Below are 56439 nucleotides of genomic sequence, written 5' to 3'. Positions count from 1 at the left end.
TGTAGCAGGCTCATGCCAGCCAGTGTAGTAGTAAGGTGCAATTTTGTGGAAGCCCATACGTAGATCAAGTGATGGTCCTACCCACTCTAGAGCATCGATAGTACGACGTTCAAGTGCAGTATAAAGTTCACCAGATGCTATGTTTGTTGGCTTAGCGCCCAATTTCGCCATCACTTCACCAGCGAAACCCGGAATACGCATTTTCAGACCTTGAAGGTCATCAAGAGAGTTGATTTCTTTTTGAAACCAACCGCCCATCTGATTACCAGTGTTACCACCAGGAAAAGACAATAGACCAAAAGGTTGATAAACCTTTTGCATCAATTCCATACCATCACCTTCATAAAACCAACCATATTGCTCTGGTGTAGTCATACCGAATGGCATAGTAGTGAAATACAAAGTGTTCGCCACTTTACCTTTCCAGTAATATGAAGCGGAATGTCCCATGTCATACTGACCAGAACGAACCATATCAAATACACCTAAAGGTGCTTTGTGTTTGTTGGCAGAATCAATGGTGATTTTTAAACGTCCATTAGACATTTTTTCAGCAATACTCGCCATGTTACGTGGCGCATCACCAAAGATAGGGAAATTAGAAGACCAAGTTTCGGCCATTTTTAATTTATAAACTCTGTCTGCAGCGAATGCTGGCATAGAAAGAGAAGTGATCGTTACTGCTGCTGCAGCAACTAAAGTCGTTAGTTTTAAGGATTTCATTTTTTATTATCCTGTTCGTATATTGTTTATTATTGTTTAACGAGATCAAGCAAGGCTAATAGTCTCTCTTACTGATTGTGTAAACAATTCGTACGAATACCGAACAGGATAACGGAAAATACGTATTGGACTACGTATTTATACTTAGTTTATTTTTAATAACGCTAATATCTAAATTACTACGGCACAGCCTCTTTACACCATTAATTTTTCAATATGATTCTCTATTGCTTCTGCCCATACTTTGTATTGTCTTTTATTAGGGTGCAAAAAATCATTCATCACGTTACTAGTTAATCGCCCTTCTTCATCCAAAAAGCAGTCATTAATATCAAGATAAAAAACTCCTTCATTGTCTGCATAGTTTTGTATTTTTTGATTAATGGCATTGTTTAACACTCGAAGCTTTTGCGTTGGCTTTGCACTACGAGGAAAAATAGCCAAAAGCAAAATTTTGGTATCTGGCAATTTATCAGATAACACAGACAAAATTTGTTTAATGCCTTTTGCAGTATCTTCTGCTTTATCTTGTCGATGACCTGAATTATTCGTGCCAATCAGCAACACAAGTAATTTAGGCTGAATACCATCCACCTCACCATGTTCCAATCGCCACAGAACATTTTCTGTACAGTCACCATCAAAGCCTAAATTTAACGCATAACGCGGTTCATAAAACTCATTCCAAATCTCAGCACCTTCATTTTCCCAAGCATGAGTAATAGAGTCACCTAGAAACACCAAATCAACACGAGGCATAGACTCTTTGATCGCTAACCTTTCTTCGTGACGCGGTAACCACCAAATAGTTTCCTGCGGCATCGGTGTCACAGCTAAATCGGAACTTGAAGTAATGTTACTCATACTCTCATACTCTCATACTCTCATACTCTCATACTCTCATACTCTCATACTCTCATACTCTCATACTCTCATTAACTCTTTATATCTCATTCGATAAATAACACCGTACTTAATACGAAAAAATTAAGATACATGGTTTTACTGGAACTGATTCTCTTTTTCGCACTCAGATAATAAAACCACAGCGGAGCAACAAGATGAAAACCTTACTTCACGTCAGCTTATTATTAGTACCTCTTTTTGCTCAAGCGCAGGAGTGGCACAGTGGAACTAAGCAAGCGCAACTTGTCGAACTTTATACATCAGAAGGTTGTAGCAGCTGCCCACCAGCAGACAAATGGCTATCTACATTAAAAGATGACCCTGCGTTATTTGATGGTCTTATCCCTGTCGCCTTCCACGTAGATTACTGGGACTACATTGGTTGGAAAGACCCCTTTGCCTCTCCCGTTCACACTCAACGTCAACAGGATTACGCTCGTTTCGGACACATTAGCCAAATGTATACGCCAGGATTTGTGGTTGATAACAAAGAATGGCGTTCATGGTTTCGTGGACAAAGAACCCTGCCCACTTTAGACAGGACATCGGGGGAATTGGATGTTGTGCTAAACGACAATAATACATTGAACGTAAATTACAGTGGCACTTTGAAACTGAACGACAAGGACAAGCAAAATACAGAGTTACACATCACCTATCTTGGAATGGGGTTAACCACCAAGGTCAAAGCAGGCGAAAACAAAAACCGTCAGCTTAACCACGACTTCGTAGCGCTGAACTATTTTTCTTTACCAGGTAATCAGCAATGGACTGTCGCATTGCCTGATATACCACAAAAGGGCCAAGAAAAAACAGCCTTGGCAGTTTGGGTATCAGATAAAAACACCAAAGAAGTACTGCAAGCTATTGGCGGATATTTGGATTAGAAAAAAGTGGCTAAGAAAAATAAATAATACAGGTGACTAGCACCTGTATTTTCAGCCTACATCTCCGCAATGGCATCCATACTTTCTGGAAGAATCTGACCACCGTCGACAACGATTTGTTGGCCTGTAATGTAGGCGGCTTCGTCAGAAGCAAAAAAGAGCGCTGCGTTGGCAATGTCTTCTACAGCGCCTAAACATTTCAATGGTATAGAAGCGGCCATAGACGCGAGATACTCCTCTCCTAAATCATCTAATCCTTCGGTGGCGATATTACCCGGCATAACGGCATTAATTGTTGTGTTAAAGCCAGCTAACTCCATAGCGGCGGTTTTTATAAAGCCCAGTTGTCCCGCTTTAGAAGCGCCATAATGCGACCACCCCGGATAACCAGTAATGGGTCCAGTAATGGAAGATGTGACTATTACTCGGCCCTTATTCTGTTTTTCAAAGATTGGCATACAAGCTTTTACACTCAAAAAGGTACTTTTTAAGTTAGTAGACATAACCTGATCCCAATTATCAGGGCTCATTTCTGATAGTTTAATTTGTGGAAAAATGCCTGCATTCGCACACAAAATATCTACACTGCCAAATTTTTCTATTGTCTTATTTACTAGGGCCTGTACAGAATCCCAGTCAGATACATCACAAAGACAGTAATCTGCAATACCGCCTTCTTTTATAATTTCACTAACGGCGGCCTTTGCTGAATCTTCTCCACGAGCAGCAATTATTACTTTAGAGCCCTGTCTAGCAAACGCCTTAGCAATGCCTTTGCCGATGCCTTTGGAACCACCAGTAACAATCGTTACCTTATCTTTTATTGGGGTTAGCATGAATAAACTCCTCTCAATGAATCTCAATTAAATAGTGTCATTGTTTCTATAATCTCCTTATAAAAAGTGTAAATCAACATTAAAATGTTGCAAGTCAAACAAAATATTATTAATAATGACGTATTGATTCACAAGGAGCAGCCCGATGGCGGACATATATAATGCAGATTTTGTTAACAGGCTTACTCAAAATATTGACCGCTTAAAACATCGTTGGGACGTTGATCTCGATGCAAATGTCCGTCTACTGACACTGTCAGAGAACGCTACTTTTTTGGTCGAAGGCCGGACACCCGAAAGCACTATCATTGTAAGAGTGCATCGCCCTGATTATCACACCTATGATGAAATCGCTTCTGAGATTGCTTGGATTAAAGCGCTAAGAAGAGATTCGAACATAACCATTCCAGCGCCACTTCCCTTAGATGATGGCTCTTATATCGCGTCTTTTGAAGATGATGGACACACACGATATGTTGTTGCATTTGAATTTATCACTGGCAAAGAACCCGCTGTAGATAAATCACTTACAGCAGGTTTCGAAGTGCTAGGGCAAATATCCGCAGGTCTGCACAATCACGCCAGTCAATGGACGCCTCCAGACAGTTTCATTCGTAAAAGTTGGACATTTGAAACCAGCTTCGGCAACAACCCATTATGGGGAGATTGGCGACAAGCTCTTGATTTAGAAAAAGACGAACAAACGGTTCTCGAGCAACTATGCGTTCAATTAGAAAACAAGCTGGCTGCTTACGGAACATCATCCGATCGGTTTGGCTTGGTTCACGCTGACCTACGATTAGCCAATCTTTTAGTCGACCAAGACAAGCTCTCAGTGATCGATTTTGACGACTGTGGCTTTAGTTGGTTTATGTATGATTTTGCTGCTGCCATTTCATTTTATGAAGAGTCACCACAAATTCCTGACTTAATCACCGCTTGGCTAAAAGGCTACCGAACCGTCAGGCCATTGGAGAAAGAGCACGAAAACATGATTCCTACCTTCATCCTCTTTAGACGTTTACTGCTAACCGCTTGGATTACCAATCACTCCGAAACAGAAACCGCCATTGAGGCAGGTCTTGGCACTTATACAAAAGGCACCGTTAAGCTTGCGCAGCTTTATTTGAATGGTCGGTATTTATCGGACGCTGTTAAGGAGCAAACCTATGACAAATAAAACAGTACGTCCTATTCTCGAAATGAATGCGTTTGATAAACAATCGCCACAGACTGAAAACGTCGCACGCCGCATTGCCAACACGGGCGCATCTTCTGTACTTTTCTATCGAGAGCCTATTGAAATGGTCTCGGCTGAAGGCGTTTGGATGACTGCAAAAGACGGCACTCGCTATCTCGATTTTTATAATAATGTGCCTTGCATCGGTCATAGTCATCCAGCCGTGACCGCCGCCGTCAACAAACAAATTGCCACACTGAATACCAACACTCGTTATATAGTTCCTATTGTGGATGACTATTTAGAAGCCTTAAAAGCCACCTTTCCAAAAGAGCTCTCTAACGTCGTATTAACTTGCTCTGGCAGCGAAGCTAACGACCTTGCCATGCGCCTTGCTTGCAAACACACAAATGGAACAGGTTTCATCGTCACGGAATCGGCCTATCACGGCAATACCTCTTTGGTGACGCAAGTATCGCCTTCTGCTTTGAAAAACACCTCACTGCCTGAACATGTTATTGCCATTCCACCGCCTGCAAAAAAATATTACGGTGACAACATCGAACAAGGTTTCGCCGACCAAGTTCAACTGGCAATAGAAGAATTAAAGCAACGAGGCATTAAAGTCGCCGCCCTATTATTCGACAGCATATTCTCATCAGACGGCGTGTTTAGTGAACCGGAAGGTTTTTTGAGCAAAGCCATAGAAGTCATTCATCAAGCAGGTGGCTTGTACATCGCGGACGAAGTTCAACCCGGTTTTGCACGAACAGGCACGTCTTTTTGGGGATTTCAAAACCATAATGCATCGCCAGATATCGTTACCTTAGGAAAACCCATGGGGAATGGTTTCCCAATGGCTGGCGTGGTCACCAAACCAGAATATTTAGATTCTTTTTGCGCCGATGTCGGCTACTTCAATACCTTTGGTGGAAACCCAGTCGCCGCAGCCGCAGGACTCGCAGTGCTCAAAGAAATCAAAGATAAAAACCTACAAGAAAATGCGCGCCTTATGGGCGATTATTTAAAAGCTCAATTACAAAGCATCGCAGAGCAATCAGACCATATTGCAGAAGTGCGAGGCTCTGGGCTATTTTTAGGCATAGACATTTGTCATCCAGATTCTGCCGATAAACCCGACCCTGAATTCACGGTTAATATGATAGATCAATTTCGAGAGGAACATATTTTGATTGGTGCAGCAGGGCCAGATGGCTCAACACTGAAACTTCGACCTGCATTGTGTCTGACAAAAACAGAGGCGGACTGTTTTATTGATGCGTTTGCCAAAATACTCAAAGCGTCTTAACGCATAGAGGCTTGCTTTGAGTTTTAAAAAATTAGAGAGAGGCGAGTTCGATTTTAACGCTTTCATCCGTCAATGATTGCTTAAGCGCATTTTCAGGTAAGCAATTTGTGACCAAACAATCAATGTCACTCCAATGGCTAAATTGCGCCACGGCTTGTCGATCGAATTTAGTGTGATCAGCCGTAATCATACAAAACTCACTTCGAGATATCATGGTTCGATATACATCGGCCGCTTCCATCAGAGCATCACTTGGGCCAGTCGCCGTAATACCGCTGGCACCAAGCACAACCCAATCGGCTGTTAACTCAGATAGAAACCGTACGGTTTGAGCCCCATGAACAGCGCCTTCACTGGCATAGTATTCACCCGGCGCCATGATTACTTTAATCGTTGGGTTCAAAGATAATACCGTTGCCACTCCAAAAGAATGAGTGATAACGGTTACATTATTTATTTCGAAAGCGATACGTTTCGCTACATGTACGGTGGTCGCGCCAGAACCTATCATGATCACTTTTGCGCCTTTCAATAAAGGCACAGCGACTTTAGCAATGGCAGATCGCTCTTCACGATTTTCTTTATGACGTTCGGATAACACCGCCTCCGAAGGTTGACGTAGTACCGCGCCACCATAGGTACGATCAATAATATTCTGTTCCGCTAATTCCTCTAAATCCCTACGAATAGTCTCTTTCGTCACCTTCAAAACAAGAGCCAACTCACCCACTCGCATAGACGGATTCGTCCCTAATTCATCAATAATGGCTTTATGGCGAAGCGCTTTCTTACGAGACATGGCATTCCTAGTTTAGATTTATACATGGAAACATTAAAAACAAAGTCTGAATGAAATAATACAACAGAGTTAAGTGCATCACGATAAATCAAATCGACTTCCTATAAGTTAAATCCATAATGACTACCATCAGGTAACTCGACATCCAGTGTAACTTTTCCGCCAGCACCTTCCACATGTGCGCTTTAAGGATAAGTTATGATTTTATAGAAAAAGGCCGACCAAAAGACGATGAAGCCCAAAAATAAAAAAGGCTGAGTAATCACTCAGCCTTTAGATTTACCGTTTCGCATCACACCTGAAACAAGAAATTCTTGATTAGGTCTTTACCACCTTCTGTTGCGAAAGACTCTGGGTGAAATTGAATCCCTTGGATCGGGTATTTTTTATGACGAATGCCCATCAATTCAAAGTCACCACCCTTATTAATTGTCACTAAATTTTTGAATTCAGCTTCTTTTAAATTGCCGACAGAGGCAGTCACTTCCAAAACATCAGGGAAGCTTTCTGCTTCTGCGATGAGTGAGTGATAACGCATGACTTCAAGTTGGTCAGGAATATCATGAAAAATGCCTTCGCCATTGTGTGTGATCGGGCTGGTTTTACCGTGCATAGGTAATGGCGCTTTCACAACTTTACCGCCAAACACATGACAAATTCCCTGCATACCAAGGCAAACCCCCATTAACGGGACAGTTTTACCGAACTCTAAAATAACATCAGCACAGACGCCGAAATACGCTTTATCGTCTGGTGAACCTGGCCCTGGGGAAATGATGATGCGATCTGGCACTGCTTCACGAATATCATCCAAGGTTACTTCATCATTACGCTTAACAATGACTTCAAAGTTTGAAATCACGTTTTTGCTTTTTTCGGTTTCTAGCACTTCACCAATAAACTGATACAAGTTGTAAGTGAAGGAATCGTAGTTGTCGATAATATAAACTTTCATGTCGCCTTCCTTAAACCTTATCTTCTGTATTGTCTGATGCACAACTGTCTGGTGCGAAGCTGTCTAACACGCGTTTGGTGCCCGCGAATTTACGCTGAATTTCTTCGTATTCGTCTTCTGCGTTTGAGTCATACACATTGCCGCCACAGGTTTGAACGTAGGCTTTGTTGCCATTCGCAAAAACGGTACGAATCGGAATCGCAAACATACAATCACCATTGAAAGAGAATTGACCTACTGCGCCGCCATAAGGGCCACGACCGTCATTTTCTAAATCATCGATGACTTTCATCGCTTCGATTTTTGGTGCGCCAGTCAAAGTACCCGCTGGGAAGTTGCTTGCCAACGCAGAAAACATGTCGTGATCTTCCGCCATAATGCCAACAATTTCACTGGAAATGTGTTGAACGTGGCTAAAGCGTTTAATGTCCATTAAAGAGCGAACCTTCACCGTACCAAAGCGAGCTACACGACCGATATCGTTACGATGCAAGTCAACAATCATATTGTGTTCAGCGATTTCTTTTGGGTCATTCAACAAAGCACGCGCCAAAGCAGTGTCTTCTGTTGCATCTTTACCACGTTTCGCTGTGCCAGCAAGCGGGAAGGTTTCCATTTCCCCTTGGCGAACACGGAACAATAATTCAGGGCTCGCCCCAATGACTTTTTGCTCACCAAATTTGATGTAATACATTTGCGGCGATGGATTCACTTCACGCAATTGCTCGTACAAATTAATAGTGTCTCCTTCCAGATCAAACCACTTTTTGAAGCCGACTTCACATTGGAAAATCTTTCCGTCGATAATGTCTTGTTTTACCTTCGCAACGGCATCTGCATGATCCGACTTCGACATAGATTCACCAGCAGGACAAACCACAAACGGGCCATTTTCCGGTGTCTCTTCTGCCATCATGGCATTCACTAAATCCACACGATTGCATTCAGTTCCTTCGCCTTCTTCGTAGTAGAAGTAGATAACTTCGCCTGTCATCTTGTCGAGAATCAAACCGTCTTTGTACAAGCCAAAACGAAATGCATCAAACATCTCACTAGATTGTAAATCCAAAGTCGGTTCGAAATAGTTCATGCTGTCGTAACCTATATAGCCCGTTAATCCACCAGCAAAACCACGGGATAAGATATTTTGTGGCACGATGTCACGCAATAAATAATAAGGGTTATCGGATTCATAAGATTCCGTGCTGCCGTCACGTTCTTGGATAAACAGTTTTTTGCCTTCTGCCCAGATCAATTTTTCCGGGTCAAACCCGATAATAGAATGGCGAGAAATGAAACTCTCTTCACCAAGGGATTCCAACATAAAACAGTTCTCGAAACGCTTTTCTACCTTTTTAAACAAGGCAAAAAAATCACAATCAGAACTGATGGTAATATACTTAGGTTTACGCGGTAGCGTGATGCGCTCCGGCCTTTTTTGGTAATAAGACTGACTGCTCATAATTCTTTTAATTCCTTCAATGCTCGTGAGCCACGGGTCACAGTGGCAATGCCCACACCTAATTGTTTAGCAATGTCCCGTTGCGGTATGCCTTGTTCCAATAGGGAAAATATCTGCAACCTGTGCTGCATCTCTTTGACTTCATTCGGTGTCAGCAACGCCTTTAAACGCTTTTCTAACACCGTGTTGTCATTTGCTTCTCTTAAAAAATCGATCAAATCTTTCATATGCGCTTCTATTTAATGAAATAGCCATGTATTCATGTACTAGTACAATACAGATTCCAGTTCAGAGAAGCAAATATAAAAGCTCTAAAAAAGAGTGCTTGTTCTAAAATACATGACCTTCAGAGTTAGAACTTTCACTTAACCCCACTCCATCTTATTGGCATAAAGACTGCAATACTTCTTATTAAATATTCATTTCAAATAAAGAGGTTTGTATGTCTAAGGGCAATAAAGTAAGTAGAAGAGACTCGTTACGTTATTTAATGGGCGGCGCTGCGGCTTTAAGTTTAGGGTCAACTGCTATAATCAGTCAGAAGTTGATGGCTGCTGGAATTTCTCCGCATTCAAAGAGTGCATTAATTGTTGTTGATGTTCAAAATTGCTTTATTGAGGGCGGCACATTACCAGTTAAAAATGGTTCAGATGTTGTTCCAGTAATTAATAAGCTAAGTAAAACGTTTGATAATGTAGTGATTACTCAAGATTGGCATACTGAAGGTCACGCCTCTTTTGCTTCAAGCTATGAAGGTAAAAACGCATTTGAAACAACCGAGTTAGACTATGGTACTCAGGTTTTATGGCCAGAACATTGTGTACAAGGAACAGAGGATGCTCAGTTAGTCGACGAGTTAGATGTTCCACATGCAGAGCTTATTGTTCGCAAAGGCTACCATCAAGAAATAGACAGCTATTCTGCGTTCTTTGAAGCCGATCGTAAAACACCAACAGGCTTACAGGGTTATTTAAAAGAACGTGGCATAACGACGGTTTATATTGCCGGCTTGGCTACAGATTTTTGTGTAGCGTGGACAGCTATTGATGCTGCTGATGCTGGGTTTAAAACGGCCGTGGTAGAAGATGCTTGCCGTGCTATTGATCTTAACGGGTCCCTTGCTGCAGCATGGAAAGCAATGGATAAAGCGGGTGTTGATCGCTTACAGTCTGAAGACTTTACGTCCTAGTCATTTCAAATCTAAAACTAAACGAAATAAATACAAGAGCTATGTAACCTTGCTCAGCTCTTGTATTTACTTATTAATACAATGAAGCAACTAAATTTGCCCAACCTGACGTTGAAGTTCTCATCATAATTCTTCAAGAAACAGAAGCTAAGCGCCTCTTACCTTATTTTTTAACTGCTTTTTACTTTTTTACACTTCATATGTGTAAAAAAGTTGAACTTCTCACGTCCAACATACACAAAGATCTATTACTTAAATACCGATATAGTCGATTTACGGAGCAAGCACATGGGTATTGTTGTTACGGTTTTTATGGCACTCATTTTATTTCTATCTGTGCCTGGTCCAGTGGAAAGAACACTTAAGAAATTTCAATATAGTATTTTCTTAGTGGCATTTTTATTGGGTGCGTGGAATGCGTTTTGGTATGGTGCACAGCATATTTATGATTTTTGGGGCATGGCAGCGATGATATCTGGTTTATTGATGATGCTAACCAGTTTATCTAATGTGTCGTTAAAGGGTTCACCTATTTTCATCAAAAATACATTTGGTTGGTTGCAATCGAAAGTAAACTCACTGCCGCAAGGTTTTAATGAATTAACACTATTAATGTTGCTTGGCTGTGTTGGTATTTATGGCTACACATTAATTTCACTTAATCTACAGTAGTTTCCTGCCCACCTTTTATTCTTTCATCGTCGCCACTCATAAAGTGATGATGAAAGAATTTACTCAGCTAAAGCCTCATCAAACTTTTAATATGGCAAAACGCTGCTCGGCCTAATGCGTCAATGTTATAACCGCCTTCTAATACAGACACCACTCGTCCTTGGCAATGTCGATCTGCCGCATCCATTAACACATCCGTAATCCAAGTAAAGTCTGATTCGTCTAACCTTAGCTGTCCCATTGGGTCTTCTTTGTGAGCATCAAAACCTGCAGAAATCATAATTAATTGAGGTTTAAATGCGTCGAGCGCGGGCAAGAGTTGTTCCGTGATGATGGTTTGAAATTCAGCGCTACCTGACCCAGCAGCAAGCGGCATGTGTAAAATATTGCCGTGAGAATCGCCTGGATCACTGTAAGGGTAAAATGGATGTTGGTAACTAGATGCATATAAAATTTTTTCATCGGCTTTGAAAATATCTTCTGTACCGTTACCATGATGAACATCAAAGTCCACGATAGCAACGCGCTCTAAGCCATACTGATTAATTGCGTGGCGTGTGCCAACGGCGATGTTGTTAAACAGGCAAAAACCCATGGCTTTATCAAATTCCGCATGATGGCCGGGCGGTCGAATCGCACAAAAAGCGTTATCTACTTCACCAGCCATGACTAAATCTACCGCCTTAACTACGGAGCCAGCGGCATGAAGAGCTGCGTCTAAAGTATGGGACATCATCAAAGTTTCTGGTTCTAATTCAATATGCCCCGATTCAGGCGCGCGAGCAAAAATAGAATCAACATAAGCAGCCTCATGGGTTTGAACAAGTTGTTCATATGTAGCAGGCTCACCTTCTAAACGGCGAACAAAATCCATTAACTGTCCAGTAATCATGCGATTTTGAATCGCACCAAGACGCTGCGGTGATTCAGGATGGTCTTCACCCATGTCGTGACGGTCACAGTAAGTATGTGTAATGTAGGCGCTTGTCATCTCATCTCTCAATGATTTTTATTTTTTTAATTTAATTGTTTTACATCAAGCCACAAAGACAGTCTACCCTACTATGGTCTACAATCTTTAAAGATGAAGAGCATGATACTTTTATCTCTAATTTATTAAATTACTCTGTCTTTTGTTTAGCATCCGTCATTAGGAGAACGTCCAATGGGCCAACATGCATTGCAACCCTTACTAGCACCAAAATCCATGGTGATTTTGACCGGTGATGATGCGCAAGACCCACTCATGCTGGCGCTGCTAAAATCCCTACTTCATAAAGACAAATCTAATAACGGAAAATCTTGCCCTGTTAGCTTGGTTGGCGTTGAACCTGCAACACCGTTTTCATTTCCCCTGTTTACGTCTTTGGATGAATTCATTACTTCAAATGCAGCAAAGCCAAACCCAGACCTTGCAGTGTTGGTTGGAGTACACCCAGATTCATCCATGGAAGACATTATTACGGCTTGTGGCAACGCAGGTATTGGCTCTTTGTTGATGTTGTCTTGGACTGAGGAATCAGAAACCAAGTTGATTCCTATCTTGCGCAAAAACAATGTTCGCTTACTCGGTCCAAACAGCTTTGGAATTTGTCGTCCGAAACTAGGTGTCTATGCTTGGCTTGGTTTAACACAGCCTTTAACAGGTCGATTGGCTTTGATGTCTCAATCCGGAACCGTCGCCAGCGCCTTGGTCGATTGGGCGACGTGGCAAGGCATCGGATTTTCTCAAATCGTATCTATGGGATCACCTGTTGATGTGATGCCGTCGCAAGTACTGGATTATTTATCAACAGATTTCGACAGTCAGGCAATCCTGATGTATCTGCAAAAAATAGGCAGCCCAACTCGTTTCTTGAGCAGTCTTCGGGCAACAGGTCGCAGTAAGCCTGTCGCGGTTGTTACTGAGCATTCTATAGGTTCGGACGAACGAGTACTCGATGCCGCGTTAAGCCGAACTGGTGCGGTACGTGGCCGTCGATTAAATGATTTAATCGCTGCTGCGTCTGTGATGACAAACGCCCGTCGCGTTAAAGATGGCTCTTTATTAATTATCGGTAACGGCGCTGGCCCTGGCGAACTAGCCGCCCAACGCGCAATGGAATTGAATATTGATTTGCTCACACCAGAAGGTGAGCTGTACGAAAAATTAGAATCCACCATGAAGGGTCGAGGCGGCATTGGCCCAGTAACCACCGTTTGGGCAAGTTGTGCTACTGATTTGTTTATTGATTTAGCCGCGGATGCCCTAAGCAGCCCTCAATGCGGTGCCGTATTACTTACCTTGAGCCCAACTGCACTGATCGACATCGATTCTTTGTACGCTCTCATTACCAAGCTTCATCGAGACCAGAAAAAGCTCGTTATGGTGTGTTTACTTGGTGGCGGCAACATGACCAACATGCGAACGCGCATCAACGAAGCGGGTATTCCTACCTTTCGTACACCAGAAACGGCCATCGAAGGCTTCCAGTTTTTAGTGCAATTCCAACGCAATCAGTTACTTGCGAAACAATCACCAGACAGCCATGCCTTTCGCTTCAAAATCGATGTTTCTGAAGCAACAAATAGCCTTAATGAATTGTTAAAAACAGGGCAAAACAAAGCTACCGCAGACGATTTACGAAGCATTTTTGAGCTGTTCCATATCCCCCTAATTTCTCGTAGACAAGCTTCCCATCAATTGTCTGCGCCGATTCATTTACGTGTTTTCCAAGATGCGGTTTTTGGCCCTGCGATTGGTTTGTCTTTAGAAGGTGCTCATCAGCATAAACAAGTCGAGGCTGTCGCCTTACCACCACTGAACACCGTATTGGCAAAAGACCTCATTCAACGAGCGTTTCCCGGTGAAGAATCTTTCGAGCTAGAAAGCTTACTACGTAATTTGTCGACTATGGTGTGTGAACTGCCGGAAATTGAAGGCTTAGAATTAGCCGATGTAAGGGTACATGAAAGTGGCAGCGTATATGCCAACGTCACCGCCAGTCTACAAACACGAAAAAGTGAGCGCCGTTACGAGCACCTAGCCATTCACCCTTACCCTAGACAATGGGTATCTGATCTCACTTTGAAAAATGACGAAGTAGCAACCGTAAGACCAGTACTGCCAAGAGATTCCGCAATCATGGCCGATTTCGTTCGCAGCATGTCTCATGAAACACGCTACTTCCGGTTCATCTCCAATATCTCAGAACTAACACCACGCATGCTTTCGAGCATGTCTCATATTGATTACGACAGAGAAATGGCGTTGCTGGCGATCATCAATCGAGATGGCAAAGACTTACTAATTGGCACCGCTAGATACATAGACAATTTTGATGACCAAAGCTGTGAGTTTGCCGTTGTATTAGGGGATGAATTCCAAGGCTTAGGATTGGCTTCTTACCTTATGCGACAACTTTTTCAAGTCGCCGCAGACAAAGGTATCAAAATGATGAAAGGCATAGTACTAGCAGAAAACAAACGCATGATCGATTTCTGTCGCCATTTGGGTTTCACCATTCAACGCGATCCAGACGATTTTGGACAAGTGGTTGCGACAATAAAGCTTACGCCTAGTGTGTTGAATAAATCAAATTAGTGAAGTACTTCGATTTCAACCTCGATAATGCCTAAATTCGTGTTGCCGATGCGTTGAAAAGCAGACTTACTTAAATCAATAATACGCCCACGAATAAAAGGACCACGATCATTAATTCGCACAACAATGCTTTTTCCATTCTCGACATTTGTCACTTTGACTTTTGAGCCAAATGGTAAGCGTTTATGCGCTGCTGTCATCGCTTTTTGATCGAAGAACTCTCCGTTGGCGGTTTTACGACCTTGGTATTTATCAGCGTAATAACTAGCTTCACCATTCTGTTCAAAGCCAGCTGCATCATCTCGTGAAATTGGGCCACTTGTACAAGCAACAATAGTAAGAGATAACAATACCCAACATAAGGTTGCTATTTTTTTCATCATGCTCATTCCTTTGTAGATGGCTTCGATATAGACATATTGACTAGCCCCTAATAAACAAAAAGCCAAATTAACGTGGCTTCTTAATAAAACATATCTATAATTTTAGATTTTCGGGTCCGAACGAGAAAGGTAATAACTCTTCCATTGAGAGAGACTTACGCACGCCTTCAGGGCCACAAATGTGAATCATGGTATCAGCAGAACTAAACTCACGAATTTTCTGACGACAGCCGCCACAAGGCGTAACAAGGCCATCACCTTTGCCAATCACATAGATGTCTTTAATTACAGTATCGCCACCAAGCACCATAGAAGCAATAGCACCAGCTTCAGCACAGGTGCCTTCTGGATAGGCCGCATTTTCGACGTTACAACCTGAATAAACATGACCGTTTACAGTCGAGATCGCAGCACCAACATTAAAACGAGAGTAAGGCACATAAGCTTTACTCATTGCATCTTTTGCGAGTTCAAAAAGTTGCTCGTCACATTTTGATTTTGTAGTTTTAGCTTCTGACGCTTTAAGTTTTAACATATAGGGCTAGGCTCGCTCTTTCACATAAGGTCGGCCGACGGCTTTTGGCCCAATCGCCTTGCCAATGAATCCAGCAAGCAACAATACAGTTAACACGTACGGTAAAACTTCGATCGCTTGTACTGGCACTTCGCCAATACCAGGGATCACAACGCCTTGCATGCGAATCGCCACTGCGTCTAAAAAACCAAACAATAAACAAGCAAGCAAAACAGGAACTGGACGCCACTTACCAAAAATAAGCGCCGCCAAGGCCATATAGCCTTTACCTGCACTCATATCCTTCAAGAAGCCAGCGTTATGAGCCGTCGATAAATAGGCCCCTGCAATACCACATAATATGCCACAAATAATCAGCGCTCGATAACGAAGAAAGGCTACTGAAATACCTGCGGTATCAACCGCATGAGGATTTTCGCCAACCGCACGAAGACGTAAACCAAAGCGTGTTTTATAAATTATCCAAGAGGTTACTGGAACCATGGCAAACGCCAAGTACACCAATATATTGTGTCCACTTAATAATTCTGAATAAATTAGACCAATGACAGGAACATCTGCCAAAGCGTTTGCGAAAGGCAAAGTAATGGATAAAAAGCGAGCATCACCAGACAATGTTGGTGTTTGTCCGCCCATACTAAACCAGTACATAGACAAGGTAACCGTTAAGCCTGCAACGATAGTATTAATCGCAACACCAGAAACGATGTGATCTCCTCGGTGTGTAATACAAGCAAAGCCATGAATCATCGCTAATGCAACAGAAGCAAGTATTCCAAAACCTAAGCCGATCCAAGCCGACCCAAATATAGCCGCAGCCGCAGCAGCAGCAAATGCACTGCCTAAAATTTTGCCTTCTAAACCAATATCAACAATACCGGCACGTTCAGAGAATAGACCAGCCAAAGCGGCGAAGATTAAAGGCGTAGACACACGCATGGTTGCATCTAGCATAAGTATTAATGTTTCAAACATATTTTTCCCCTACGCCACTGCTCTGCGAATAAAAAAGCCTTCGATACGATCTTTAAACATGTGTTCAAGCGCACCAGAGAACAAAATGACCAAACCTTGAATAACAATAACTATCTCAGGCGTGATGGTCGGAATTTCAAATGCCAGCTCAGAGCCACCTTGGTATAAAGCACCAAAAAGAATAGCAGCCAAAATAATTCCGATAGGGTGATTTCGTCCCATCAAAGAAACAGCAATACCAGCAAAACCATAACCTGCAGTGAAGTTCAGCAGTAAGCTGTGATTAACACCCATGATTTCATTAACACCGACAAAACCGGCTAATCCACCAGAAATAAGCATCCCCCAGATTGTTACTTTTGCCGTATCAATGCCAGCGTAACGAGCGGCGGTTGGGTTTGTGCCTAACGTACGAAGTTGATAACCCCAACGTGTATGCCATAACAAGGCCCAAACTAATACACAACAAATCAAGGCCAATACAAAAGCAAGATTAAGAGGCGAGTCACCAATCTCAATACCTAGCGGCGATAAAATTTTATGCAAATAAGGCAACCAAGCGTTTTCTTCAAACGTGCGGCTATTTGGAGCCATACGACCATCTTCTTTTAACCAGTTTACAATCAGGTAAACCATTAAAGACGAGGCAATAAAGTTGAACATAATAGTGGTAATTACAATGTGGCTACCGCGACGAGCTTGCAAATAGGCTGGTATATACGCCCATCCGGCACCAAAGACTGCAGCACCAATAATAGCCAAAGGTACAATCACATATAACGGCATAGTATGATCAAGCGCTAAACACACTAAACCAACACCCAAACCACCAATGTACGCCTGACCTTCACCACCAATGTTGAACAAACCGCCTTTAAACGCGACCGATACAGCCAAACCGGTGAAGATAAGGTTAGTCGCATAATAAAGCGTATAACCGACACCTTCATCGTAGCCAAACGCACCGTATATTAAATAGCCAGCCGCTTCGATAGGGTTTTCACCAATGGCTAGAATAACCAAACCAGATACGATGAAAGCCATCATGATATTCAGAAAAGGAATAAGTGCAACACTCACCCACGTTGGAACTTTTGCCTGACTCATGCTGACTCTCCTTCTTTCTCTTCGTTGTAAGCATTAGCCATCATCAAACCAAGAGTTCGTTCGTCAGCGTCTTTTGCATCAAGTTCGCCCACAATCGCACCATCAAACATCACAATAATACGATCACTCAGCGCCATAATTTCATCCAATTCAACAGATACAAGCAAAATGGCTTTGCCTGCATCACGTAATTTCACAATTTGTTCGTGTATATTTTCAATCGCCCCAATGTCGACACCGCGTGTTGGCTGCCCAATTAATAATATGTCGGGGTTTTGTTCTACTTCACGGGCGATAACGATTTTTTGCTGGTTACCACCAGAAAAGTTCGCTGTTTTCAAATGCGGATTTGGTGGACGAACATCCCAAGCAGCCATCCGCTCATTACACTCATCAATCATCACCTTACGGTGCATTAAAATTTTTCCGTTATACGTCTTGGAATTATGATATCCAAGTACCGCAGCTTCATAGGCTTCAAAACCTGTTACCAAACCCATTTTATGACGATCTTCTGGCACATGCGCCATTTTAAGGTCGCGCATTTGAGCCGCGTCCTTTGGATTTTTTGAAGTAATCACTTGATCTGCGATGTGAATCTCGCCTTCGCTCATCGGCTCAATACCAGAAAGCACATTCAACAATTCACTTTGACCGTTACCTGAAACACCAGCTATACCAACAATTTCACCAGCACGCAGTTCTAAATTAATATTTTTCAAGCGTTTTACACCTTGCTCATCAAACTGAGAAAGGTTTCTAGCGGAGAGTAGTACTTGGCTTGGCTCTGCATCATCTTTATCAACGGTAAGACGAACTTTTTTACCTACCATCAATTCAGCAAGCTCTTCTTTATTTGTCTTTACCGTTTCACGATCCGCAACCATTTGACCTTGACGCATCACTGAGACGTTATCAGTGGAGGCCATGATTTCACGAAGTTTATGTGTAATTAATAGTACTGTTACACCCTGCTCTTTGAGGGCTTTTAGAATACGAAAAAGATGATCCGCTTCTTGTGGTGTTAAAACACCTGTAGGCTCATCCAATATCAAAATACGAGCACCACGATAAAGGGCTTTTAGAATTTCAACACGTTGCTGTAGACCAACAGGGAGCTCTTCCACAATTGCGTCTACATCAATATCTAAACTGTATTCCTGTGCTAATCTCTGTAACTCTACACGCGCTGTATTTATGCCGCCTTTAAGTAAAGTTCCGCCTTCCGCACCTAAAATCACATTTTCAAGCACACTGAAATTTTCAACCAACATAAAATGCTGATGGACCATACCAATACCAGCGTTGATGGCATCTTGTGAACTGCGAATATCAACGCGCTTACCGTCTACTTCAATGTAACCAGTATCCGCTTCATAAAAGCCATAAATAATACTCATCAAAGTGGATTTACCTGCACCATTTTCACCAATAATACCGTGAATAGTGCCTGCAGGAATTTGTAAGCAAATGTCTTTATTGGCTTGAACTGCACCAAATCGCTTGCTGATATCTCGCAATTCAATTGCGTATGGCATTGTTTTATTAGTCATATCTAAAAATAATTCATCTGCTTTAAATGGAACGCCCACACTATATCTAGATTAAGACATGTTATGAGCAAAAAACACGTTATGTTTTTTTATTACTTCATCTTTGTCATCAATACATACAACCAACTGCTTGTCGCTCGATTGCATTACTCAGTAAAAACATCAGGGCAAAAAAAACAGCTACCGGCTAATCACTGGCAGCTGTTTTTATATGCAAATTAATAATTACATGTATTGTCTGACATGTAGTCATGAACTTTAATGTCGCCGCTCACGATTTTAGAACGAATGTCTTGAACTTTCGCTTTCATATCTGCGCTAATCAGGCTTGCGTTGTTGTCATCAATTGCCCAATCAACACCACCTTCAGCCAAACCTAAAACAACAAGACCTGGAGTCCAAGTACCTGCTGCAGAGTTTTTATAGGTATTGTAAGCGGCTAAATCTACACGCTTAACCATAGATGTAAGCATTGTGCCTGGTTGGATATGGTTTTGGTTTGAATCAACACCAATGGCAAATTTGCCTTCATCTTTCGCAGCTTGGTATACACCGATACCAGTACCACCAGCAGCAGCGAATACTACATCTGCACCTTTAGAGAATTGGCTTTTTGCTAATTCAGAACCTTTAGTTGGATCATTAAACGCAGAGCCGGTAGAACCTGTCATGTTTTGGTATACAGAGGCACTAGAAGAAATGTATTTTGCGCCTTGCTCGTAACCACAACCAAATCGACGAATAAGAGGAATATCCATACCGCCAACAAAACCAACAGCGTCAGTTTTAGAAGCCATGGCAGCAACAGCACCAACAACAAAAGAACCTTCGTGCTCTTTAAAGACAACAGACTGAACATTTGGAAGGTCGATTACGCCATCAATAATGGTGAAATTAACTTCTGGAAAGTCTTTCGCTACTTTTTCAACAGCAGAGGTCATGTTGAAACCAACCGTTACGATTGGCGAGTAACCACGTTTAGCAAGACGACGTAGGCCCTGCTCTACTTGAGCTTCATTTTTTGGTTCGAATTCACGAATTTCAATACCAGTTTCAGCTGTGTATTTTTTAACGCCGTTATAAACACCTTCGTTAAAAGATTTATCAAACTTACCAGCCTGGTCATACACAACAGCAGGATCCGCTGCTTGAGCCATAGTAGATGAGATAGCTAAGGCCGTTACAGACGCAATAAATATACCTTTCATTCCAATTCCTCTTTATATGTTATTAAAATTCAGATAATCGGTTAATCTTGCCTAATTGGTCAAAATAAACTGATTCACAAAATACCGCAACGTAATATGCACAGTTTAACCAATATTTTTGCACATAGAACATAAAAAAATAGAAAATTTCTTTTTGTGATCAACACATCAACATCAGTAAATAGCAATTCTTATGCCGAAACATGAACAAAAGGTCAGGTTTGGCAATTAGTACAATAAACCGTACTACGTTGAGCTAGGCGAATTTCTTTAAGCGGCGTGCTACAAACAGTACAAGGCTTACCTGCTCGACCATAAACCAATAACTCTTGCTTAAAGTAACCCGGCTTACCATCACCACCAACAAAGTCTTTTAGCGTTGTGCCGCCCTGTTTAATTGCAGCAGAAAGCACCAATTTAATGCATTCTACCAGAACAGCAAGACGGGCTTTACTTATATTTCCTGCCATACGATTAGGGCGGATGCCTGCTTTAAATAAAGCCTCATTAGCGTAAATATTCCCTGCACCCACAACAATTTTACTGTCCATAATGAATGTTTTAATAGGTACTTTTCGACCCTTTGCTCGCGCATATAAAATGTCGACATTGAAAAGGTCAGACAAAGGCTCAGGGCCAAGGTGCTTTATTAACTCGTGTTCATTCCAGTCACCTGTTGTCCACAGTATTGCACCAAACCGACGTGGATCTGTGTATCTAAGCCAAGATTCACTCTCTGAAAAGCGAAAATCTACATGGTCATGGAATAGCGGTGGTGTTTCTGCAGGTACAAAATACAAACTACCAGACATACCTAGATGAATAATTAAGGTACCTTTTCCCGTATGAATGCCTATGTATTTACCGCGCCGAGAAAGACCTGTTATCACCTGCCCAACAGAATCAGAAGCAAGCTCCGGGGTGATCAACCATCTAAGTTTTGGTTGTCGAATATCTATCTTAGAAAAGCTACGTCCAATAAGATGAGGCTCTATACCACGTAGAGTGGTTTCTACTTCTGGTAATTCAGGCATAAATAAACTCGACAGTAACTAGGTAACTTTAAACAATACAGAATAAATGGATAAAGTGTTACCTGATGCAATAGATACAAAAAAACCGACTCTAAGAGTCGGTTTTTTCTTAAGAAAACGAAAATTATTTAATTTTCGCTTCTTTGTACATAACGTGTTTACGTACAACTGGATCAAACTTTCTCATTTCAAGTTTGTCCGGAGTATTTCGCTTGTTCTTGTCAGTTGTGTAAAAGTGACCAGTACCAGCAGAAGATACCATGCGAATTAAATCGCGAGCGCCTTTAGAAGCCATGATTCAATTCCTTATACTTTTTCGCCGTTGGCACGCATTTCAGTAAGAACTGTTTCGATGCCTTTTTTATCGATAATACGGATACCTTTAGAAGATACACGTAAACGGATGTAGCGGTTTTCACCTTCGACCCAAAAACGGTGCCAATGAAGGTTTGGAAGAAAACGACGTTTAGTACGACGTTTTGAGTGAGAAACATTATTACCTGATACAGGACGTTTCCCAGTAACTTGACATACGCGAGCCATAATTAAATACCTTTAACGCTATACATAAATTATTGGAAGTGCGTGGACTTCCTCAGGCGGAGCATGATTCCTTATGAACCAAAAAAATCCCATACCGAAGATATAGCGGCGCGGATTTTCTCATACCCCCACCTATTGAGCAACCTTTTGTTTAAAAATGACCCAATAGGTTAAATACTGCATTTTAAGAAGCCACTTTTTCAATGACTAATTTTAACTTTAGAAGGAAACACAATCAAACCAAGCGCGAACATCATCCCTAAAAACACACAAGTAATGCCTGTCACCTCAACCCAAGTGACAATCTCATTTAAAATCAACACCCCAAGGCATATAGCGATCGGTGGAACAAGAGCCGCAAACACAGCGCCTTTCGCAGCACCCAAAATAGAAACACTCGTCGAATAACTATAAAGCGCCAAGATAGCCACCAATACACCTTGAAAAAGCCCATGAGCCAAGAAAGTCGTTATCGACATATCAACGAAAATAGGCTCATTACTAAGACCATATAGAGGAAAACAAAGCACACCTGATACAACTGAAACCATTGCTGTGGCAACCCAAGAATTCAATTTCCAGTATTTGCCAAGTAACGTAAACATAGCCCATAACGCACCACAACCAACAAACATTAAGTCGCCCATTAATACCTGGTGATTCATGAGCGCAAAACTATGCCAACCAACAATAAAAACCCCCAAGACAATCATAGAAACACCAACCAATCGCTGACGGGTCAATTTCTCGGAAAGCAAATAGATACTGCCCAAAGTAGAAAACACCAACATACTGCTCGGAGCTATAATGCCGAAGTGTGCGCTCGATGAAAGACTAATACCATTCATCGCCAATAAGACATATGGCATACCTGCACCAACCGCCAAAGCCACACCCTTGGTGCAAAGTGATCGTAACGAAATAGAATGAATAAACAGCACTGGCAACAAAATCAGGCCAGATATACCAAAACGTAAAATAGTAATTTCAACAGAGGTAATATTTTGAGTTTGTGCGAGTTTTGAGATGACAGGCCAACTCCCCCAAATTAATGAAGCAACCAACCCCATACAAATACCTAAAAGCATTCCAGTATTTTTGATCAACACGATCCCCTTCAATTTTCTAAACATTGGATTTTCTCTATTTTAAGAGCACACTAAAAACGAAACGCATCGGAATAGACTCAATTACGCCGAATAACTGCATAAAATACAATTTAAAGAGGATTTTCATCAGATGGATTCTTTCGACCACCAAATTCTACAAATAATGCAACGAAATGCTCGCCTGACTACTGAGAAAATCGGCCAAGAAATTGGATTATCAGCGACCGCTGTTCAGAGAAGGTTAAAAGCCTTGCGTCAGTCAGGCGTAATAGAAAAAGAAGTGGCCGTCTTAAACACCGCCAATCTAAGAGGTCATATACTAGTCATTGCCGAAGTAACACTAAAACAATGCGGCACAGCCATTATGAATAACTTCAAGACTAAGACCGCCAACTATCCAGAAGTCCAACAGTGTTACTACGTCGCTGGAGAGAATGACTTTATTCTAGTCATTGCCGCTATCAGTATGAAAAGATATGACGTTATCACTCAAGAACTTTTTTTAGATGATGACAGTATTCTCAAATTTCATTCAAATGTTGTCATGGGGAACGTTAAAGTTGGCTTAGATATTCCTTTCTTCTAAGAAATATCTAAAACCAAACAAACACTGTATAAGATTTATCAGGCACTTCAAACGAAGAGACCCATTAGCAAATAAAAAGCACTTTCTAATTAGTATGATATAAGTGAAAAATGCCCTTTTAACTAAAAAAGTGCATCCGTTCGCCGCTGAAAATTTTATCAGCTAGTTTTTTAAATCTTCTGTTCGTTGCTTGTATTCGATAATAATAAGGCGTTTCAGAAAAGTTGATATCACGCATCATTTCAAGTTCAGCCTCTTTACTAAGCTGCTTAAACTTACTCTCTAGAAGATAATTTTCGATCAGATTATTCCAGTTATCTTTATTCCCCCAATAATGGATAATCACATCTTCAGCCGTCAATAGATTACCTGTGGCTTTTAACGCTATTGAAAAAGCAAGTTGTTCTAAATATGTTTTATCAGCTTCCGTATCACAAAGGGCATCACATAAATCAATCGCATCAGATAGAACTTGAATAGATTTACCAGCAGGAACCCCCATGACACCAGCATTATACATTTCAGAAGCATCATCAAACTTATATTTAGAACATTCAAAACCAGAGAGTGCCTTACTTAGTTTTTTGTCTTTACTTGAAGACGAAGATGCTATGATTTTTTCTTTTATATGCATTATTGATGAGCCACTATCAAGTCGTGAAATAAGCATATCAAGAGATTTAGCAACGACTATATCTGAATCAAAATACAAAATGTGATCTTCTGGGTGTATCTTGGCAACGTGTTCTATTGCTTTCATTTTTATGCGCCAAAGAAAATCGTGTTTTCCTCGCCATTCAACTAAAGTTTCAGAAGATAAATGTATAATATCTACCTCTTCCTTTAGAGAAGCCATAAACTCTGGCCTGTCTGTCAAGACAGTAACATTGTAATTACCTTCTCGCCAACTCTGAGCGGAGCGCAAAGCAAAATAAATCTGAGCATACAAATCAACACGAGGCCCAAAGGCAAGAAAAACTACTTGAGTGCTTGGCATAAGTTTATATTCATCCGTTTAATATATAGAAGTTTAGTTAAGCCTATTAAATATGATACATGAATTACTCATTTCCAATCAAAGTTAAAGTACACCTTAGCTACACCAAGCCTCTTTCAGCGAGCGATACAGGCATGCTATCTCCCACTACAAAGTGATCTAACAGCCTGACATCGATCAAATTCAGCGCGTCTTTTATTTTAGCTGTGATGGATATATCGGATTGACTCGGTTCAGCCACGCCGCTTGGGTGGTTGTGGGCGAGAATCACAGCAGCGGCATTATATTGAAGTGCCGCTTTCACTACTTCACGAGGGTAAACAGCGGCCGCATCTATCGTCCCCATGAAGAGCTCTTGATAACGAATGAGCCGATGTTGCGTGTCTAAAAAGAGAACTGCGAAAATTTCTCGCTGAGAATGACGCAACTGAGAAGAAAGATACGTTCGAACATGTTCTGCACTGGTGAAGACCGTTTCGCGCATTAGCTGCTCTTGCAAATGACGCTTAGACATCTCTAGAACCGCTTGAAGTTGGGTGTATTTTGCATCCCCCAAACCAAAACCTTTGCAAAATTCTTCTCTACTGGCCGACATAAGGGAACGTAATCCACCAAATTGGGTCAATACTTGTCGAGCGAGTTCAACAGCACTGATTCCTTGTGTTCCGGTACGAAGAAAAATAGCTAATAACTCTGCATCACTTAAGGCTTCTGCACCTTTATGTATGAGTTTTTCTCTAGGTCTTTCTTGTTCTGGCCAATGTTTTATACTCATGATCTACTCCTTGATACATGGTAATCTTGCTTGAGACTTATAAACTCAAACAGCAGAAAAATAAAAGAACGAAAAAACAGTAGGCATCCTGCCTCTTTACTAACCTTATCTATCACAGAACGAATTGAGAAGTTTTTTATGTCAAACCTAGCCCAAAAACGCATTCTATTAGGCATTACTGGTGGCATTGCTGCTTATAAAAGTATCGAGCTAATTCGTTTATTAACTAAGGCTGGCGCAGACGTTCAAGTCGTTTTAACCGAAGGGGCAAAAGCATTTGTAACAGAAATGACGCTACAAGCCATTTCTGGGCGCCCTGTACGCAGCACGTTATTAGACCCTAACGCTGAAGCAGGAATGGGTCACATTGAATTAGCAAAATGGGCAGACCTGATCGTTATAGCACCCGCATCGGCTGACTTCATGGCGCGCTATACACAAGGCATGGCGAATGACTTACTTTCAACATTATGTATCGCAACAGAATCTCCCGTACTTATTGCTCCTGCGATGAATCAAGCCATGTGGCGCCATCCAGCCACTCAAGCCAATGCGAAGCTATTAACTGAGCGCGGTGTGTTGAGCATTGGACCTGCCGATGGTGCACAAGCCTGCGGGGATATTGGTCCAGGGCGAATGAGCGAACCTGCGGATATATTTAACCTCATAACAAAACTCTTTCAAACAACAGAAGTTGAGCAAGACCTTATAGGCCAGCATTGGGTTATCACCGCAGGTCCAACCATGGAAGCAATTGATCCTGTTCGTTATATCAGTAATCACAGCTCAGGAAAAATGGGATATGCACTGGCCTCTGCTGCATTAAAGCGAGGCGCTGCAGTTACGTTAATAAGCGGCCCTACACAATGCCCTCCACCTAAAGGGGCGAATGTAATTTCTGTAAAAAGCGCAGACGACATGCTCGCTGTTTGCGAACAAAACATGACAACACAAGCAGATGTATTTATTGGCGCCGCAGCTGTTGCTGATTTCAAAATAAAAACCGCTACAGATCAAAAAATGAAAAAACAACCTGATAGCGATGAAATGCAACTTACCCTAGTTAAAAACCCAGACATTATTGCAACTCTTTCCAAAAATAAACGCGCAAAAATCATGGTTGGATTTGCCGCTGAAACCCAAAATGTGATCGAATACGCACAAGGTAAATTAGAACGTAAGGGGTTAGACATTATTGTCGCCAACGATGTTTCACGCACTGATATTGGCTTTAATCAAGACGAAAACCAAGTCACTGTGATTACGCACAATGAAACTTGGGCCCCAGATAAAGCAGCAAAAAGCGAACTAGCAAACCAACTAGTAGAATTTATTTACACACACTCTCTATAAAGATACTAGCGCTTTAGAAAGAGAATTAAGAAGAGATTAAAAATGAAACAAACTATCCAGCTAAAAATTGTTAATGACAAAATCGGCAAAGAAATACCGATGCCAACTTACGCAACAGAAGGTTCTGCTGGTTTAGACCTCCGTGCTTGCCTAGATTCAGCACTTGAGCTTGCTCCTGGCGAAACAACACTATTGCCAACTGGTTTGTCTATATACATTCAAGATCCAGGCTTGGCCGCCACCATTTTACCTCGCTCTGGACTAGGTCATAAACACGGTATCGTTTTAGGAAATCTTGTTGGACTAATCGACTCAGATTATCAAGGCGAGCTAATGGTGTCATGCTGGAACCGTGGTAAAACGACATTTACAATAGAGCCAGGTGAACGCGTTGCACAACTGGTTCTAATTCCAGTCATTCAAGCTGAATTTAATATTGTGGCTGAGTTTGAAAGCACAGAACGTGGTGAAGGCGGCTTTGGCCACACAGGCACAAAATAAGCAAAAAATGCGTAAAAGATGAGTTTTTTTCATCTTTTACGCAGCATTTATTAGATTCATTCACCCATACTTTCGAACTGTCATTTAATTTACTTTTTAAACCCTCTACTTTGTAAGTTTCTTACAAATACTTATAGTTAATCATTCTCGATCAGGCTATTATTTCAGCCCTAAGTGGTTGCTTACACTCCTTGTTAGCCTTAGCTATCATCGTTTTGCTATAACAACCCAATAATTTATGTCTGGATGGTGTCTTATTCTTTTTTCATCATAATTAAGACTATGTGTTTCACATCTACTATCCATCTTTGTTTACAGGAGTATTTAATACGTGGCTTTTTCTCGTGAATCTGCTTTAGATGTTGCTAAGGTTTTAAGCGAATCGCTTCCTTATATTCAACGTTTTGCTGGCAAAACATTGGTTATCAAGTATGGCGGCAACGCTATGACAGATGAAACCTTGCAGGCCGGATTCGCACGAGACATCGTTTTGATGAAAGCTATTGGTATCAATCCAATTGTTGTTCATGGTGGTGGCCCACAAATCGGTGACATGCTAACTAAGCTAAACATTGAATCCAAATTTATTAATGGTATGCGTGTTACTGACACTGCAACCATGGATGTAGTGGAAATGGTGCTAGGTGGTCAAGTAAACAAAGAAATCGTCAATTTAATTTGTGAGGCTGGCGGCAAAGCCATCGGTATTACAGGTAAAGACAGTCGTTTTATTAAAGCTAAAAAGCTTTTCGTTAAGCATCAAGCAGAAGGCATGGCAACACCAGAACAAGTGGATATTGGTCATGTAGGTGAAGTTGCCAGTATCGATACTAGCTTCTTAAAACTGTTCGAAAGCAGTGACCTCATCCCTGTTATTGCGCCTATTGGTGTGGATGATCAAGGCAATTCTTACAACATTAACGCTGATCTGGTTGCAGGAAAAGTCGCTGAAGCGGTTGGCGCTGAAAAGCTCATGCTATTAACCAATATCTCTGGTGTGCAAGACAAGCAAGGCAATGTACTGACAGGCTTAAGCACAGCTCAGGTTGATGCACTTATTGCCGACGGTACAATCTACGGCGGCATGCTACCAAAAATCAGTTGCGCACTGTCGGCTGTCAATGCGGGCGTAACAAGCGCTCATATAATTGACGGGCGAGTACCACATGCAACCTTGTTGGAAATATTCACAGACACTGGTGTCGGTACCTTGATATCAAACACTAAGACCACTGAATAAACTCATACATTTTTATTAATGAGCAATTAAACAACACTGGCAAAAAACTGGAAACGACAAATGAGCAACAAAAAAACGGATCGTCGCACACAGATATTACAAGCACTTGCTCAAATGTTAGAGAGCAGTCCAGGTGCACGTATCACTACTGCTGCTTTAGCGAAGCAAGTGGGTGTATCTGAAGCGGCACTCTATCGTCATTTTCCTAGCAAGGCAAAGATGTTTGAAGGCCTAATCGAATTCATTGAAGAAAGTTTATTCACTCGAATTACCCGAATAATACAAGAAGAAAGCAATGCTATTGCTCGTATAGAGATGATCATGACACTCGTACTCGGTTTTGCTGAGCAAAACCCCGGCATGTGCCGCTTATTAACCGCAGATGCATTAGCTGGTGAAACAGAGCGTTTACGAGTCCGCATCACTCAGGTGTTTGATCGAATTGAAACTCAGCTAAAACAAATTATTCGTGAAGCAGACTTGAAACAAGGTTTACGACCAACAATGGGAGTAGCACCTTGTGCGAATTTTCTTATCGCAATTATTGAAGGTAAAATTCGCCATTATGTACGCAGCGAATTTAAAGTTAAGCCAATGGACATTTGGCAAGAGCAATGGGATGTATTGGCACAAAATTTGATGCTAAATCGCTAGGGTTCGAAACAATGTCTCAAACCCTTTTTCAGCACTAAATTAGATACCGTATTGAAGACGATACGCTTTAACTGCACCAAGATGTTCTGCAAATTCAGTGGTGTTCTGTTCTGATAAATACGTCATAATGTCATTTAGAGACACTATGCTGATAACAGGCATACCAAAGTCACGTTCGACTTCTTGAATTGCAGATAACTCACCTTGGCCTCGTTCTTGACGATCTAAGGCGATAAGAACACCAGCGGGAGCGGCATTAGCCTCTTGGATAATCGCCATAACTTCTCGAATGGCTGTTCCAGCAGTAATAACATCATCGATAATCATGACGTTACCTGCTAATGGTGCACCAACAAGTGAACCGCCTTCACCATGAGCTTTTGCTTCTTTGCGGTTGAATACGTATGGTGTATCTACATCATGGTGGTCATAAAGAGCAACAGCGGTTGTTGTTGCTAATGGAATGCCTTTATAGGCAGGGCCGAATAGAACATCAAATGGAACATTTGCTTCCATTAACGAAGCCGCGTAAAAGCGTCCTAACTTAGCCAGTGCTTGCCCAGAACTAAACAGGCCTGCATTAAAAAAGTAAGGACTTACACGGCCCGATTTAAGAGTAAATTCGCCAAAGCGCAGTACATTCTGTTCAATTGCGAATTCAATAAAGTCTCTTTGGTAAGGTTTCATGCCAACTCCAGAAAGATAAAAAGTACACAACAAAGCGCCGCCAAGAACGAGCGAAGCCATGCCAACATTGTATAGGCGCTAATATAACACACGGCTAGGAATTGTAGGGACCATAAATGAAGGTCATCAGCCTTAATGTAAACGGAATAAAACAAGCAGCCGATCGTGGCTTTTTTGAATGGATGGTTCGTCAGGACCCAGATGTTGTGTGTCTACAAGATATACAGGCAGATGAACGTACGCTTAAAGACAGCGTTTTCTTTCCACCTGGATACAACACATACTTCTTTGAGTCTTTAGAAAACCCTGATCAAGCGGGCGTTGCCATCTATAGTAAAACCATGCCTAAAGCGATTATGACAGGCATGGGGTTTCCTGAATGTGACTTTGAAGGACGCTTTATTCAAGCCGATTTCGATAAAGTCAGCATTGGCGCATTTTTGACGCCGCATGGCTCAAACCACGAAGAGACACTGCAAGAGCATAAATATCGTTTTATGGAAGGTTTTAAAAATCATCTAGTTAAAACGCGCCGTAAACGTCGAGAATTTATTTTTTGCGGCACAGCAAACGTCGCTCGCTCACCTATTGATGTAAGCAGCTGGTTCGTTAATCAAAGAAATTCCGGCTTTTTACCAGAAGAGCGTAAATGGATAAACGAAATATTCAATGAAATGGAATACATTGATGCTTTTCGCCAAGTAAACAAACAAGACAAGCAATATACTTGGTGGCCAGATTATGAACGTGCATGGAAACTGGATGAAGGCGGTCGTTTAGATTATCAAATTACGACACCTGGTATTAAAAACCAAATCCAAAGTGGCTCCATCTATAAAGGCCAGCGTTTTTCAGATCACGCGCCATTAATTATGGAATATGACCTCGATTAAGTTTGTATAAAGCAAAACTGAGATAACAAAAAAGCCCGCCTGAATTAAAACAGGCGGGCTTTTTTACGACATATTTTAAGACAAGAAAATAACCTTACAACATGATTACTCTATGACTCAGTAAGTTGCTTGTGTCTTACTTTTAGCTTCAATTGGTGTATTGCACCTGGTGCAATTTCATAAGCATCAGTAAGGACATTTGCGGCTTCAACACAAACAAAACGACGATACTCATCATCTTCCATATCGGTGCGCAATTTAGTTAGCTCTGGACCAGGATTCCATAACACAGTACTTTGACTGCCTTCTACCTGCATAACTAATCTTCTATTAAATACTGGATCGCGTATTTCATATTCTTCTGGCGAGGATACATACACCCTATCCATGCTCTCACACGGCGTTACAAGACTATCGCTCTTCTGACGACTATTGTTATCTAGTTTGTCTACGTAGGTAACCTGCTCCAACCCGTGAACTTCTGCAACTTGGTTATCAGCTACATTAAAATACGTGTGAAGCGCCTCACTGATTGGCATCGATTTATCAGATAAGTTAGCGGCAGAGAAATTAATACTGAAACCTTTGCTCGACAATCTAAACACCTGTCTCAATTCGAAGGCTAATGGCCACATTTCTTCAATCAAAGGATGGTTTTCGGATGCTAAACGAATAACAATTTTCACATCACCGTTTTTAAAGCGGCCCGCTTCAATAAGCTCCCAACGGAAGTAACGAGCAAGACCGTGTGCAGGATAGTCGTCATGGTCTTCATTCGCACCAAACCAAGGCCAGCATACAGGGACGCCCATATGTCGACGATCAAAACGCCCATCGCCACCATGATTCGCAGATTGAAACAGAAGGTCCTCTTGACCAGCAGGAATAAAGCTTTTCAAGTGCCCGCCCCATAACGCAATGATAGCGCTAAAGCCCGGTTGATCAATGACAATTTCATCGCACTTTTTCAAGCTTGCTGGGCGTATCTCGCCTCCCAGCTCTTCCAACTCGTTTATCAGTTGGCCATTCATTAACAACTCCAAAAAAAATTATTGTGTGCACATATTAACTTCAGATATTACGATTACAAGAGCTTGTGTCTATACTGACAATTCAGCAGAGCAAATAAGTCTACTACACATCAATAATAACTTACTCTAATCTCTGTTTTAAGCTATAAAGCATGGGGAATCACAGCACTTTTTTATTCCAGCAAAAACGACTACTTTCTTTTTTAAGGGCACTGTACTTTCTATGAACCAACTAAATGAAGCAAAAACTATTATTGGTAGCGACGAATGGTGCGCTTTTCCTTCCCTTAAAATCCCTGCGATTAAAGCTCGAGTTGATTCTGGCGCAAAAACCTCTTCAATGCACGCAGTCAATATTCAGAAGTTCTCTCAGAATGATGAACAATGGGTAAGATTCGAAGTACACCCATTACAAAAGAATAAAAAAATCACAGTGCATTGCGAAGCGCCTCTTATTGATCAACGCGTCATTAAAAGTTCCAGCGGGGACAAAGAAAAACGCCCAGTTATTTGCATTGAGCTCTCTTTAGGTGGAAAGCGATGGGAGATTGAAGTCACTCTAACGAACCGAGACAGCATGGGTTATAGAATGCTGCTTGGTCGTGAGGCTATGAATGGTCGAATTCTTATTGACCCAGAAGGACAGTGTTTGCTTGGCGAGTTACAACTGGACAAATTAAAGAGCCTATATTTAGCGCCTTAAACTTGATCATTAATAGCAATTATCTACCTTGGTTTTTTCTTAGAAAAATTGGTGTCAGGCTACTTAGATAAAGCACTTGTCAGTCGTTTTAATTTATCATTTGCTGCTGACAAGGCGATTTTATTAGTAGCAATGTCTGTTACATCATAAACAACTAAACAAAGGTGTTTAATAGCACCATTAGGACTCGATATAGGACGAATCGCAACGTTTTGGTACATTTTATTAGCAATACCAGTAATAGGACGATAACTCTTAAAAGGGAACAAGTTAGGTCGCTGTTCCCAAGAAATGTAAATTGGCGTTTTCAATCCAAAAACATTGTCCATTTTTTGACGCAGCCATCCAGTATCTAAATTTGGAAAAATGCTCAATAAAGACTGTTGTTTTGCTATTGATGAGCTAACACCGCTATGGTTCTCCATAAAGCTATTCCAAAGCTGCACTTCATATTTTTCATTCAATACAACTAGCCCAACGTCAATATGATGGAGCATATCAAACATCCAATGAAGATCTGCTAATCCTTCGGCTTCATTACTCATCACTCATCCTCCACTAAAAACGACAGTAAGTTCTCAAGTGTTGGTACAGAATCTTCTGTAAACAGCAGCATCAAGTCACAACTGATTTGATAGTTTTCTACTTCATAAACAATTTCAACAGCAAGCGTTCGTTGCCATGTCGCTTTTTTCACATTAATTAAGTCAGCAATTGTAACATGTTGACCTAAAAGAACTGGGTGACTGTGGCTAAAATCGATATTTAGTTGTTTACCGATGGCCGTCATAAAAGGACCAACCAAAATAGAGGAAACATCCATTAGAAGTTCTGTTTCTAACTCTCTGGTAATATTTTCAGTAACACCAAGAAGTTTCGCCATATCTGGAAAACTAGAGTCGCTGAAGATTAACAAGGCTTCAAACGCAATACCTGATCCAACAAAGCCTTGTGATACAGCTGAGCAACTCTCTGCCTTCACACTATAATCAAGTGCCATTTGCAGCTCGCCGACCTCTAAAATATTCACAGTAGGCACTGGCAGCTTAATAAACACATTTAACATCTCTGCAAGCACGCTAGCGGCACGTCCCATTGCGATGTTTGATATTTCTTGTAGACATTCATTAAGAGTAAATTGTTCAGCAGCAGTGACGATCTCAACAGCAGGCTGAGCATTATTTATATCAGCAGAAAAAAGATCTAGAGAGATAAGTAAGGTACGAAGTTCTTCGCCTGAAGCCGGTTTTTTATGAAAAGCTACTGCGCCCATGTCTTTAACACGTTCAATCGCTTTTGGCTGAACATCGCCAGAGACAACAATGACAGCAGGAGACTGAGAAAAAGACTGCAAAGCCTCAAGCGTTTCATAGCCATCTTTCACTGGCATATTTAAATCTAAAAATAGAATATCAAAAGCTGAAGCCGATAATAATTCTAAGGCTTCTTGGCCGTTCTCAGCGTATTCGACTTCAACATCCCAGTCTGTCGGTAACACTCTAGCCATTTGATTTCTGGCAAGCTTTGAATCGTCACATATTAGTACACGTGTACTCATTACTATTCTCTTTTAATCTAGTGTCATCAATATTTCATATGATGGCACTTTAAAGGGTCTCTTTAACAACACAAAAATGTTATTTCACGTAAAGTTTTATTACAGGAGAGCTTCTTAAAACATAGTACACATCCAGATTTTTGCTTTATTTTCACTTCAATCAGACAAAAGACAACAAGGCTTTTACCACTAGCCTTTCATCATATTTTTCAGGCTTAATCGAAATCAAAGGCGTTTTAATTACTTCTATGTTCAAATTTCTTAATTGCTCAATATCGACTTCGCCATAATCGTAATTTTCATCAAGCAGTAAATAATCCAACGCAGAATAAGCCTCTTCACCTTCCTTGTCCGCTTCAACAGACACCACTAGCCTTCGCACTCTCTCCATTAAAGACAAACCTTGCTGTTCTGGGTCAATTCCTAAGTTAGGTAAATATACTTTCGGGTTTGAGTTATTACAGATCGCACGACCAACACCTTCCGGCATTAAATTGGCCAGTAGGCTACTGTAATAACTGCCTGGTGGATAACAGATTAAGTCTGCGCCCTCTATCGCATCCTTTCGGTCATCGGCAATATATTGATTCGTAGGCTGAGTTGTACGTAATCCTTTATTAAGCCACATACGTTTTATCGGACTGGACAATATGTCAGTTTCTTTGCCTGTAATATTGTGCTGCCCTAAAACAGTATCGCCATTGTCTAATTCAACGCCCAGATGCAAACTAGCATCTAGCGTCGTTTTCACATCGCCCAGCGTCTTGACCAATCGAGAAAATAAAAACACGATGGGATCCAACTGCTGTTGGTTGTTTAAATATCCACCTGCAATAATTAGGTTTCCAATACTTGCGCCACGCAAATCAAAATCATCATTAATTCGTTGCTGAGTCACCGCGAGATGCGACTGAATCAACGCTTTCATTGGGTTAGGAATAGTTTCTATCAGAGGGTGTTCACCCAATACAAGCTGTTGTAATTGTGCCTTCAATTCAGCAGGGGTTTCATACTGACTTAAACGATGAGTAAACAAGGCATACACTTCTGGCTGCCCCATTACCGTTTCATCGGCCAATGCCATTAAACGGCTACGTAAATCCCCTACTGCAGGAATATCGAACTCAGCACGCAAGCGCGCCGAACTGCCACCTGAATCAAAAGGTGTTACCAAATGAATAGAGTGGTGAGTGTATTCTTTAAACACCCTACTAATTTTATTTAATGCCGAGCCGCCACTAAAAAATAACACTTTCGGACCTTGCTCTGGCAAGCTCTGATAACGATGGACACGAATAAGATCTGGCATAATCATGCGACGAAAAATACGCAAAGAGCTCGCCATAATGAACCTCATTATTAAAAATAAAAGATAAATAAAATAGAAGTATATTAAGCAAAAAACCAATCATTTTGGTGCTTATACTCACTAAAATGATTCAACTTGATGTTATCTTCCAATGATACACAATGCTAAAATGAAAATCAGACTACCAAAAAAATAACGCACTTAATTTCGGCTTATCCTTCAATTCCTTAAAGAGAAACATTATGGCCATGACTGGCTTATTAGCATTATTAGATGACATTACTGTGTTATTGGACGACATTGCCGTTTTCTCGAAAGTAGCAGCAAAGAAAACAGCGGGGGTATTGGGTGATGATCTCGCACTCAATGCCGAACAGGTTTCGGGGGTTAAAGCAGACAGAGAACTCCCTGTTGTTTGGGCTGTCGCCAAAGGATCTTTTCTCAATAAGATTATCCTTGTGCCTTTAGCGCTTGCTATTAGTGCCTTTATCCCTTGGCTGATTCAACCCTTATTGATGGCAGGTGGATTGTATTTATGCTTCGAAGGCGTCGAAAAAGTTCTGCACACTTTCCAAAAAAACAAAGGTGATAAACACACCCTTACAGAAAAAGTAAAAATAGCAAAATCCGATGCAGAAATGCTAACACTGGAAAAAGACAAGATACGTGGGGCAGTTCGAACAGACTTTATACTGTCTGCCGAAATCATTGTGATCGCTCTAGGAACCGTGGCAGGTCTAAATTTACTCACGCAAACCATCGTTGTTAGTTTAATCGCGTTTGTTGTTACCGTTGGCGTTTATCTATTGGTCGGCTTAATTGTCCGCCTTGATGATATTGGCCTGCACCTACATCAATCTAAGAAGGCATTCATACAACATATAGGTTACGGCATTTTAAAAAGTGCCCCTATGCTCATACGTCTTTTATCCATCGTTGGTACGATTGCGATGTTTCTGGTGGGCGGCGGGATATTTGTTCACGGCTTGCCTGCTTTGCATCATGCTGCAGAACTTGCGGTTTCAGGTGAGATTGCTAACTACCCAATTCTAACCAGCGTGATTAATACGGGAATCAGTTTATTAGTTGGTTTGTTGTTAGGTGGTGTTGCAGTGTGCATAGCGTCTTTTATACCTAAAAAAGACGACCATTAAAAATGAATCGTCTGCAGGTCTACAACCAAGACCTATAATCCAGTTTTAGAAAGAACGTGCAACCAAAATAAAGTCAGCCAGTTCCGCAAAGCCTAAACCGCCTGGCTGAGAGGTTTGATAGCGCGGACGGTACGTCATAATCGACAAGTGTTCCACAATGTTCGCAACACCAACACTCAGTGGAAAACGCGCAAACATGCTTTCATCGTTAGGTGCATCACCAACATACAATACTTGCTCTTGTTGTTCGACTTCGCTTAAACCATAAGCTTGGCTTAAAACACGCTGCGCCATGGAAAATTTATCGTACCCTTCCGAACAAACATTAATATGTATGGAGCTTGCCTTCACATTTAAACCCAGCGCAGTTAAGGCCTCCAAACAGGCATTCTTTTCTTCAATCGCAGCGGGCTTTACATCTTGCGCATAGTCGATAGCCACATCGGTTAAACGATAAGACTGATCTCTGGCTAACTTCAATCGAGGAAATTGTACTAGTACTTTATTCACTTCATTCAATAGACGAGCTTGTTCTGCTCGCATAACCGACTCTTCACGCCAAAACTCATAGGTAAGATGCTGATCCAAGGTTTTGCCAATAAAACAGGCGCCACCTTCTGTAATCACACCATCAACAGGGAGCGCTCTAGCAATCATGTCAGACCATCCTGCACAACCACCCGTAACAGGAATGACTTTGACACCATTTTCTTTTAATACAGTCAGGGCCCGCAATGTTTCTACAGGTAATTGCCCTTCCCACGTTAAGGTATCGTCAAAATCCGTTAAAATAAAACGCAAGCCTTTACAGTCATCACTAGCTAGCTCAGAAAGATCATGAATTGACATATTCACCCTGTGAACAAAGTTGAATTTTAACACCTTGAGCGGTGAGTAAATGAGTTTGTGCTTGAGTTAGGACATCACTGAAAATCCAATCTACAGCAGAAAAAGGATGGACACGCGCCATAGCCTTGCGGCCCCATTTATGTTGATCCACAACCAAAAGACTGTGACGACTTTGCTCAACAATAACGCGACTTACTGCGGCTTCTTCTGGGTCAAAATCCAATATTCCTTGCACTTCGTCCATGCCACCACAACCCAATACACCGTAGTCGAAATAATACTGCCTCAAACCAGATAAGGTTTCTTCACCGACTAAATCATGATGCCGATGTCGTAATTTACCCGCCAAAACACGTACTCGAATATCAGGATAGTTTCCTAAGATACCAGCCACCGTTAGGTTGTTAGTGAATACTTGCAAACGTTGATGAGACACCAACGCCTTAGCTACATATTCGACGGTCGTTCCAATACCCAAGAAAACAGAGGCGCCATCAGGAATCAATTCAGCGACTTGGGTCGCAATTACTCCCTTTGCATCACTGTTTAAAAATTGACGGTTATCAAACGGTAAGTTTTCCGTACTTGATACAGGCGAAATTCCACCATGGGTTCGTCGTACAAGATGACGCTCAGCCAATTGATTAATGTCTTTACGGATAGTTTGTGATGACACATTAAAACGTGCCACCATCTCCTCTACCAATAAAGCATCTTCTTGTTGCACCCAGTTTAATATCTGGTTTTGTCGTTCATTTAAGCCCACAAAGGTGCCTTATCTCTATTCATTAAGGTACTAATAAAAACGCAAATTTTGTTGGATCATCCGTAATAACAGCATCCATTCCCCACGCCCAATGAGACTCCACAGCTTGTGGATTATTTGCGGTGTAACAAAGTAGTTTATAGCCAGCTGCTTTCACTGCCAGCGCTTGAACCTGCGTTAATCTGGAGTAATCACAGTTCAAACTATAAGCCTTAATGTTTTCAAGCTCTTCCTGCCAATGAGCTGGAATGTCTTCATACAACTGCGCCAAATGACGATCACTATCGATCTCATAGCTCATCTGCAAAGCGGCATGATTAAAGCTCGAAATCATCAGTTTATCGTTATCAGCCCAATGAGCTTTCAACATATCCATCACTGCCGGAACAATGGTTTCAACATCAGCACTGTCGTGTTTAATTTCAAGATTTAAACCAAGCCCCAGAGACTGAATGCAGTGTAACGCTTCTAGGAGTGTTGGTACTTTTTCGCCGACAAAGTCAGCTGAAAATTTAACGCCAGCATCCAATTCAGTCACATAACTAAGCTGTGCTTCACGAGTTACACCTTCACCGTTTGTGCAGCGTTCCAGTGTGTCATCATGAAAAATAACGAGACCGCCTTCGGCAATCAAATACACATCAATTTCTACCCAAGTCGCGCCCGCAGCGGCAGCGGCACGAATCGATGACAAGGTATTCTCAGGCGCCAATAATGCTGCACCTCGGTGTCCCATTACTTTTGTATTCAACACCTTTTCACCTGAAACATTCCCACCTAAAATATGGTCTTTTTGCATCTTGCTCTCATAGCCTCTGTTGAGTTATTTCGTCAAATAAGTGCCAATGTTTAACTGGTGCCGTTAACCACATAAGACTATTTAGCTCAGGTAAATGCGGTCCAGATAAACGTACAACCATAGGAATGCCCTTTTTAGACTCTTCCTCTAACAAACCATGTATTAGGGTTTCAGCACCAAGCGATTCTACCGCTTGAATACGCAAAGCGAAATCAGCATTTTGCTCATCTGAAACTTCTAAATGCTCTGGACGAATCCCCCATACCACGCCGCCACGATAATCATGAGGCAAAGGTAAAGTTAACGAATTCGAAATTTTAATACCTTGCTCTACAAGGTTCGCAGGAAGTAGGTTCATCGAAGGAGAGCCAATAAAAGACGCAACAAAAGGGGTTGCTGGCTTATTGTACAAATCCATTGGTGTGCCGATTTGTTCTGCATTACCTTTATTCAACACAACCAGACGATCCGCCAATGTCATGGCTTCGACCTGATCATGAGTAACATACAAAGTCGTCGTGCCTAATTTACGTTGCAGCTGTCGTATTTCCACACGCATCTGAACACGTAGTTTGGCATCAAGGTTAGACAAAGGCTCATCAAATAAGAAGACTTTTGGATCACGTACCATGGCACGCCCCATCGCCACACGCTGACGCTGACCACCAGACAATTGGCCAGGTTTACGTTGCAGCAAGTCTGTTAATCCTAACATCTCTGCCACATCGGTAACTTTTTTCTCGATAACTTCTTTCGATACTTTGCGGTTTTTCAAGCCATACGCCATGTTGTTGTAAACCGTCATGTGCGGGTACAAGGCGTAGTTTTGAAATACCATCGCGATATCGCGCTCAGCAGGCTCTTTTTCATTCATGCGTTCACCACGAATGCGCAGTTCACCATCCGAAATACTTTCCAGTCCAGCCACCATACGCAATAGTGTTGATTTACCACATCCTGATGGGCCAACTAAAACAATAAACTCACCTTCTTCAATAGAGAGATCCACACTTGGAATTGCGTGATAACCATTGGGGTATGTTTTACCAATTTTTTCTAAAATAACATCCGTCATCACTATTTCTCCGAATCCACTAAACCTTTGACAAATAACTTCTGCATACCAATAACAACGGCAACAGGCGGCAACATAGCAAGCAAGGTGGTCGCCATAATTTGGTTCCACGCAATATCACCATCCGTAACAGACAACATACGCTTAATACTCATCACTAAAGTGTAATAAGCATCATCCGTGGTAATCAACAAAGGCCATAAATATTGATTCCAACCATAAATAAACAAGATCACAAACAACGCCGCGATATTCGTGCGCGATAGCGGCAACAAAATATCAAAGAAAAAACGAAACGGCCCAGCACCATCAATTCGCGCGGCTTCTACCAACTCACCTGGAATGCTCAAAAAGCACTGACGAAACAAAAAGGTCGCTGTCGCACTGGCAATCAAAGGCAGAGTTAATCCTGTGTAACTGTTCAGTAAATCAAGGTTTGCGACTACTTCATAAGTCGGCACAATGCGAACCTCAACAGGCAGCATCAGCGTCATGAAAATAATCCAAAAACACAAATCACGAAAAGGAAAGCGGAAGAAAACAATCGCATAAGCGGACAACAATGAAATGGCAATTTTCCCAAAGGTAATCCCTAACGCCATAATCAAAGAATTCAGCATCATAAAAAACACGGGCGTATCAATGCCATTACCGGCTTTTTCAAGCAAAACGGTTTTCCAAGTATCCACGCCAGAATCGCCAAACCACAAAGGAATGTGACCGACACCAAAAGCAGACGCAGGATGAGTTGAGGCAACAAGCGCCATCCACACTGGTAACGCCACTAAAGCGATGCCCAATAATAACGTTGCGTGGCTAACAAAGGTTAACCAAGGTCTATTTTCTATCATGAGTACTGCACCTTGCGCTCAATAAAGCGAAACTGAATAACCGTCATAAGACCGACGATGCCCATCAGTACAACAGACTGAGCCGCAGAGCCACCAAGATCCAAACCAACAAAACCATCTTCAAATACTTTATAAACTAAAGTGTTGGTACTTTGTCCTGGACCACCTTTCGTTGTCGCATCAATCACACCGAAAGTTTCAAAGAAGGCATAAACCAAATTCACGACAAGCAAAAAGAAAGTCGTTGGCGATAAAAGAGGAAAGACAATCGTCCAGAAACGTTTAAATGGACTAGCGCCATCAATCGACGCCGCTTCAATTAATGAACGAGGGACCGCTTGTAAACCCGCCAGAAAGAATAAAAAGTTATAACTAATCTGCTTCCACGTAGAAGCAATCACCACCAATATCATGGCTTGGTTGCCATTAAGATAGTGATTCCAATCCACCCCAGCTGAATTCAACCACAGGGCAATCGGCCCCATACTTGGATCAAATAAAATCCACCAGAGCACACCAGCTAATGCAGGCGCAACCGCATAGGGCCAGATTAATAAAGTTTGATACGCCAACTTACCGCGAATAACACGATCTGCCATCACCGCTAACAAGAGCGCAACAGAAATGCCTAAAATGGCAACAGAAAAACTGAAAAACAACGTGGTTAGCATCGATTGGTAATACAGAGGGTCCGTAAACAAATCGATAAAGTTTTCAAAGCCAACAAACTCTCGGCTCAAACCAAACGCGTCTTCTTGATAAAAAGCTTGCTCTAATGCTTGCTCTGCAGGCCATAGAAAAAAAATCGCTGTCACTAATAACTGAGGCAAAAGCAATAACCAAGGAAGGCCTTTTTGGGGGAAGGTAACCGTCATAGAAATATCCAAACAAAAAACCGAAAGAACACCTAAAAAAAATCGCCCTTATGAAAACACATAAGGGCAACTGTTTTTTTAATCGTTCGCTCTTTCAAACTTACGAAGAAGTGCATTACCACGTTTTACCGCTGTGTTAAGTGCCGTTTGAGCATCAACATCACCACTCCATACAGACTCAAGCTCTTCATCAATCACTCCACGGATTTGAACAAAGTTACCTAAACGTAATCCTTTCGTATTCGCTGTTGGCGTGCCTGTTGTCATCTGAGTAACACCTGTTTCTGTACCTGGATTCGCAGCATAGAAACCTTGACCTTTTGTCAAACTATAAGCCGCTTTAGTAATTGGTAAGTAACCTGAAAATTGGTGCCAATCAGCTTGAACAGAAGCACGAGACAAGTAACTTAGGAAAGAAGCCACACCCTTGTATTCTTCTTTTGAATGACCTTGAAGAACCCACAAAGACGCACCACCGATGATGGTGTTAGAAGGCTGTTTTACTTTACCTTCCCAGTAAGGAAGTTCCGTTACACCAAATTCAAATTTAGCATTACGTTTGATACCTGCGTAACCCGCAGACGATTCAGTGAACATGGCACATTCTTGGCTGTAGAATTTCGCTGCTCCATCATTGGTACGTCCAGAATAACTGAACACACCGCTTTTCTGCCACTCACCCATTTTCTTAACATGAGCCACTTGCAGTGGACCATTGAAAGTTAATTCTGTTTTTAAACCGCCAAAGCCGTTATCCAAAGACGCGAATGGTACGTTATGACGAGAGCTAAGGTTTTCTAGGTGAACCCAAGATTGCCAAGCCGTTGTGAAGCCACAAGATACGCCTGATTGTTGTAATTTTTTCGCAGTCGTTTCTACTTCTTGCCACGTTTTAGGGGCTTGAGTAATGCCTGCTTTTTTGAACAAATCTTTGTTGTAGTACAAGACTGGAGTTGAACTGTTGAATGGCATAGAAAGCATTTTGCCTTCACTGCTTGTGTAGTAACCCGTGACTGCACTTAGATAAGTGCTTTCGTCAAAAGGTTGACCTGATTCACGCATCAACTGATGCACTGGATAGATCGCGCCTTTCGCCGCCATCATGCTCGCGGTACCCACTTCGAATACCTGAACAATTGCTGGTTGCTGTTTCGCACGAAACGCAGCAATAGCAGAAGTCATGGTTTCAGTATAATTACCTTTATAAACTGGCTTTACTGAGTATGCATCCTGAGAGTCGTTAAACGCTTTGGCAATTTCATTTACTTTTTCGCCATTGGCACCACCCATTGCATGCCACCACTCGACTTCTGTTGCTGCCAACGCTGAACCCGCAAGAGACATACCAATAACAACTGACGCTAACTTAAATTTATACATTTCTGTGTTCCTCACAATGAGTTTTTATTAGAAAAGAAAGAACGACTATAATGATCAAATGTTTCATTTTTATGATAGTAAGGTTTCATTTGAAATACAATACCATTCAAATGAAACCTTTTATCTGTAAAAATCGGGATAAAGCAATCAGGAAGGTAAAACGAGGTGAGGGATATAAATACGTTATTTGTTAGCACCTAGTCGCACTAGGCTAAGATTTCCTGCTTAAGTGTAGGCACCAATTTTTAGCGTCTATATTCACTTGAAATTGTTCAAATAAAGCAGTCGCTTCAGAAATAAACTCAGCAGCAACCAAAGTCATCAATTCGTAACTGCAAGCAAGCAGACTTTCATAGTCAGCGCCATCAAATACTTTTGGTTCAAACATAATAAGTTTCCTTTACCATTATAATCATCACCTTATAGGAAGCCACTTTGTTAGAATCGCTACAATTTTGTCTTGTGAAACAGGTTTGGCAACGTGATCATTCATACCTGCAATAAAACATTCGTCTTCGTCTCCTTTCAACGCATTGGCACTAAGCGCAATAATAGGAACATCTGGCGAGGTTTTACCTTGTTTGAGCTGACGAATATGTCTGGTGGCTTCATACCCGTCCATCACGGGCATCTGACAGTCCATAAAGATTAAATCAAACTGAGTCGATTCAGCTTGCTCAACTGCCTTTTGACCATTTTCTGCAATCACGACTTCTACACAGTATAAATTCAGCAACCCACGAGCTACGATTTGATTGGTAAGATTGTCTTCCGCTAACAATACTCTCCCGTGAAATGTCGGGCGCCCTTCAGGTGTTTTCTCAATGTGTTTTTCTGTCATTTGAGACTCTCCTACGAGTAAGGATTTTAAGCTTTCTAGTGAATTCAATAATGCCTGATTAAATGTAAGTTTAACAACTGAACCACCCTATTCACCCAAGATAAAACCTATAAGCTGGCTTGACAGGTTAAACATAAATTTTGAAAAGATTTATTTCTGATTTCGACAGTAACTTGAGGAAGCGAATGATGGAGTATACGAAAGGGGCAAAATGCAGGCGAAAAAAAAGGCCATTTAAGTTAATAAATGGCCTTTCTTCAAATCATGGTGCCCGGAGACGGAATCGAACCGCCGACACGAGGATTTTCAATCCTCTGCTCTACCGACTGAGCTATCCGGGCAAGTGGGGCGTATTATAGAGAAACCGTTTTTGTGGTCAATAGTTTTTTTGAAAATAAATTAAAAACTTAGTTTCTGGGCTTCCTCTGGTATTATCTTCTTATATCAAGGAGATAAACCCTATGCTTCATATTGTACTTTACCAACCTGAAATTCCGCCTAATACAGGCAATGTAATACGTTTATGTGCGAACACTGGCTACCACTTACACCTGATAGAGCCATTGGGCTTTGATCTTGAAGATAAGAAGTTAAGAAGAGCGGGACTCGATTATCATGAGTTTACGCGTTTAAAACGTTACCCAGATTTTCAGAGTTTTGTTGATCAAAACAATATTGGAACCATTTACGCATTAACCACAAAAGGCAGTCGCGTTCATAGTGAAGCCAGTTTTGAGGAAAATGACGTTTTGGTATTTGGCCCTGAGACACGAGGCCTGCCTGCCGAGTTCATCGATGCGTTACCAACTGCTCAAAGGTTGCGTTTACCCATGCAAGCGAACTCACGCAGTTTGAACCTATCTAATACGGTCGCTGTGATGGTATATGAGTCTTGGCGTCAACTTGGTTACGCTATACCCACTAACTAACGAGTAATAAACAGAGGCTGAATGATCTTTTTTGGACTTATCCTAGGGCGAAAAAAAAGCAGTCGGAGTAAATTCCGCAAGAAAGTACACCTGCATGAAGCCAGTGATATCAGAAAGCGCTTTGTCTTATTTGCAGGTGTCATCGCTTTACATAGCTTAACTATGGTTTTCTTCGAAGATCTAAATTGGTGGCAAGCCTTTTGGTTAACGATGACATCGGCTAGTACCACAGGTTATGGCGATATCTCTGCCATCACTTTTTGGGGGCAGCTTTCGACTATTATATTAATTTACGGCATGGGGATTACCCTACTCGCACAAATCGCCAGTGACTACGTTGAGATCAGGCTGATTAAAAAAGAAATGCGAATCAAAGGCCGCATAAGGTGGAGCGAAATGGAAGATCACATACTTATAATAAACACACCAAAGTACGAAGCTGAACGCTATTTAGAGTTATTGATTAACCAAATGAGTCAGACGCCAGAATTAGCTGATACACCCATTCAAATTCTCTCTCCCGCGTTTCCAGAAGGCCTTCCACTTAGTTTAAGAGCCAAAGGAGTCGTTCATCACACAGGTGATGCATTAGAGGATGATATGCTGGAATTTGCAGGGTCAGACAAGGCGAAATATATTATTGTGCTTTGCCCAGAAACTCAGAACCCTCATAGTGACAGTTTAACATTTGACACATTACACCGCCTTCAAGCCTTAAATTCTCCCGCTTTTATTATAGCGGAGGCCATTAATGATTCGAATCGCCCTAGGTTTAAAGCCGCTGGCGCCAGTGCTGTTATTAGGCCAGTAAGAGCGTATCCCGAAATGCTCGTACGATCCTTGGTTGCACCAGGAACGGAGCAGGTTTTAGAAGATTTGTTTCATCATCAAGGTGATCATACTATTCGCCTTAATATCCATCTAAGTGATGTGTCTTGGGCAACCGTGGTTTCTACGTTAATTCAAAATGATATCGGTACGGCGTTAGGTTATGTTCAGAAAAATGGGGATATTGTGACTCACCCTCAAGCACATTCTTCAATCGATACTGAAGGGTTAATTATCTTAGTAAATGACAACCAAGTCATGCCATCAACTAATGAAATTCTTAAGCTGTTTAGCCAATAAATAAGAACACCTGTTTAAATTCAAACAGGTGTTGGAGGTTCAAAAAAGATTGGGCTTACGTTCGCTTATTTTGCAATTTAAGTCCGATCATCTCAATTTCATTGCCTTTCATTTGTCTGATAGTTAAGCGCAGATTACCAAATCGAACCCTATCTCCAACTACTAATAATTTTCCAAGCTGGTTTTGTAACAATTCTGCCGCTGTATCTGCTTCATTAATACCATCGATAGAGACCCCATATGCTTTAGCAAGATCCAATAAAGAAGCATCACCACGGATAGCAAATTCACCAAAGAAATTCTGTAGGATAAAAGAACTCGAAGCCTGTTGAGAAAATATAACTGCAACATCATCAACATCTTCTGGGTGTAACAACATCCAAATTCGATCTCCAAACGTCAACACAGTTGATTCATTCACTACAATAGGTTGATGGTCACGAACTAAAGCGACCAGTTGTGGCGTTGATACCGTTTCACTTGGCACGTTTTGTACGATTGCAGAAGGTATTCTAACGTCTTCGGCTTGAACCAAAAACTCATACAACTCTAGCGAATGATCAGAGTCTATATCGTCGATTAATGAAAAACGAGTTATCGGAGCTGCAGGTTCTGGCACTATTATTTTTAACCAGCGAGCCACTTGCGGTACAGTCGACCCTTGCAGTAATAAAGAAATTAACACCACTGTAAAGGTGATTTCAAATAACAATTCAGAATTTGAGAGACCGGCAATAACAGGGTAAAGAGCCAGTACAATAGGTACGGCACCACGTAAACCCACCCAACTTATATACACCCGTTCAGGCCAACGGAAATCAAAAGGTAATAAACAAATCATCACAGCGAGAGGACGAGCAATAAAGATAAGAAATGCAGCAATGGCTATTGCCTGTAATCCGTGACTCAATAAGCTAGACGGTGTTACCAAAAGCCCTAGTAACAAGAACATCCCAGCCTGCGCCAACCAAGCTAAACCATCCATTACCTGAGACACAGACTCAAGCTGTTTGATTCGTCCATTCCCAACCGCAAGACCAACTAAATACACAGCTAAAAAGCCACTACCACCAGCAATATTCACTCCGGCAAAGATAGCAAGCCCAAATGAAATGATAAGCAGCGCGTATAAGCCTTCAACCAAGGTTACACGCCTTAAAACAACCAGTAGTAACTTACCACCTAATAACCCTACAACACCGCCAACCGCAAATTGCTGTAGCATCTGCCCTAAGAATGACAGCACACTAATATGGTCGGAGCTTTGTAGCATGCCTGTTAGCATAACCACCAGCAGAATAGCCATTGGGTCATTTGCGCCAGACTCTATTTCCAGAGTCCCGCCCACTCGTTCATTTAATCGAACGCCACTATTACGTAATAAACTAAATACCGCTGCGGCATCCGTGGAGCCAACAATAGCACCTAATAATAAACCGTAAATTAATTGTACTTCTAGCAGCCAAGCAGCAAACACACCAACACTGGCAGTAGTTAATACCACACCTAATGTTGCGAGAGACAAAGAAGGCCATAAGGCGACACGGAAAGTACTGGTTTTTGTGCGCATACCGCCATCAAGAAGAATCACGGCCAATGCAAGATTACCAACGAGAAAGGCTAAATTTGAGTTGTCGAAGTCTAGTCGGCCAATGCCTTCTTCACCTGCCAGCATCCCTATTCCGAGAAAAACCAGCAGCAAAGGTAAGCCAGCACGCACAGTTAATGAACTGGCTAGAATACTAACAAGAAGTAATATTCCAGCTAAAAAGATAAAGCTATTAGTGTCGATTTTTTCGCAACCTTAAAGTTAAAGTTGACCAGTAAGTGTTAAGTACTTTTCCATTAACTGCTCTTCACTTTCTTTGAAGTTTGGATCTAAAGGAATACAGTCCACAGGGCAAACTTGTTGGCATTGAGGCTCGTCAAAATGCCCTACACACTCAGTACATTTGGAAGGCTCGATCACATAGATCTCATCGCCTTGAGAAATCGCTTCATTTGGGCATTCAGGCTCACAAACATCACAGTTTATGCATTCATCTGTAATAATAAGAGACATTATTCTCTCCTAAAAACACGGTATGCTCTAGTAAGACCAACACGCAAAAATTAAATCGTCTGATAATGTTCTTGAAGTACACGCTTCACGTCTGGATTAACAAACTGGCCAAAGTCACCGTCTAAAGAAGCTATTTCTCTAACCAGTGTTGATGATATATAAGAATGTTTTTCTGAAGGTGTCAGGAAAATACTTTCTATATCAGGTGCAATAGCACGATTCATATTGGCTAACTGAAATTCATATTCAAAATCAGAGACAGCACGTAAGCCACGAATAACCACTTTACCGTTTACAGATCGAGCGAATTCAGTCAGTAAATTATCAAAACCTACTATCTCAACATTAGGCAAATGCCCTAGTACCTTTTTCGCTAATGAAATACGCATTTCATGTGACAAAGCCGGGCGTTTTTTAGGACTTGCAGCAACCGCTACGATAACCTTAGAAAACAACTTTGATGCACGTTCAACCAAATCCGTATGGCCATTTGTAATAGGGTCAAATGTCCCCGGATAAACCGCAATAGCGCTCATGGCTTTCATCCATTTTTAGTAAGGGATAATAAGTTGAGATGGTTAACAACTTCACGTTGTTCACTCTAGCTCCTGTTTAGGGCGCATCATATAGGAATACGCCCTTATTCTCAATTCACCTAATAATATCGAGTGTTGATACTCAATTCTATGAGAACAATATTCCTTCTTAAATATTGTAGGCTGACAATATTTGCTTGAGAAAAGAAATACTCAAGAAGATAAAAATAGGAGATAGGTCTAAACCACCTAGTGGCGGGATTACTCGCTGGCAAGCACGATATAGCGGCTCTGTAATTTGTCCAACCAACATAGCGCCAGGATGATTTGCGCCAGGTGCCACCCAACTCAGTATCACAGATATCAACATCGCCCAGAAATACAAATCAAGTAAGTGATACAAGGTTCCAGCCACGGTGTAAAGCGCATAGCCAGTCGGAGAAAGGTAAGCACCTTTAATAAACACAACCAAGGCAACGGTCAATAATTGAACGGCGAAAGCCAACACCAATGATGCTGTGTCTACTCGGCCAATCGCAGGGATCACCTTGCGCAATGGCAATACAAAAAGGCTAGTTGCTTTAACAACGCCTTGGCTAATCGGATTATAAAAATCCGCTTTCGTTAACTGAAGTACTAAACGCAATAACACAATAAACAAATAAAGGTTGCAGATCACCGTTACTAGCATAATAAATGGACTTGAATTCATTCTGTTCTTTCCTTATTTATTTTTCTTAACAGAAAAATCATTAGATATTTCTTTTGATCGATTGGCACATGCCATCATGGCATCGGCCACTATTTTATCAATATTAGCTGCGTCAAAAGAGAGCAACGCTTGCTCTGTTGTACCATTAGGTGACGTAATATTTTTTCGCAATTGTTCAATAGGTTCTTCTAACTCAATGACCATTCTAGCTGCACCTAACATCGCATAGCTTGCTAATTCACGACTGGTTTTTTCGTCTAAGCCCTGATCTTTTGCATTTTTAATCATGGATTCAAGAAAGCGGAAAAAATACGCGGGGGCACTGCCAGATAAGCTAGTTACCGTATGCATGTGCGCTTCATCTTCCACCCAAACTGAATGACCAACGCTCGCAAACAGCTCACCAACCCAATCTTTTTGTTCTTGTGTTGTTTGCTTATTAGCAATTAATCCTGTCATACCTGCGCCAATTTGTGACGGTGTATTTGGCATGCTACGTACAACAGCAACAGGTTTACCAAGCCAATGGGACAATGAATCCAATTCAACTCCAGCCGCAACGGAGATAAATAGTTGATCACTACGAACTTCCTCAGAAAACTCTTCAACAACGGCTTTCATTTGAGCAGGTTTTACACATAAAACGACAATCTCAGCCGTTTCTACCGCCAAATGATTATCTGCGAACATGGTAATGCCATATCGCTCATGATAATAATCTCTTTTTTCTGGGGTTCTTGATGTACCAATAATTTTATCCGCAGGATAACCACTCGCAAGCATGCCGCTAAAAATAGCTCTCGCCATGTTTCCTACGCCGATGAAGGCAATACTTGGTGTCATGTTCATATCCTATTATTTATCTTTGCTAGTAAGCTCAATTAAAAATCAATACTGTCTAATAACGTTATTATAACTTAGCTGAATAATCTCGCTCACCAAAAATTGCTGTCCCAATACGAACCATAGTACTGCCAGATTCAATTGCTGCGGCCAGATCTCCAGACATACCAATAGATAAGGTATCTATCATGCTATCGGATTTAGATAATTCAAGGAAAGCCTGCGATATAGGCTCGTAGACACGACATTGGTCCGAATGGCTATGTTGTGGTGCAGGAATGGCCATCAAACCTCTCAAACGTAAATTGGGCAAGCTCTTTACTAAAGAAACCATATCATCTAGTTCCGACAAGATAATTCCAGACTTGCTTGCTTCACCACTTATGTTCACCTGAATACAAACATTAAGAGCGGGTAAATCACTAGGACGCTGCTCGTTCAAACGCTGAGCAATTTTTTTACGATCAATTGAGTGCACCCAGTGCATAGTTTCTGCAATTAGACGAGATTTATTAGATTGAATAGGGCCAATAAAATGCCATTCAATATCGGTCAAATGGGACAATGCGTGGTATTTATCTACCGCTTCCTGAACATAATTTTCACCAAATGCTCTCTGCCCTAAAAAATAAGCTGCTTCTAATGCTGCTACAGGCTTCGTTTTACTTACCGCCAATAGTCGAACGCTATTTTCGTCACGCTGTGCCAGTTGAACTGATTGCTCTATTTGTTGAAGTACTAGAGCAAGGTTAACCTTAATATTTTCAATACCATCATCTACTGACGTATTCATGTTTTCAATCGCCATAGTGTTATTTGCCTCTCAATCAAGCAGTAACAGATTAATGCTTTATGCCTATTTTTTTAATATCAAAATAAAGCGATAAAACCTGCACTATAGCATTTCTAAAAAATTTCCAGAAAGTGCTTATCAGCTATAAAAAGCAGCACTAGTGTCATAAAGCGCATCATGGAATTCAAGGCGAAATCCTGATGTGTTCTTTAATGAGTGGGACGCTAATGATGCCGCTTGATGAAGTGACTCTATAGAAGAATGCTCTGGGTAGAAAGCGATACCGATAGACAAACCGGCTCTAATCAATTGGTTCGTTGAATACTTAGAAGCACCCAAAGTTTCTAACAATTTTTTTGCCACAACTTCTGCGTCTTCTAAATGCTGAATACGAATACCCATTACCAATTCACGCTCATCGTAATGTGCAATCAGGTCATTGTCGCGAACGACATCACGCATCACATCTGCCAAGATTTTTAGCTCAGCCTTATCAATTTCTGCTCTAGAAAGTAAACGTAGAGACAATAACGCAGTACGTTGAAAATGACGACGTGAGTCTTTAAGTACAATTTCAAAGCTGTTTTCAAAGCTGAAGCGTCGTAGTAGTCCAGTTTCAGAATTTCTATGGTTATCTTCTAACAATAGAAAATCTGCTTTTTCTCGTTCAAATGCCGCATTCACCCATGATGAATACCCTTCTAGGGCCAATTCCATTAAATCGCCGTCCAGCAATGAATTACCTTTCTGAAAGGCCAACATTAAATGAATTGAACCGCGGCCATTAGGAACACTGATCATAGAAACTTCGGTTAAAGAATTGGTCTCTAAAAAAGATTTCCAATGCTCCCAGCCAGATGCATTTTGAATATCAGTGCAATGTCGTTTACGACTAGAAGAAGTGGCGGCAAAAACGATTAAGTCTTGAGGTAGCGTAACCAATTGACCGTTTGTATCAAGCAGGTTTTCATTGATCAAATCTGAATATTGCAGACGCCATTGTAAACAATCTTTGTCACATTCAATAAACAGGCAATAAGCATTAGGTAATTGTGTCTGTAACTTATTTTTGAAACGGTTCAATAACGCACTCAGTGGTGCGCCTTTTGCTATAACTTGAAGCGTTTCAGGCATATCTCCATATAAGACTTTTATAAAATCTCTTTCTTTTTCAAGGTATGCAATTCGAGATTGCATCTCCTGCTGCTTATCAAACAATGTATTTGAAACATCGATAGTCATAAAGAATGAAAACCATTTAAAGTTTATAATTTAAACTAGATTAACTACCTAGATCAGAAAGTAAAGAAATAGTAAGACAAATCAGCTTAAATAAATGACTTTAATGTCATAAGGCGACTAAACAGCTTGATAAACTCGCTGACCAGAAATATAAGTACTCATTACCCGACCTACAAAATTCTGATCAAAGTAAGGGGAATTATGCCCTTTGGTTTTGCGAGATTCATACTTCCAAGTCCAGCAAGCAGTACTATCAAATAAGATAAAATCTGCAAAACTACCTACTGATAACGAACCTGCTTCTAATCCGAAACAAGCAGCAGGACCAGACGTTAAACAAGTCAATAATGTTGATAAATCTAAATCGCCTTCATCCATTAATTGCATAGCCAATGGCAATAAAATTTCTACATTTGCCATTCCTGGTTCAGTGGCTGCAAACGGGGCGATTTTTGCCATTTTTTCATGCGGCTGATGATCAGAGCAAATTGCAGAAATTGCCCCACGCTTAATCCCCTCAATTAGAGTAAGACGATCATTCTCACCTCGAAGTGGCGGTAACACATGATAACGACCATCAAACTGACTCAGTACATCATCACTTAGTAATAAATTATGCACAGCAACATCTGCCGTTACATCTAAACCAGCAACTTTTGCGTCTGCGATCATCTCAACAGATTTAGCACATGACAAACGCGCAAAATGGGCTCGTACACCCGATTTTTCAATAAGCAGCAAGTCCCGCATCAACGCAATCGTTTCTGCTGTATCAGGAATGCCGGCAAGACCATGCATTGTTGCCGTTAATCCTTCATGAGCACAACCGCCTTCCGATAAACTTTTTTCGTCAGGGTGGAAGACAACCAATAAATCATGAGTAGCTGCGTATTCTAGTGCTCGCGACAATACCTTTGTATTGACCATTTCATGACGGTCATTAGATAAAGCCACACAGCCAGCGTCAGTAAGCGACACCATATTACTCAAATGCGCGCCATCTAGACCTTGTGTTAATGCACCAATAGGAAACACATTCGCCATTCCAGCTTCGTCTGCTTTGTCTTGAATTAAGGCCGCAACTGCAGGAGTATCAACAATAGGGCTAGTATTAGGAGGACAGATCAAGGTGGTTACGCCTCCAGAAACGGCAGCCCGACCTTCTGTAGCAACACTGCCTTTTTGCGTATAACCAGGTTCACGCAAGGAAACAGCAAGGTCAACCAACCCAGGCAAAACCCAGTGTCCTAAAGCATCAATAACTTCCGCATCATCAAACCCTGCTGGTGCGTCACCAATTGCAACAATTTTTTGATTTTCTACAAACAGATCAACAACAGCATCAAGGTTTTGACTTGGGTCGATCAATCGACCATTTTGAATACGTAATTTCATACTAATTATCACCTTTCGCTGTTGACGCATCATCGCTTTGTAACTGACCACTCATCGCCATGGACATCACAGCCATACGTACTGCAATACCATTCGTTACTTGATCCAAAATCACTGAATGCTTGCCATCTGCAACTTCCGAAGAAATTTCCACGCCTCGGTTAATTGGGCCAGGGTGCATCACAATGGCATCTGGCTTAGCCCAAGACAGTGATTCTTCAGTCAAACCATACAAGCGGTAGAATTCACTTTCACTCGGTAGCAAAGCACCTTTCATACGTTCTTTTTGCAAACGCAGCATGACAATGACGTCCACATCTTTTAGCCCAGCTTCTAGGTCATGGCAAATAGTCGCGCCCATTTCAGAGAAGAAACTCGGAACCAATGTTTTAGGGCCAACCAAACGAATTTCGTCAACGCCTAATGTCGTCAATGATTGCAACTGAGAGCGAGCAACCCGAGAGTGTAAAATGTCACCAACAATCGCGACTTTTAACCCTTCAAAGCTTCCCTTATGACGACGAATGGTCAGCATATCTAGCATGGCTTGCGTTGGATGAGCATGTCGGCCATCCCCTGCATTAATAATGGCCACATTAGGCGTGCAATGCTCAGCAATAAAATGCGCAGCACCACTGTCTGAATGTCTCACAATGAACATATCACTTTGCATTGCTTCTAGGTTTTTTAGTGTGTCCAGCAAAGACTCACCTTTCGAGGTTGCTGATGTCTCAATATTAAGATTGATAACATCCGCTGATAATCGCTTCCCAGCTAGTTCAAACGTCGTACGAGTTCGGGTGGAGTTTTCGAAGAATAAATTAACGACCGTTTTCCCTCGAAGAAGAGGAACTTTTTTAACAGACTGCTCACCCATCGAAAGAAAAGATTCTGCTCGATCAAGAATCTCCGTCAAAATGGTTTTATCTAGCCCATCTAATGTCAAAAAGTGTTTTAGCTGACCGTGTTCATTTAACTGTAATGCCCGAGGGTCGGATCGCATCATGGCTTGCTTTCCTTAAACTGCAAAGACGGTATCGTCTTTCTCTATTTAAAATAGGATATTCAGATATAAAAATGCCCGGTACAGAAAACTGAAACCGGGCATTAAAAACATAAATGGCGGTCGAGCCCTCTTACTGGGTCGACATTTCTTACTATAGCCACTTTGCCGTCAATAATATCCATTCGTTAATTGTCGTACTTGTTAGGTAAAAAATAAAGCTTTGTTATGTTTATTAATGAATATCTATCAAGGAAACGCTAAGTGGTTGAGGCCCAGTTAACTTAACCCTTTGATCAGGATTAAGTGACAAATGCTCGCCAACAATATCAGCCGAAATAGGTAGCTCATGCTGACCAAGGTCATAAAGGATCGCTAGCGTAATACTTGCTGGACGACCGAAGTCAAAAATTTCATTCATTGCTGCTCGAATCGTACGACCCGACATCAAAACATCATCCACCAAAATAACATGACGATCTTCAATAGCAGGTAATAATGTCTGGTTCACTTTAGGGTTTAAGCCTGCCTTGGTGAAGTCATCACGATAAAACGTAATATCTAATGTGGCTAAAGGCTCATTGGTAGGTACAGTAGACATTAGTTGTTCTGCAACCCAAACGCCGCCAGTATGAATCCCAACAACAATAGCGTCTTCAATGCTTTTTTTCTGGCAATACTCAGCTAACTGAATTTTCATTGACGCTAAAGAATGTTCTAAATCTAACTTCATTACGCTTCATACCCTGTTCTTAAATTAACAATAAATTGCTGTCGCATTATACAGACAGCAATATTTAAAATATCTAGACAGATTCTGCAAACCAAGTTTCTAAAATCATCTGTGCGGCCAAACCATCAACTGAGTTATCTTTAAAGTTGCGGTTTCCACCTCGAGCAATTACCTGACCTTTGGCTTCATAAGAAGACAGCCTTTCATCCATCATATGGTAAGGAAGACTAAAACGTCCATGCAATCGCTTGGCAAATTTACGTGCGCGTTGACACATCTCATTTTCTGAGCCGTCCATATCCAATGGCAAACCAACAACAAAGGCGTCTGGCTGCCATTCTTCTACAATCTTGGTAATTTCATCCCAATTAGGAATGCCATCTTTTGCTTTGAGAGGGTTAAGAGGTCTGGCCGTTCCTGTAATGCTTTGCCCTATGGCTACGCCCATACGAGTCGTGCCAAAATCAAAGCCCAACACTGAGCGAGCAGTATTGGGCTTCTGGCTATCATTTATAGAATTATCTGTAGACGCTGACACTGTCATTTAACCATGTCCTATATCCGGTGAAAGTCTTGCCATATCAATTCCCAATACCTGAGTCGCGGCGGTAAATTGCATATCACTTGGTGTATGGAATAATACGTCTAAATCAGCCTCACATACTAGCCAATCGTTATTCCAAATCTCAGCTTCCAATTGCCCATCATCCCAACCAGCACAACCTAATGTAATAAGAAACGCATTAGGGCCATCGCCTTGAGCTATATCTTCAAGCGCTTCCAGTGAGGCAGACAATGATATTTCATCCGTTACGGTTAAGGTATTGCTCCATTTCTTTTCTGCTGTATGCAGAATAAATCCACGTTCAGCTTCCACTGGACCACCAGTATAAATAGGTTCTGCTGCGAGATGAGAGCTGCTAATTTTAATTCCAAGATGATCGGCTAATTCAGTAAAATCAACATTAGAAGGTCGATTTATAATAATACCCATCGCGCCATCTTGGGTATGTTGGCAGAGATAAATAACAGTATGTTCGAAGTGTGGGTCGTCTAAATGTGGCATTGAAATTAAAAAGTGATTTTTAAAAGAATCAAAAAATGCAGTCATAGTCATGAACCCTCTTTAAATGGATAAAAGCGCAAAAACCGCGCTAAGTACTGAAATTTAAAAAAGTGCTTAGATCTAAAGAAAACACCTCGTTAGAGAGGCAGAACACACGAAGAGAAGAGTCAAA

The 56439-nt window shown here is 41.4% G+C and carries 63 protein-coding genes and 1 tRNA gene (1 of these 64 only partly in view); 17 read left to right on the top strand and 47 right to left on the bottom strand.

Annotated elements, in window-relative coordinates; translation table 11 throughout:
• Together IF202_RS07910 and IF202_RS07905 are read right to left on the bottom strand one after the other, a co-directional pair.
• Positions 1 to 723, bottom strand: partial view of a TRAP transporter substrate-binding protein gene (locus tag IF202_RS07910; protein WP_191594334.1) — the 5' portion only. Its footprint begins 363 nt before the window's first position; the window shows 723 of its 1086 coding nt (coding positions 1-723); it begins with the start codon at positions 721 to 723; its stop codon lies beyond the left edge, outside the window.
• 195 nt (positions 724 to 918) lie between these two features.
• Positions 919 to 1587, bottom strand: coding sequence for a GDSL-type esterase/lipase family protein (locus IF202_RS07905; protein WP_191594333.1), 669 nt, complete (start codon positions 1585 to 1587; stop codon positions 919 to 921).
• A 197-nt stretch (positions 1588 to 1784) separates the two neighbouring features.
• Here IF202_RS07905 and IF202_RS07900 point away from each other — a divergent pair, with 197 nt between their 5' ends.
• Complete coding sequence (locus IF202_RS07900; protein ID WP_191594332.1) at positions 1785 to 2516, top strand: DUF1223 domain-containing protein; 732 nt, start codon at positions 1785 to 1787, stop codon at positions 2514 to 2516.
• Between the two features lie 56 nt (positions 2517 to 2572).
• Here IF202_RS07900 and fabG read toward each other — a convergent pair whose 3' ends face one another.
• On the bottom strand, positions 2573 to 3352 hold the full coding sequence (gene fabG, locus IF202_RS07895) for a 3-oxoacyl-ACP reductase FabG (protein ID WP_191594331.1): 780 nt from the start codon (positions 3350 to 3352) through the stop codon (positions 2573 to 2575).
• 145 nt (positions 3353 to 3497) lie between these two features.
• Here fabG and IF202_RS07890 point away from each other — a divergent pair, with 145 nt between their 5' ends.
• Together IF202_RS07890 and IF202_RS07885 are read left to right on the top strand one after the other, a co-directional pair.
• Entirely contained in the window at positions 3498 to 4532 is a 1035-nt protein-coding gene (locus IF202_RS07890; protein ID WP_191594330.1) for a phosphotransferase enzyme family protein, read from the top strand.
• Complete coding sequence (locus tag IF202_RS07885) at positions 4522 to 5841, top strand: aspartate aminotransferase family protein (RefSeq protein WP_191594329.1); 1320 nt, start codon at positions 4522 to 4524, stop codon at positions 5839 to 5841. The genes IF202_RS07890 and IF202_RS07885 overlap by 11 nt, the downstream gene beginning before the upstream one ends.
• A 31-nt stretch (positions 5842 to 5872) precedes the next feature.
• Here IF202_RS07885 and IF202_RS07880 read toward each other — a convergent pair whose 3' ends face one another.
• From IF202_RS07880 to IF202_RS07865, 4 genes are all read right to left on the bottom strand, one after another.
• Complete coding sequence (locus IF202_RS07880; protein WP_191594328.1) at positions 5873 to 6640, bottom strand: DeoR/GlpR family DNA-binding transcription regulator; 768 nt, start codon at positions 6638 to 6640, stop codon at positions 5873 to 5875.
• A 292-nt stretch (positions 6641 to 6932) separates the two neighbouring features.
• Entirely contained in the window at positions 6933 to 7595 is a 663-nt protein-coding gene (locus IF202_RS07875) for an anthranilate synthase component II (protein WP_191594327.1), read from the bottom strand.
• A 10-nt stretch (positions 7596 to 7605) separates the two neighbouring features.
• Positions 7606 to 9057: an anthranilate synthase component I family protein gene (locus tag IF202_RS07870; RefSeq protein WP_191594326.1), complete on the bottom strand. Its 1452-nt coding sequence runs from the start codon at positions 9055 to 9057 to the stop codon at positions 7606 to 7608.
• Positions 9054 to 9284: a Trp family transcriptional regulator gene (locus IF202_RS07865; protein ID WP_191594325.1), complete on the bottom strand. Its 231-nt coding sequence runs from the start codon at positions 9282 to 9284 to the stop codon at positions 9054 to 9056. Before IF202_RS07865 ends, IF202_RS07870 begins: the two co-directional genes overlap by 4 nt.
• Positions 9285 to 9499: 215 nt before the next feature.
• On the opposite strand from IF202_RS07865, the gene pncA reads away from it, so the two are divergent.
• Positions 9500 to 10246 (top strand): bifunctional nicotinamidase/pyrazinamidase, encoded by a 747-nt coding sequence (gene pncA / locus IF202_RS07860; protein ID WP_191594324.1) that lies wholly within the window; start codon positions 9500 to 9502, stop codon positions 10244 to 10246.
• 288 nt (positions 10247 to 10534) lie between these two features.
• Positions 10535 to 10918 carry a hypothetical protein gene (locus IF202_RS07855; protein WP_191594323.1) on the top strand — a complete coding sequence of 128 codons (384 nt, stop codon included), beginning with the start codon at positions 10535 to 10537 and terminating at the stop codon, positions 10916 to 10918.
• Positions 10919 to 10985: 67 nt separating this feature from the next.
• Here the strand turns inward: IF202_RS07855 and IF202_RS07850 are convergent, their stop codons facing one another.
• Positions 10986 to 11909 (bottom strand): histone deacetylase family protein, encoded by a 924-nt coding sequence (locus IF202_RS07850; RefSeq protein ID WP_191594322.1) that lies wholly within the window; start codon positions 11907 to 11909, stop codon positions 10986 to 10988.
• A gap of 174 nt (positions 11910 to 12083) precedes the next feature.
• On the opposite strand from IF202_RS07850, the gene IF202_RS07845 reads away from it, so the two are divergent.
• Positions 12084 to 14501: a bifunctional acetate--CoA ligase family protein/GNAT family N-acetyltransferase gene (locus IF202_RS07845; protein WP_191594321.1), complete on the top strand. Its 2418-nt coding sequence runs from the start codon at positions 12084 to 12086 to the stop codon at positions 14499 to 14501.
• Here IF202_RS07845 and IF202_RS17455 read toward each other — a convergent pair.
• The 5 genes from IF202_RS17455 to IF202_RS07820 all read right to left on the bottom strand — a co-directional run bounded on the left by IF202_RS17455 (position 14498) and on the right by IF202_RS07820 (position 19054).
• Complete coding sequence (locus IF202_RS17455; RefSeq protein WP_328797208.1) at positions 14498 to 14884, bottom strand: septal ring lytic transglycosylase RlpA family protein; 387 nt, start codon at positions 14882 to 14884, stop codon at positions 14498 to 14500. The two genes, IF202_RS07845 and IF202_RS17455, sit on opposite strands and share 4 nt — an antisense overlap.
• Before the next feature lie 94 nt (positions 14885 to 14978).
• On the bottom strand, positions 14979 to 15419 hold the full coding sequence (gene cdd / locus IF202_RS07835) for a cytidine deaminase (RefSeq protein WP_191594320.1): 441 nt from the start codon (positions 15417 to 15419) through the stop codon (positions 14979 to 14981).
• Positions 15420 to 15425: 6 nt separating this feature from the next.
• Positions 15426 to 16394 carry an ABC transporter permease gene (locus IF202_RS07830; RefSeq protein WP_191594319.1) on the bottom strand — a complete coding sequence of 323 codons (969 nt, stop codon included), beginning with the start codon at positions 16392 to 16394 and terminating at the stop codon, positions 15426 to 15428.
• Between the two features lie 9 nt (positions 16395 to 16403).
• Positions 16404 to 17501 carry an ABC transporter permease gene (locus tag IF202_RS07825; protein ID WP_191594318.1) on the bottom strand — a complete coding sequence of 366 codons (1098 nt, stop codon included), beginning with the start codon at positions 17499 to 17501 and terminating at the stop codon, positions 16404 to 16406.
• On the bottom strand, positions 17498 to 19054 hold the full coding sequence (locus IF202_RS07820) for an ABC transporter ATP-binding protein (RefSeq protein WP_191594620.1): 1557 nt from the start codon (positions 19052 to 19054) through the stop codon (positions 17498 to 17500). The genes IF202_RS07825 and IF202_RS07820 overlap by 4 nt, the downstream gene beginning before the upstream one ends.
• A 63-nt stretch (positions 19055 to 19117) precedes the next feature.
• Between IF202_RS07820 and IF202_RS07815 the strand changes: the two genes are divergently transcribed.
• Positions 19118 to 19276 (top strand): hypothetical protein, encoded by a 159-nt coding sequence (locus tag IF202_RS07815; protein ID WP_191594317.1) that lies wholly within the window; start codon positions 19118 to 19120, stop codon positions 19274 to 19276.
• Here IF202_RS07815 and IF202_RS07810 read toward each other — a convergent pair.
• From IF202_RS07810 to IF202_RS07790, 5 genes are all read right to left on the bottom strand, one after another.
• The gene (locus IF202_RS07810) at positions 19273 to 20262 is read right to left on the bottom strand and encodes a BMP family lipoprotein (RefSeq protein WP_191594316.1); all 990 of its coding nucleotides are present in this window, start codon (positions 20260 to 20262) and stop codon (positions 19273 to 19275) included. The genes IF202_RS07815 and IF202_RS07810 overlap by 4 nt on opposite strands.
• Before the next feature lie 215 nt (positions 20263 to 20477).
• Entirely contained in the window at positions 20478 to 21296 is an 819-nt protein-coding gene (mutM, locus tag IF202_RS07805; RefSeq protein WP_191594315.1) for a bifunctional DNA-formamidopyrimidine glycosylase/DNA-(apurinic or apyrimidinic site) lyase, read from the bottom strand.
• Positions 21297 to 21420: 124 nt separating this feature from the next.
• Complete coding sequence (rpmG, locus tag IF202_RS07800; RefSeq protein WP_024023741.1) at positions 21421 to 21591, bottom strand: 50S ribosomal protein L33; 171 nt, start codon at positions 21589 to 21591, stop codon at positions 21421 to 21423.
• An 11-nt stretch (positions 21592 to 21602) separates the two neighbouring features.
• Entirely contained in the window at positions 21603 to 21839 is a 237-nt protein-coding gene (gene rpmB / locus IF202_RS07795; protein ID WP_191594314.1) for a 50S ribosomal protein L28, read from the bottom strand.
• Positions 21840 to 22039: 200 nt separating this feature from the next.
• A complete protein-coding gene (locus IF202_RS07790) occupies positions 22040 to 22972 on the bottom strand; it encodes a DMT family transporter (RefSeq protein ID WP_235963358.1) in 933 nt (310 codons plus the stop codon).
• A gap of 106 nt (positions 22973 to 23078) precedes the next feature.
• On the opposite strand from IF202_RS07790, the gene IF202_RS07785 reads away from it, so the two are divergent.
• The gene (locus IF202_RS07785; RefSeq protein ID WP_191594313.1) at positions 23079 to 23534 is read left to right on the top strand and encodes an Lrp/AsnC family transcriptional regulator; all 456 of its coding nucleotides are present in this window, start codon (positions 23079 to 23081) and stop codon (positions 23532 to 23534) included.
• Positions 23535 to 23652: 118 nt separating this feature from the next.
• Here the strand turns inward: IF202_RS07785 and IF202_RS07780 are convergent, their stop codons facing one another.
• The gene (locus IF202_RS07780) at positions 23653 to 24531 is read right to left on the bottom strand and encodes a glycosyltransferase family protein (RefSeq protein ID WP_191594312.1); all 879 of its coding nucleotides are present in this window, start codon (positions 24529 to 24531) and stop codon (positions 23653 to 23655) included.
• Positions 24532 to 24631: 100 nt separating this feature from the next.
• Complete coding sequence (gene radC, locus IF202_RS07775) at positions 24632 to 25306, bottom strand: RadC family protein (protein WP_191594311.1); 675 nt, start codon at positions 25304 to 25306, stop codon at positions 24632 to 24634.
• 138 nt (positions 25307 to 25444) lie between these two features.
• On the opposite strand from radC, the gene coaBC reads away from it, so the two are divergent.
• The 4 genes from coaBC to slmA all read left to right on the top strand — a co-directional run bounded on the left by coaBC (position 25445) and on the right by slmA (position 29054).
• Positions 25445 to 26659, top strand: a complete 1215-nt coding sequence (gene coaBC / locus IF202_RS07770; RefSeq protein WP_191594310.1) for a bifunctional phosphopantothenoylcysteine decarboxylase/phosphopantothenate--cysteine ligase CoaBC — start codon at positions 25445 to 25447, stop codon at positions 26657 to 26659.
• A gap of 42 nt (positions 26660 to 26701) precedes the next feature.
• Positions 26702 to 27160: a dUTP diphosphatase gene (gene dut, locus IF202_RS07765; protein WP_191594309.1), complete on the top strand. Its 459-nt coding sequence runs from the start codon at positions 26702 to 26704 to the stop codon at positions 27158 to 27160.
• Positions 27161 to 27491: 331 nt separating this feature from the next.
• Positions 27492 to 28400, top strand: a complete 909-nt coding sequence (argB, locus tag IF202_RS07760; RefSeq protein WP_191594308.1) for an acetylglutamate kinase — start codon at positions 27492 to 27494, stop codon at positions 28398 to 28400.
• 60 nt (positions 28401 to 28460) lie between these two features.
• Positions 28461 to 29054, top strand: coding sequence for a nucleoid occlusion factor SlmA (gene slmA / locus IF202_RS07755; protein WP_191594307.1), 594 nt, complete (start codon positions 28461 to 28463; stop codon positions 29052 to 29054).
• Between the two features lie 39 nt (positions 29055 to 29093).
• Here slmA and pyrE read toward each other — a convergent pair whose 3' ends face one another.
• Complete coding sequence (gene pyrE / locus IF202_RS07750; RefSeq protein WP_191594306.1) at positions 29094 to 29741, bottom strand: orotate phosphoribosyltransferase; 648 nt, start codon at positions 29739 to 29741, stop codon at positions 29094 to 29096.
• A gap of 116 nt (positions 29742 to 29857) precedes the next feature.
• Here pyrE and IF202_RS07745 point away from each other — a divergent pair, with 116 nt between their 5' ends.
• Entirely contained in the window at positions 29858 to 30634 is a 777-nt protein-coding gene (locus IF202_RS07745; protein WP_191594305.1) for an exodeoxyribonuclease III, read from the top strand.
• A gap of 110 nt (positions 30635 to 30744) precedes the next feature.
• On the opposite strand, the gene IF202_RS07740 is transcribed toward IF202_RS07745, so the two are convergent.
• On the bottom strand, positions 30745 to 31665 hold the full coding sequence (locus tag IF202_RS07740; protein WP_191594304.1) for a D-hexose-6-phosphate mutarotase: 921 nt from the start codon (positions 31663 to 31665) through the stop codon (positions 30745 to 30747).
• 223 nt (positions 31666 to 31888) lie between these two features.
• Between IF202_RS07740 and IF202_RS07735 the strand changes: the two genes are divergently transcribed.
• A complete protein-coding gene (locus IF202_RS07735) occupies positions 31889 to 32368 on the top strand; it encodes an ATP-dependent zinc protease family protein (RefSeq protein WP_191594303.1) in 480 nt (159 codons plus the stop codon).
• A 59-nt stretch (positions 32369 to 32427) separates the two neighbouring features.
• On the opposite strand, the gene IF202_RS07730 is transcribed toward IF202_RS07735, so the two are convergent.
• From IF202_RS07730 to IF202_RS07720, 3 genes are all read right to left on the bottom strand, one after another.
• Positions 32428 to 32913, bottom strand: coding sequence for a transcriptional regulator (locus IF202_RS07730; RefSeq protein ID WP_191594302.1), 486 nt, complete (start codon positions 32911 to 32913; stop codon positions 32428 to 32430).
• Positions 32913 to 33926 (bottom strand): response regulator, encoded by a 1014-nt coding sequence (locus IF202_RS07725; protein ID WP_191594301.1) that lies wholly within the window; start codon positions 33924 to 33926, stop codon positions 32913 to 32915. The genes IF202_RS07730 and IF202_RS07725 overlap by 1 nt, the downstream gene beginning before the upstream one ends.
• Positions 33927 to 34086: 160 nt before the next feature.
• A complete protein-coding gene (locus tag IF202_RS07720) occupies positions 34087 to 35271 on the bottom strand; it encodes a GAK system CofD-like protein (RefSeq protein WP_191594300.1) in 1185 nt (394 codons plus the stop codon).
• 206 nt (positions 35272 to 35477) lie between these two features.
• Here IF202_RS07720 and IF202_RS07715 point away from each other — a divergent pair, with 206 nt between their 5' ends.
• A complete protein-coding gene (locus IF202_RS07715; RefSeq protein WP_191594299.1) occupies positions 35478 to 36389 on the top strand; it encodes a DUF808 domain-containing protein in 912 nt (303 codons plus the stop codon).
• 45 nt (positions 36390 to 36434) lie between these two features.
• On the opposite strand, the gene IF202_RS07710 is transcribed toward IF202_RS07715, so the two are convergent.
• The 10 genes from IF202_RS07710 to IF202_RS07665 form a co-directional block, all read right to left on the bottom strand.
• Positions 36435 to 37238: an HAD-IIB family hydrolase gene (locus IF202_RS07710; protein ID WP_191594298.1), complete on the bottom strand. Its 804-nt coding sequence runs from the start codon at positions 37236 to 37238 to the stop codon at positions 36435 to 36437.
• Positions 37225 to 38004, bottom strand: a complete 780-nt coding sequence (locus IF202_RS07705) for a DeoR/GlpR family DNA-binding transcription regulator (RefSeq protein WP_191594297.1) — start codon at positions 38002 to 38004, stop codon at positions 37225 to 37227. The genes IF202_RS07710 and IF202_RS07705 overlap by 14 nt, the downstream gene beginning before the upstream one ends.
• 22 nt (positions 38005 to 38026) lie before the next feature.
• A complete protein-coding gene (locus tag IF202_RS07700) occupies positions 38027 to 38803 on the bottom strand; it encodes a glycerophosphoryl diester phosphodiesterase (protein ID WP_191594296.1) in 777 nt (258 codons plus the stop codon).
• A 7-nt stretch (positions 38804 to 38810) separates the two neighbouring features.
• Positions 38811 to 39878, bottom strand: a complete 1068-nt coding sequence (gene ugpC / locus IF202_RS07695; RefSeq protein WP_191594295.1) for a sn-glycerol-3-phosphate ABC transporter ATP-binding protein UgpC — start codon at positions 39876 to 39878, stop codon at positions 38811 to 38813.
• A gap of 2 nt (positions 39879 to 39880) precedes the next feature.
• Positions 39881 to 40729 carry a sn-glycerol-3-phosphate ABC transporter permease UgpE gene (gene ugpE / locus IF202_RS07690; RefSeq protein WP_191594294.1) on the bottom strand — a complete coding sequence of 283 codons (849 nt, stop codon included), beginning with the start codon at positions 40727 to 40729 and terminating at the stop codon, positions 39881 to 39883.
• Positions 40726 to 41604, bottom strand: a complete 879-nt coding sequence (ugpA, locus tag IF202_RS07685) for a sn-glycerol-3-phosphate ABC transporter permease UgpA (protein WP_191594293.1) — start codon at positions 41602 to 41604, stop codon at positions 40726 to 40728. Before ugpA ends, ugpE begins: the two co-directional genes overlap by 4 nt.
• A 78-nt stretch (positions 41605 to 41682) precedes the next feature.
• Positions 41683 to 42984, bottom strand: coding sequence for a sn-glycerol-3-phosphate ABC transporter substrate-binding protein UgpB (ugpB, locus tag IF202_RS07680; protein ID WP_191594292.1), 1302 nt, complete (start codon positions 42982 to 42984; stop codon positions 41683 to 41685).
• Between the two features lie 211 nt (positions 42985 to 43195).
• Complete coding sequence (locus IF202_RS07675) at positions 43196 to 43372, bottom strand: hypothetical protein (RefSeq protein ID WP_191594291.1); 177 nt, start codon at positions 43370 to 43372, stop codon at positions 43196 to 43198.
• A gap of 27 nt (positions 43373 to 43399) precedes the next feature.
• Entirely contained in the window at positions 43400 to 43825 is a 426-nt protein-coding gene (locus IF202_RS07670) for a response regulator (protein WP_191594290.1), read from the bottom strand.
• Positions 43826 to 44090: 265 nt separating this feature from the next.
• Positions 44091 to 44166 (bottom strand) — tRNA-Phe (locus IF202_RS07665).
• A gap of 120 nt (positions 44167 to 44286) precedes the next feature.
• Between IF202_RS07665 and trmL the strand changes: the two genes are divergently transcribed.
• Complete coding sequence (gene trmL, locus IF202_RS07660; protein WP_191594289.1) at positions 44287 to 44754, top strand: tRNA (uridine(34)/cytosine(34)/5-carboxymethylaminomethyluridine(34)-2'-O)-methyltransferase TrmL; 468 nt, start codon at positions 44287 to 44289, stop codon at positions 44752 to 44754.
• 21 nt (positions 44755 to 44775) lie between these two features.
• Entirely contained in the window at positions 44776 to 45882 is a 1107-nt protein-coding gene (locus IF202_RS07655; protein WP_191594288.1) for a potassium channel protein, read from the top strand.
• 55 nt (positions 45883 to 45937) lie between these two features.
• Here the strand turns inward: IF202_RS07655 and IF202_RS07650 are convergent, their stop codons facing one another.
• The 12 genes from IF202_RS07650 to IF202_RS07595 form a co-directional block, all read right to left on the bottom strand.
• The gene (locus IF202_RS07650) at positions 45938 to 47674 is read right to left on the bottom strand and encodes a potassium/proton antiporter (RefSeq protein ID WP_191594618.1); all 1737 of its coding nucleotides are present in this window, start codon (positions 47672 to 47674) and stop codon (positions 45938 to 45940) included.
• 18 nt (positions 47675 to 47692) lie between these two features.
• Positions 47693 to 47944 (bottom strand): YfhL family 4Fe-4S dicluster ferredoxin, encoded by a 252-nt coding sequence (locus IF202_RS07645; RefSeq protein WP_191594287.1) that lies wholly within the window; start codon positions 47942 to 47944, stop codon positions 47693 to 47695.
• 50 nt (positions 47945 to 47994) lie between these two features.
• The gene (gene coaD / locus IF202_RS07640; protein WP_191594286.1) at positions 47995 to 48480 is read right to left on the bottom strand and encodes a pantetheine-phosphate adenylyltransferase; all 486 of its coding nucleotides are present in this window, start codon (positions 48478 to 48480) and stop codon (positions 47995 to 47997) included.
• A gap of 169 nt (positions 48481 to 48649) precedes the next feature.
• Positions 48650 to 49192, bottom strand: coding sequence for a YggT family protein (locus IF202_RS07635; protein ID WP_191594285.1), 543 nt, complete (start codon positions 49190 to 49192; stop codon positions 48650 to 48652).
• A 12-nt stretch (positions 49193 to 49204) separates the two neighbouring features.
• A complete protein-coding gene (gene proC, locus IF202_RS07630; protein ID WP_191594284.1) occupies positions 49205 to 50035 on the bottom strand; it encodes a pyrroline-5-carboxylate reductase in 831 nt (276 codons plus the stop codon).
• A gap of 67 nt (positions 50036 to 50102) precedes the next feature.
• Complete coding sequence (locus IF202_RS07625; protein WP_235963356.1) at positions 50103 to 50828, bottom strand: YggS family pyridoxal phosphate-dependent enzyme; 726 nt, start codon at positions 50826 to 50828, stop codon at positions 50103 to 50105.
• Between the two features lie 138 nt (positions 50829 to 50966).
• Entirely contained in the window at positions 50967 to 52070 is a 1104-nt protein-coding gene (locus tag IF202_RS07620) for a diguanylate cyclase domain-containing protein (protein WP_191594283.1), read from the bottom strand.
• 117 nt (positions 52071 to 52187) lie between these two features.
• Positions 52188 to 53465 (bottom strand): dihydroorotase, encoded by a 1278-nt coding sequence (locus IF202_RS07615; RefSeq protein WP_191594282.1) that lies wholly within the window; start codon positions 53463 to 53465, stop codon positions 52188 to 52190.
• Position 53466: 1 nt separating this feature from the next.
• Positions 53467 to 54471 (bottom strand): aspartate carbamoyltransferase catalytic subunit, encoded by a 1005-nt coding sequence (locus IF202_RS07610; RefSeq protein ID WP_191594281.1) that lies wholly within the window; start codon positions 54469 to 54471, stop codon positions 53467 to 53469.
• Between the two features lie 232 nt (positions 54472 to 54703).
• Positions 54704 to 55201: a bifunctional pyr operon transcriptional regulator/uracil phosphoribosyltransferase PyrR gene (gene pyrR, locus IF202_RS07605; protein WP_191594280.1), complete on the bottom strand. Its 498-nt coding sequence runs from the start codon at positions 55199 to 55201 to the stop codon at positions 54704 to 54706.
• Positions 55202 to 55274: 73 nt separating this feature from the next.
• Positions 55275 to 55745 carry a Holliday junction resolvase RuvX gene (ruvX, locus tag IF202_RS07600; RefSeq protein ID WP_191594279.1) on the bottom strand — a complete coding sequence of 157 codons (471 nt, stop codon included), beginning with the start codon at positions 55743 to 55745 and terminating at the stop codon, positions 55275 to 55277.
• The gene (locus IF202_RS07595) at positions 55746 to 56318 is read right to left on the bottom strand and encodes a YqgE/AlgH family protein (RefSeq protein ID WP_235963354.1); all 573 of its coding nucleotides are present in this window, start codon (positions 56316 to 56318) and stop codon (positions 55746 to 55748) included.
• Positions 56319 to 56439 lie beyond the last annotated feature (121 nt).

The organism is Marinomonas colpomeniae (assembly GCF_014803385.1).
Lineage (GTDB): Bacteria > Pseudomonadota > Gammaproteobacteria > Pseudomonadales > Marinomonadaceae > Marinomonas > Marinomonas colpomeniae.
This window is presented reverse-complemented; position numbering and strand designations above follow the sequence as displayed.

Coding starts and splice junctions, on each gene's coding strand:
- IF202_RS07820 (WP_191594620.1), bottom strand. CDS start 19,054: ATGACTAATAAAACAATGCCATACGCAATTGAATTGCGAGATATCAGC.
- IF202_RS07615 (WP_191594282.1), bottom strand. CDS start 53,465: ATGAAATTACGTATTCAAAATGGTCGATTGATCGACCCAAGTCAAAAC.
- IF202_RS07870 (WP_191594326.1), bottom strand. CDS start 9,057: ATGAGCAGTCAGTCTTATTACCAAAAAAGGCCGGAGCGCATCACGCTA.
- slmA (WP_191594307.1), top strand. CDS start 28,461: ATGAGCAACAAAAAAACGGATCGTCGCACACAGATATTACAAGCACTT.
- IF202_RS07670 (WP_191594290.1), bottom strand. CDS start 43,825: ATGACAGAAAAACACATTGAGAAAACACCTGAAGGGCGCCCGACATTT.
- ugpA (WP_191594293.1), bottom strand. CDS start 41,604: ATGACGGTTACCTTCCCCCAAAAAGGCCTTCCTTGGTTATTGCTTTTG.
- IF202_RS07635 (WP_191594285.1), bottom strand. CDS start 49,192: ATGAATTCAAGTCCATTTATTATGCTAGTAACGGTGATCTGCAACCTT.
- IF202_RS07875 (WP_191594327.1), bottom strand. CDS start 7,595: ATGAAAGTTTATATTATCGACAACTACGATTCCTTCACTTACAACTTG.
- trmL (WP_191594289.1), top strand. CDS start 44,287: ATGCTTCATATTGTACTTTACCAACCTGAAATTCCGCCTAATACAGGC.
- IF202_RS07890 (WP_191594330.1), top strand. CDS start 3,498: ATGGCGGACATATATAATGCAGATTTTGTTAACAGGCTTACTCAAAAT.
- IF202_RS07810 (WP_191594316.1), bottom strand. CDS start 20,262: ATGAAAGGTATATTTATTGCGTCTGTAACGGCCTTAGCTATCTCATCT.
- radC (WP_191594311.1), bottom strand. CDS start 25,306: ATGAGTATAAAACATTGGCCAGAACAAGAAAGACCTAGAGAAAAACTC.
- ugpE (WP_191594294.1), bottom strand. CDS start 40,729: ATGATAGAAAATAGACCTTGGTTAACCTTTGTTAGCCACGCAACGTTA.
- IF202_RS07855 (WP_191594323.1), top strand. CDS start 10,535: ATGGGTATTGTTGTTACGGTTTTTATGGCACTCATTTTATTTCTATCT.
- IF202_RS07735 (WP_191594303.1), top strand. CDS start 31,889: ATGAACCAACTAAATGAAGCAAAAACTATTATTGGTAGCGACGAATGG.
- IF202_RS07725 (WP_191594301.1), bottom strand. CDS start 33,926: ATGAGTACACGTGTACTAATATGTGACGATTCAAAGCTTGCCAGAAAT.
- IF202_RS07745 (WP_191594305.1), top strand. CDS start 29,858: ATGAAGGTCATCAGCCTTAATGTAAACGGAATAAAACAAGCAGCCGAT.
- IF202_RS07730 (WP_191594302.1), bottom strand. CDS start 32,913: ATGAGTAATGAAGCCGAAGGATTAGCAGATCTTCATTGGATGTTTGAT.
- IF202_RS07900 (WP_191594332.1), top strand. CDS start 1,785: ATGAAAACCTTACTTCACGTCAGCTTATTATTAGTACCTCTTTTTGCT.
- mutM (WP_191594315.1), bottom strand. CDS start 21,296: ATGCCTGAATTACCAGAAGTAGAAACCACTCTACGTGGTATAGAGCCT.
- ugpC (WP_191594295.1), bottom strand. CDS start 39,878: ATGACGGATGTTATTTTAGAAAAAATTGGTAAAACATACCCCAATGGT.
- IF202_RS07720 (WP_191594300.1), bottom strand. CDS start 35,271: ATGGCGAGCTCTTTGCGTATTTTTCGTCGCATGATTATGCCAGATCTT.
- fabG (WP_191594331.1), bottom strand. CDS start 3,352: ATGCTAACCCCAATAAAAGATAAGGTAACGATTGTTACTGGTGGTTCC.
- ruvX (WP_191594279.1), bottom strand. CDS start 55,745: ATGACAGTGTCAGCGTCTACAGATAATTCTATAAATGATAGCCAGAAG.
- IF202_RS07610 (WP_191594281.1), bottom strand. CDS start 54,471: ATGATGCGATCCGACCCTCGGGCATTACAGTTAAATGAACACGGTCAG.
- IF202_RS07595 (WP_235963354.1), bottom strand. CDS start 56,318: ATGACTATGACTGCATTTTTTGATTCTTTTAAAAATCACTTTTTAATT.
- rpmB (WP_191594314.1), bottom strand. CDS start 21,839: ATGGCTCGCGTATGTCAAGTTACTGGGAAACGTCCTGTATCAGGTAAT.
- IF202_RS07620 (WP_191594283.1), bottom strand. CDS start 52,070: ATGACTATCGATGTTTCAAATACATTGTTTGATAAGCAGCAGGAGATG.
- IF202_RS07850 (WP_191594322.1), bottom strand. CDS start 11,909: ATGACAAGCGCCTACATTACACATACTTACTGTGACCGTCACGACATG.
- dut (WP_191594309.1), top strand. CDS start 26,702: ATGAAACAAACTATCCAGCTAAAAATTGTTAATGACAAAATCGGCAAA.
- pyrR (WP_191594280.1), bottom strand. CDS start 55,201: ATGAAGTTAGATTTAGAACATTCTTTAGCGTCAATGAAAATTCAGTTA.
- cdd (WP_191594320.1), bottom strand. CDS start 15,419: ATGTTAAAACTTAAAGCGTCAGAAGCTAAAACTACAAAATCAAAATGT.
- ugpB (WP_191594292.1), bottom strand. CDS start 42,984: ATGTATAAATTTAAGTTAGCGTCAGTTGTTATTGGTATGTCTCTTGCG.
- IF202_RS07625 (WP_235963356.1), bottom strand. CDS start 50,828: ATGAATACGTCAGTAGATGATGGTATTGAAAATATTAAGGTTAACCTT.
- IF202_RS07710 (WP_191594298.1), bottom strand. CDS start 37,238: ATGTCAATTCATGATCTTTCTGAGCTAGCTAGTGATGACTGTAAAGGC.
- IF202_RS17455 (WP_328797208.1), bottom strand. CDS start 14,884: ATGATGAAAAAAATAGCAACCTTATGTTGGGTATTGTTATCTCTTACT.
- IF202_RS07780 (WP_191594312.1), bottom strand. CDS start 24,531: ATGCCAAGCACTCAAGTAGTTTTTCTTGCCTTTGGGCCTCGTGTTGAT.
- pncA (WP_191594324.1), top strand. CDS start 9,500: ATGTCTAAGGGCAATAAAGTAAGTAGAAGAGACTCGTTACGTTATTTA.
- rpmG (WP_024023741.1), bottom strand. CDS start 21,591: ATGGCTTCTAAAGGCGCTCGCGATTTAATTCGCATGGTATCTTCTGCT.
- IF202_RS07825 (WP_191594318.1), bottom strand. CDS start 17,501: ATGAGTCAGGCAAAAGTTCCAACGTGGGTGAGTGTTGCACTTATTCCT.
- IF202_RS07655 (WP_191594288.1), top strand. CDS start 44,776: ATGATCTTTTTTGGACTTATCCTAGGGCGAAAAAAAAGCAGTCGGAGT.
- IF202_RS07675 (WP_191594291.1), bottom strand. CDS start 43,372: ATGTTTGAACCAAAAGTATTTGATGGCGCTGACTATGAAAGTCTGCTT.
- IF202_RS07715 (WP_191594299.1), top strand. CDS start 35,478: ATGGCCATGACTGGCTTATTAGCATTATTAGATGACATTACTGTGTTA.
- IF202_RS07885 (WP_191594329.1), top strand. CDS start 4,522: ATGACAAATAAAACAGTACGTCCTATTCTCGAAATGAATGCGTTTGAT.
- coaBC (WP_191594310.1), top strand. CDS start 25,445: ATGTCAAACCTAGCCCAAAAACGCATTCTATTAGGCATTACTGGTGGC.
- IF202_RS07645 (WP_191594287.1), bottom strand. CDS start 47,944: ATGTCTCTTATTATTACAGATGAATGCATAAACTGTGATGTTTGTGAG.
- IF202_RS07790 (WP_235963358.1), bottom strand. CDS start 22,972: ATGTTTAGAAAATTGAAGGGGATCGTGTTGATCAAAAATACTGGAATG.
- coaD (WP_191594286.1), bottom strand. CDS start 48,480: ATGAGCGCTATTGCGGTTTATCCGGGGACATTTGACCCTATTACAAAT.
- IF202_RS07700 (WP_191594296.1), bottom strand. CDS start 38,803: ATGCAAAAAGACCATATTTTAGGTGGGAATGTTTCAGGTGAAAAGGTG.
- proC (WP_191594284.1), bottom strand. CDS start 50,035: ATGACACCAAGTATTGCCTTCATCGGCGTAGGAAACATGGCGAGAGCT.
- IF202_RS07815 (WP_191594317.1), top strand. CDS start 19,118: ATGAGCAAAAAACACGTTATGTTTTTTTATTACTTCATCTTTGTCATC.
- IF202_RS07845 (WP_191594321.1), top strand. CDS start 12,084: ATGGGCCAACATGCATTGCAACCCTTACTAGCACCAAAATCCATGGTG.
- IF202_RS07880 (WP_191594328.1), bottom strand. CDS start 6,640: ATGTCTCGTAAGAAAGCGCTTCGCCATAAAGCCATTATTGATGAATTA.
- IF202_RS07830 (WP_191594319.1), bottom strand. CDS start 16,394: ATGTTTGAAACATTAATACTTATGCTAGATGCAACCATGCGTGTGTCT.
- IF202_RS07740 (WP_191594304.1), bottom strand. CDS start 31,665: ATGAATGGCCAACTGATAAACGAGTTGGAAGAGCTGGGAGGCGAGATA.
- IF202_RS07865 (WP_191594325.1), bottom strand. CDS start 9,284: ATGAAAGATTTGATCGATTTTTTAAGAGAAGCAAATGACAACACGGTG.
- IF202_RS07905 (WP_191594333.1), bottom strand. CDS start 1,587: ATGAGTAACATTACTTCAAGTTCCGATTTAGCTGTGACACCGATGCCG.
- pyrE (WP_191594306.1), bottom strand. CDS start 29,741: ATGAAACCTTACCAAAGAGACTTTATTGAATTCGCAATTGAACAGAAT.
- IF202_RS07785 (WP_191594313.1), top strand. CDS start 23,079: ATGGATTCTTTCGACCACCAAATTCTACAAATAATGCAACGAAATGCT.